Here is a 54812-nt window from a genome sequence, read left to right on the forward strand (position 1 = left end):
GAGGGCCGCAACCTCTTGGAACGCTTGCAAAATCAGGTTGGCATATCTTTCCTTGCGAAGAAGGATGTACTCCGATGCCTTCGCGAGGGAGGGCCGGTTCGTGTGGTATGTGTACCTGCTGGAAAGCAAGAGCGCGGAAGGCGAGCGCTATATCGGTGTGACCTCGGACCTGAAGCGACGGATCGCCGAGCACAACGCCGGAAAATCCAGCCACACGTCCAAATTCCTGCCGTGGCGGGTCGTGACCTGTATCGCCTTCTCGAACCAATCCAAGGCGACTTCATTCGAGCGTTATCTCAAATCCGGTTCCGGGCATGCTTTTGCCAGCAAACGCCTCTGGTGAACATCTGCGGCCGCTCACGTGATCGTACAAAAATCAACGATTTTCCGAAAATAACAACGCAATCTCAGCTACTTACTACAGAAACACACGGCGCCAACTCCGCTCTTTTGTTCGATTCTGACTGGAGGTCAGAAAATGAACATCAAGAGCCTGCTTCTCGGCTCCGCTGCGGCACTGATCGCAGTTTCCGGTGCGCGCGCCGCCGACGCCGTCGTCGTCGCCGAGCCGGAACCCGCTGAATACGTCAAGATCTGCGACGTCTACGGCGCTGGCTACTACTACATCCCCGGCACCGAAATCTGCCTGCGCATCGGCGGCTATGTCCGCTATGACATCGGCGTTGGCCAGGCTGGCTCGTTCGACGGCGCCAGGTACCAGGACCTGTTGGATGCCTTGAATGGTGAAGACAACGTCAACGACGGCTACTACAAGCAGGCTCGCTTCACGCTGAGGACCTATACCGGCCAGGAAACCGAGATGGGCACCTTGAAGACCTACACCGAGACCCGCTTCAACTGGGGAACCGGTTATCATTCCGTCGCCGGTTTCGACACTCCCTTCTCCAGCTTTGGCAGCAGAGGCGTTTCGCTGAACTTCGCCTGGATCCAGCTTGGTGGTCTCCGCGTCGGTAAGGACGAAACAGCCTTCAATACGTTCACCGGCTACGCCGGCAACGTCATCCAGGATACGATCGTTCCCTACGGCGGCTTCGACACCAACGTCGTCCAGTACTACTTCGATGCCGGCAACGGCTTCTCGGCCGTGGCTTCGTTGGAAACCGGTGAAGGCTTTATCCTTAACAGCGCCAATACTGCCCTCAATCTCGGTCACGACTCGGTCGACAGCTACGTCCCGTATGTCGTCGGCGGCGTGAAGTACACGCAGGGCTGGGGCTCCATCAGCGGTGTTGTTGCCTATGACAGCAGCCTGGAAGAATGGGCCGGCAAGGTTCGCCTCGACGTGACGCCGATGCAGAACCTGTCGCTGTTCTTGATGGCCGGCTACGGCACTGACGACAATCTCCCGCGCAACTTCTACAAGCAGTGGGGCGGTAACTGGGCAGTCTGGGGTGGTGGCACTTACACCATCAACGAGAAGACCTCGTTCAACCTCCAGGTGTCGTATGATGAAGCCAAGGAAGCTGGTGTCGCGGCCAATATCGCCTACGACATCGTTCCCGGCTTCACGATTACGGCCGAAGTGGACTATGCCCATAACGATCATCACATCGATAGCGACTCGCTGCCCGGTTATGAATACAACTGGACCGGCATCCCGGGCGACAAGAAGGACGCCATCGGCGGCATGCTCCGCTTCCAGCGCTCGTTCTAAGGGCTGGACTTAAAGCAAGTGAAATCCAGCCCGGGCGCTTAAACGCCCGGGCTGTTTTGTTTTCGCGACTGGTAGCAAACAGAAGGAAAAGGGGGTTCGGTAGCTGAACAGGGTTGTGGAACGATGTCGTTGGGATCCGCCACTGGTGGATGAAATCGGCCGCAACGCTTAAAACTCTTGAAAGGGCACCGCCAAGCAGGTAGGTCTAGGCCTATCCACTCGGGGGTGTGGCGAATAATGACGAACGATGCGATTCAAGAGGGAGGAACCTCTGATCATTTTTCGATGTTTTCTTCTCAAACTGCAAAAATAAAATACAGTTATAACAAGATACGAGAAGTAAAGTCGCATAGGATCGGAGAACTGTTTTCAGTATACCGGGACATACTTTGGGATGATGGGCGGCACAAATACAATGTCAGCTCCTTCATCGGCGAAATAGACGAGATTCTCCTTGGGGAGCGTTTCAGCGCTTTCGACCAAAGCACCCTCGACAACCTTATCGGTACCTTGCGCCAGCGCGGCAACAGCAATGCAACCATCAACCGGAAGATGGCTGCCCTCAGCAAACTGCTGCGCAAGGCTCACAAGATGGGGGATATCCACAGCCTGCCCGAGTTCCGCCGCCAGAAGGAGCGGGCGGGACGGATTCGTTTCCTCGAAAGAGACGAGGAGGCCCGGCTGTTCGCCGCCATCAAGAGCCGCAGCGAGGACGCTTATCGGCTTTCCGTCTTTCTCGTCGACACCGGCTGCCGCCTCGGCGAAGCGCTGGGCTTGATCTGGAACGATATCCAGGAGCACCGCGTCAGTTTCTGGATCACCAAATCCGGCCGCAGTCGTACCATCCCGATGACCGAGCGGGTAAAAGAGGTGATCAAGCTGCCGGCCACCGAGGGCCGCCGGCCCAAGGGCCCGTTCACCAAGCTCAGCCAGGCGCAGTTTCGCGCCATCTGGAACGATGCCAAGGCCGAGGTCGGGCTTGGCGCCGACGATCAGGTCGTGCCGCATATATTGCGCCATACTTGCGCCTCGCGTCTCGTCCAGGGCGGCATCGATATCAGGCGCGTGCAGATGTGGCTCGGCCATCAGACGCTGTCGATGACCATGCGTTACGCCCATCTGGCCACCAACGACCTGGACGGCTGCGTTACCGTGCTGGAGACGCCGCGGTGCAGTGGCGCGGACAGCGGCGGCGCAAGCGCTTTGTCTTCTCCACCTCCGGCAAGGCGAGAGCCAAAAAGCGAGCCGGCCCCAAGCAAGGCCCCAAAGCCCGCGAAGAGAAGCGCCAAATCCTGACGGTTTGGGTGGATCTGGCATTGGGTTTCAGGGCAGTTGCTTCAGGTTAGTGCTGCCCCTCATTGCCCTGCCGGGCATTTCTCCCCGTATAGTGACGGGGAGAAAGGCGCCCTTGCGAAAGATTTCGCTAATCCCCAGCGTTGCAAGAAAGTCGCCGTCGTTGCGGCCAGCCCCTTCTCCCCGTCCCTACGGGGAGAAGGTGCCGGCAGGCGGATGAGGGGCAGCGCCGACATCGATGAAATAATTTCACCGCTAACTCCAATGGAACTGTCAATGTCCGTCGGAATGCTTTGACCGGCGCAAAACTAGCGCGTGAATTACTTCACTCGGTCGAGCGTTACTTCCCACCTCGTCGCTCCGCCCGATCGAAAAAGTCAGCGATCCTGTCCGGCAGGCTGCCGGCCTCCAGAAACGGAGCATGCCCCTGGCCCTCGACTGTGATCGTCTCGATATCGGTATGACGCGTCCGCATCTGCTCGAGCGTTTCGGCGGACAGCAGCTTCGAGTTGGCGCCGCATATGACGAGCAAGGGGATCGCGGTCAGTGCGTCGAACTGCGGCCAAAGATCGGGCAGCGGCTGGGTGAGGTCTAGGCCCGCCAGCGTCTCAACCAGTCTCGGGTCGAAATCAGGCAAAAATCCCTCCTCGGTCTTGCGGTAGAGGGCTGACGCCATCCGCTCCCAATCCGCATCTGTCAGCGCCGAAAAATCCGCGCCATGGGTGCTGCGTAGGTCGCGGACCACCTCTGCGTACGTCTTCGGCGTGGGCGCGGGGTCGAGATAGGAGCGGATATGGGCGAGACCTTGCGCCTCGATCACCGGGCCGATGTCGTTGAGGACGATGGCCTTCAGCACGGCCGGCCGCATCGCCCCGAGCACATGGATGATCAATCCACCGCGCGATGTGCCGATGAAGGCAGCCTGCTCGATGCCAAGTGCTGCCAGCCCGGCGAGAATATCGCCGGCTTCGATGCCGACAGTGTAATGGCCGATATCGGCATCGTAGGCGGATTGCCCACGCCCGCGATAGTCGAAAGCAACAACCTTACGCCTCGCCTGCGTCGACAGATAAAGCGCCAAATCGTGAAAATCACGGCAATTGCGGGTCAGGCCGGGAAGGCAAACGACTGGCCAGCGGCCGGAATTCGCTTCGCCGTAGATGCGGGCGTGCAGGGACAGCCCGTCCGGCGCGGCGTAGAAGAAATCGGAGAAGCCTTGGCTTGCCATGGTGTTCCCTTGCCTCGTCCGGGTCGTTTCCGACAGCTACAGGTGGGACGAGACTAGCTTCCCCTTCTCCCCTTGTGGGAGAAGGTGGCCGAGCGAAGCTCGGTCGGATGAGGGGTGTTCCAGCTTGGCACCGCCGGCACTCCGGCCAACACCCCTCAACCGTCTCGGCGCTGCGCGCCGATCCACCTTCTCCCACAAGGGGAGAAGGAAAGGAATGTCGTCACCCCCGGCCGTTCACCAGATCTCCGACGATATCGTACTTGCCGGAGATACGCATCTTGTAGACCTCGTAATTCTCCATCACGCGCTGAACGTAACTTCTTGTTTCCGTATAGGGAATCCGCTCGATCCAGTCGACGACGGCGTCGACGTCCTTGCCGCGCGGATCGCCGTATTTCGCCACCCATTGGGCGGCGCGGGTAGGACCGGCATTGTAGCCGGCGAAGGTCAGCACGTAGGAGCCGTCGAAACGGCCGAGCTGCTCGCCGAGAAAGGCGGCGCCCAGTGTTGCATTGTAGCCGGCATCGGTGGTCAGCCGGGCTTGAGAAAAAGTCATGCCGGCCTTCTTCGCCAATTGCTTGGCCGTGCCCGGCATCAGTTGCAGCAGCCCGCGCGCGCCGGCGCTGGAGACGGCGCCGATGTTGAACTCGCTTTCCTGGCGGGCAATCGCATAGGCCAGCGCCTTGCCCGAGCCGGAGACGTTGGCGGTGTCGGGAATGACGCCGAGCGGATGCGACAGCGCGCCGACATCGATGCCGCGGGCGCCGGCGATCTTGCCGACCTTCAGCGCCATGAAGTGGTTGCCTTGTCTTTCCGCGAGCGCCGCAAGCAGCGCCAGTTCGCCGGGGCTGTTCAACTGCCCGGCGAGGTCGCGGTAGAGCGTCTCGGCATAGCGGTCATAGCCGGCCTCCTGCAGCCGCTTGATGGCGCCGACCGCCTCGCGGGCGGCAAAATTCTGGCGGTCGGCGGCACTTGGCTGTGGGTAGACGATATTGAGGGTCTGCCGGCCGACGCGCTCGCCGGCAAGCTGGCCGTAAAAGGTCGTGCCGTAGCTGGCGGCACGGCTGAAATAATCCTTGGCACTGCCGGGGCCGCCGAGTTCGGCGGCGCGGCCGAGCCAATAATAGGCGCGCGACAGCGACATCGGCCCTTGGGCGAGCTCCGCGATTCGCGCAAAATGCTTGGCGGCGATGCTCGGGTCGTTGAGGCCGCGCAGCGCGTACCAGCCGGCATGGAATTCCGCCTCGGCAGCATTGGCGGGACTTTCGGCAGCATGCGCGGCGACTATTCTGTAGGCGGTCTTCATGTCGCCCTGGTCGACCAGCTCGCGCGACAGCACCCGGCGTTCGACCCACCAGGCATCCGGATCGACCAGAGCGTCACGGTCGCCCGGCGCCTTCATCACCAGCGCGGCGGCGTCGGTAAATTTCCGTTGCTTGCGCAGATATTCGGCTTCGGCAAAGAGATAGCCGGCCGCCCGCTGCGCTGCCGGCACCGCCTTCAGCAGCTTGGCCGCGTTCTTGTCGCCTTTGGTGACTGCCGCCCAGGCATCGGCCAATTGCTGGGCGCCGGCGAGATCGGCGACGCGCAGCGCCGAAGCGACCCGGTCGGCATAAAACATGCGCTCCATGCGGAAGCGATGGTCGGCGGCCGGGATCAGCCCGCCGAACTCGCGGATGACCGCCGCCTCGTCCCTGGCTTCGAGCTTTTCGCTGCGCCAGAACGGCGACAGCACCGAGCGCGCTGCCTTGGTATCGCCCAGCACTACATAGGAGCGAGCCAGGATCACCACGCCCTCGAAGGTCAGCGGCTGGCTGCCGTCGAACGCCCGCACCACGACTTGTGGCGCCGGGTTCTCGCGATAGAGCGCACGCTCGCTGTTCTTGCGCAAGGCGATCGTACCCGGCCAGTTCGGCAGCATCTTCGCGGCATCGGCGATGTCGCCGCTCGGCACCTGGTCGCCGCCATAGAGCGCAATCGCCCAGGCAAGGATGTGCCGGTCGAGCGACTTGGCCGGCAGCGCCTCGCGCACCTGGCGCGCGCGCTGAATGTCGCTTGCCGCCAGCGCGTCGAGACCGCTCTTCAGCACCGCGACGTTGGCGGATGGCGACGGGGACTGCTGCAGCGCATCGTTCTGCGGCTCCGTCATCGGGATCGCCGACGTGACCTGCACATCGACGCTGCTGCCGATCGCGGCGCCGGGGATCAGCACAACGATCGCGCCGATAAGTGCGAAAAGATGCGGCCGCCTGATCGGCATGGATTTGGTCATCCCCGTTCTTCGAGGCTACAACTGGCACAGATGAACTGCAGCCTATTCGTCTGTGATGAAGGGCCCGTAAAGAAAACCTTATCGAGGTCGTTCGAATTGCAATTGCTGGCGCAATGCTTGCCGCGCAACAATGTCGAGACTATGGTGCGCCGCTTCGCTTTCGGCTAGAAGGCGCGCACGACAAAACCGACAGGTCCCAAGGAGTTGGACGACTATGCTGAGAGGCTCGCTGACCGCGCTCGTCACACCGTTCGAAAAGAGCGGCCGTTTCGACGAGAAAGCCTTTCGCGCGTTCATCGCCTGGCAGATTGCCGAAGGCACGACGGGCGTGGTCCCGGTTGGCACCACCGGCGAGTCGCCGACGCTGTCGCATGACGAGCACCGCCAGGTCGTCAAGGTTTGCATCGAGGTCGCCAAGGGCCGGGTTCCGGTCGTCGCCGGCGCTGGCTCCAACAACACCGACGAGGCGGTCGGCCTGGTCCAGTATGCCGAGAAGGCGGGCGCCGACGCGGCCCTTGTCGTCACGCCCTATTACAACAGACCGACGCAGCGCGGCCTCTATGCGCATTTCGCCGCCGTCGCCAAGGCAACCAGCCTGCCGATCATCATCTACAACATTCCACCGCGCTCGGTGGTCGACATGAGCCCGGAGACGATGGGGCAATTGGTGCACGACTTCAAGAACATCGTCGGCGTCAAGGATGCCACCGGCAAGGTCGAGCGGGTTTCGGAGCAGCGCGCCACCTGCGGCAAGGATTTCATCCAGCTCTCCGGCGAAGACGCCTCGGCGCTCGGCTTCAACGCGCATGGCGGCGTCGGCTGTATCTCGGTGACGGCAAATGTCGCGCCCAGGCTTTGCGCTGAATTCCAGGAGGCAACGCTTTCCGGTGACAGCGCCAAGGCGCTCGACCTGCAGGACAGTCTGTTGCCGCTGCACAAGGCGATTTTCATGGAGCCCGGCGTTTCCGGCGCGAAATATGCGCTGTCGAAGCTGGGTAAGGTCGAGAATGTGCTGCGCTCGCCGCTGATGACGGTCGAGCCGTCGACCGCCGAGAAGATCGACGCCGCGATGAAGCACGCAGGCTTGATAAACTAGGGATGAGGCGCCACCTCTCCGCATCATGAATCAAGTCAGAAAAGCCGATCCCAACAACAAGACCGTTGCGGAAAACCGCAAGGCGCGATTTTCCTATGAGGTGCTCGACACGATCGAGGCCGGCCTGGTGCTGACTGGTACAGAAGTGAAATCGCTGCGCCAGGGCCAGGCCAATATCCAGGACAGCTACGCCTCGGTCGAGGGCGGCGAGATCTGGCTGATCAACTCCTATTTGCCAGAATACCTGCAGGCCAACCGCTTCAACCACGAGCCGCGCCGCCGCCGCAAACTCCTGCTCAACAAGCGCGAGATGGCCAAGCTGGCGCAAAGCGTCGATCGCGAAGGCATGACGCTGGTGCCGCTGAAGATCTACTTCAACGACCAGGGCCGTGCCAAGCTGCTGCTCGCCGTTGGCCGCGGCAAGAAACTGCACGACAAGCGCGAGACCGAAAAGCAGCGCGACTGGTCGCGTGAGAAGGGCCGGCTGCTGAAGGAGCGAGGGTGAGAAGCGGTCCGCGAAGCGGAGCCAACGATTTGGCTTTTCGAGCGACGAGCGCCCGAAGCCATAGCGGCGGGCAGGGCGGACCAAAAGGGATAGGTCTCATTTGAAAAACCGGATCGTCTTATGGGGCGCGGCAGGTTTGCTCCTGGCGGGCCTCGTCCTGGCCGGCGGCTATACCTACTTCCAGACGTTTTCTCCGGACCGCGGCAAATATCCGGTCAGGGGCATCGACGTTTCCCATCATCAGCGGCAGATCGACTGGCGGCGTGTTGCCGCCGACGATGTCGCCTTCGCCGTGATCAAGGCGACGGAGGGCGGCGACCATGTCGACGATGCCTTCGCCGCCAATTTGCGCGCGGCCCGCGCCGCCGGCCTTGCCGTCGGTGCCTATCATTTCTTCACCTTCTGCAGACCGGGTGCGGATCAGGCACGCAATTTCATCTCGGTGGTGCCACACGATCAGCCTTTGCTGCCGCCGGTGGTAGACATCGAGTTCGGCGGCAATTGCCCGCAGCGGCCAACTCCCGAACAGCTGAGCGCCGAACTCTCCGCCTTCCTCGGCCCGGTCGAGGCGGCGTTCGGCAAGACGGCGATCCTCTATGTGACCGACGAGGCGGCGCAAGCCTATGCCGGGCAGCTAGCCGGCCGCCCGCGCTGGCTGCGTTCGCTGGCGCTGCGGCCGGACCATGACGACTGGATCTACTGGCAGTACCACAACCGGGGCCGCGTCGACGGCATCAGCGGCGACGTCGACCTGAACGTTCTCCAGGGCGGACCTGCGACGCTGGCCGCGTTGTTTGCCGCGGCGCCTGGAGCGATGTCGTCGAATTGACGCTATTCCTGTCCAACGAGAGCACCCTCGATGGCACGAAGACAGAGCGACGAAGCCTTCCCATGTAGCTATTCATATCGCGGGCGGCGCCGTACTAAGTGCATTTGATGCCGGAGCGCCCCTCATCAACCAATGACAGCAACGCCCCGCCTGCTGCGACGGACGGCGGCGACCCCCGCCTGGCATTTGTCTATGCGGAGGCGGTGGTGGCCTCCAACACCAGCAGGGCGTGGTTGAAAGTCTCAATGCGCGCGCCGGCAATCTGATCTTCGCAACCGCGTTCGCGAGTTCTCTCCTTGGAGGCAGGGCGCTCCTGGATGGCGTAGGGCCTTGGGACTGGCTGGCGCTGACATTGCTTCTTCTTATCGGACTGCTGGTCGCGATTATGGTGTGGCCATATTATACTATACGTTCCGTTTCGATCCAGAGAAGCTGCTCCAGGACTTCGTCGATCAGCACCCTCCCGCAACCATGGACGGGATGCACCGAGCGCTTGCGCTGCGCATCAAATCCGACATGGCCAGCAATTGGCGGATCATCCAACGCCTGCGCGTTGCGCTGCAGCTTGCACTGTTTCTGTGGTTGCTGGACATCCTGGCCTGGTTGTTCGCGATTGCCCGAATCTAGGGCTTGCCGGCGGGCCTCGTCCGACTCTATGTCTTCAGAAAAGTTTCTATCTGACTGAAGACATTGACGAACATCGCTTCCGTCAACACGCCGGTATTGGTGTTGTAGCGCGAGCAATGATAGCTGGAAAACAGCGTGATGCCATTGGCCTGCTGCTGCCCACCATGCCGGAACGGAAAGGCGGCGACGCGCTGGCCGAGCGCCCGCACGGTCGACTGGTGCGCGATCGAGCCCAGCGCCAGCACAGCGCGCAGGTTTGGAAACCGCGCAATCGTCGGTACCAGGAACGTCCGGCAGGTCGCTATCTCGGCGCCAACCGGCTTGTTATCCGGCGGCACGCAGCGCACCGCATTGGTAATCGCCGTACCGACAAGCTCCAGCCCGTCATCTGGTCGCGCTTTGAATTCGCCGCGCGCAAAGCCGTGCGCGATCAGCGTGTTGTAGAGCAGGTCACCGGCAAAATCTCCGGTGAAGGGGCGCCCGGTCCGGTTTGCCCCGCGCAGACCAGGCGCCAGCCCGACGATCAGCAGACGCACCGCATCCTCGCCTTCCGGCGGCAAAAAGGTCGGCACCGGCGCGTTGAACCAGGACGGCTCGCGCCGCCGCCACTCGGCGATGAAGTCGTGCAGCCGCGGGCAGAGCGGGCAATCGCGATCGGGTTCGGGCGAGACGACCAGAGGCGCGGTCAAGGCAACGACCGTCAATAGTCTTCCTCGTCGACTTCGGCCGGCTCGGGCCGACGCACCGGCCGCTCCGAGGGATCGCGGCCGACTTCATTCTTGAGCGTCATCAAGTCGATGAAATGGTCGGCCTGACGGCGCAGATCGTCGGAGATCATCGGCGGCTGCGAGGCCATGGTCGAGACGATCGACACCTTGCGCCCGCGCCGCTGTAGCGCCTCGACCAGCGTGCGGAAATCGCCGTCGCCCGAAAAGATTACATAATGGTCGACGACATCGGCAAGCTCGAGCGCATCGACGGTCAGCTCGATATCCATATTGCCCTTGATCTTGCGCCGGCCGGTCGAGTCGGTGAATTCCTTGGCCGGTTTGGTCACCACCTTGAAGCCGTTATAGTCGAGCCAGTCGATCAGCGGCCGTATCGAGGAGTATTCCTGATCCTCGACTAGCGCGGTGTAGTAATAAGCGCGCAGCAGATAGCCGCGTTTCTGGAAGCTCGCCAGAAGTTTGCGGTAGTCGATGTCAAAGCCCAGCGCGCGCGAGGTGGCGTAGAGATTTGCACCGTCGATAAAGAGAGCGATTTTTTCACGAGGATCGAACATGGAAAAATGTCCTTTTTCGAAATAAACGGTCGTCTAAATGCGTGGCTACTATCGACCGGTCTGATAATAGACCTGTCGGCCTTCATCGTTCGAGATAACGCCAGTTTTACGGCAATCCAAGGCACCATGCCGCACCGCAAGCAATTGTGATCGGCGCTGTGTCGTCGCAGGCGGCCCGCGTCAGAGCTGCGCACCGCCATAAAAGCTTGTATTTTGGCGGCGTTCGGGTTATGGACCGCGCCTGTTTTCCATCAATTCCAGGCATGAAAGGGGCAACTCATGGCCCGCGTAACCGTTGAAGATTGCATCGACAAGGTCGACAACCGCTTCGAGCTGGTGCTCCTGGCCGGCCACCGCGCCCGTCAGATCAGCCAGGGCGCGCAGATCACCGTACCGCGCGACAACGACAAGAACCCGGTCGTTGCGCTCCGCGAAATCGCCGAAGAGACGCTGTCGCCGGACGACCTCAAGGAAGATCTCATCCATTCGCTGCAGAAGCATGTCGAGGTCGATGAACCGGAAGCCGATGGCGAGGCGATTGCCGACCAGACCGGCAGCGCCGTTGTGGCCACCGATGCCGACGACGGCGAGGACAACGTCACCTTCGATCGCATGACCGAAGAAGACCTGTTGGCCGGCATCGAGGGCCTGGTGCCACCAGAAAAAAGCGACGATTATTGATCTTAGCGACAACTGCCGACACTTTCGCGTCGGCAGTTTCGTGGCTATCTATGACATGCGCCGTACGCCAGTGCGGCGCATGATTCATTTCAGCATTGCGAGATCCCGCCCATGATGCGGCAGTATGAGCTTGTCGAGCGCGTGCAGCGCTACAAGCCTGACGTCAACGAGGCGCTGCTCAACAAGGCGTATGTCTACGCCATGCAGAAGCATGGCCACCAGAAGCGTGCCTCCGGCGATCCCTATTTCTCGCATCCGCTCGAAGTCGCCGCCATCCTCACCGAAATGCACATGGACGAGGCGACGATTGCTGTTGCCTTGCTGCACGACACGATCGAGGACACCACGGCGACCAGGGCCGAGATCGACGAATTGTTCGGCCCGGAAATGGGCAAGCTGGTCGAAGGCTTGACCAAGCTGAAGAAGCTCGACCTCGTCTCGAAAAAGGCCGAGCAGGCGGAGAACCTGCGCAAGCTGTTGCTGGCGATCTCGGAAGACGTGCGCGTGCTTCTGGTCAAGCTCGCCGACCGCCTGCACAATATGCGCACCCTCGACCATGTGCCGGAAGCCAAGCGCCTGCGCATTGCCGAAGAGACGATGGACATCTATGCGCCGCTGGCCGGCCGCATGGGCATGCAAGGCATGCGCGAGGAGCTGGAAGAGATTGCCTTCCGCTTCATCAATCCGGAAGCCTACCGCGCCGTCACCGCACGGCTCGCCGAAATCTTCGAGCGCAACAAGGGCGTGCTGTCCGAGATCGAGAAGGCGCTCTCCACGCTGTTCGACAAATACTCGATCAAGGCCGAGGTCAAGAGCCGGCAGAAGAAGCCGTGGTCGGTATTCCGCAAGATGGAGGCCAAGGCGCTGTCGTTCGAGCAGCTGTCCGACATTTTCGGCTTCCGCGTCGTTGTCGAGACGGTCGAGGACTGTTACCGCGCGCTCGGCGCCATCCACACCACCTGGTCGATGGTGCCCGGCCGCTTCAAGGATTACATCTCGACGCCGAAGCAGAACGACTACCGCTCGATCCACACCACCATCGTCGGCCCGTCGCGCCAGCGCGTCGAATTGCAGATCCGCACCTACCAGATGAACAAGATCGCCGAATACGGCGTCGCCGCTCACTCGATCTATAAGGATACCGGCGGCAAGATGAACGGCGCCGCCCATGCGATCTCGAAGGAGACCAATGCCTATGCGTGGCTGCGCCGCACCATCGAGCAGCTTGCCGAAGGCGACAATCCCGAGGACTTCCTCGAAAACACCAAGCTGGAACTGTTCCAGGACCAGGTATTCTGCTTTACGCCGAAGGGCATGCTGATCGCGCTGCCGCGCGGCGCCACGCCGATCGACTTTGCCTATGCCGTCCACACCGATGTCGGCGACACTTGCGTCGGCGCCAAGGTCAATGGCCGCATCATGCCGCTGATGACGGAGCTGAAGAACGGCGACGAGGTCGAGATCATCCGCTCAAAGGCGCAGGTGCCGCCGGCGGCGTGGGAATCGGTGGTCGTTACCGGCAAGGCGCGCTCGGCCATCCGCCGCGCCACCAAGAACGCTATCCGCAAGCAATATTCGGGTCTCGGTATCCGAATTCTGGAGCGCGCCTTCGAACGGTCCGGCAAGACCTTTACCAAGGAAAATCTGAAGCCGGTGCTGCACCGGCTGGCGCGCAAGGATATCGAGGATGTGCTGGCCTCGGTCGGCCGTGGCGAACTTGCCTCCACCGATGTCATGAAGGCGGTGTTTCCCGACTACAAGGACGAGCGCGTCACGCTGGTCGCGCCCAAGCAGCGCGAGGAGGGTTGGTCGAAGATCCGCAACGCCGCCGGCATGCTGTTCCAGATTCCGGGCCGCGCCGCGCGCAAGGACAAGAACCAGCCGCGCGACGACGCGGTGCCGATCCGCGGCGTGCGCGGCGATCTGCCGGTGCGCTTCGCGCCGGAAGGGGCAGTGCCTGGCGACCGCATTGTCGGCATCGTGCAGCCGGGAACCGGTATCACCATCTATCCGATCCAGTCGCCGGCGCTGCAGGCCTTTGACGACCAGCCCGAGCGCTGGATCGACGTGCGCTGGGATATTGACGAGCGCACCAAGGAGCGGTTCCCGGCGCGCGTCTCTGTCACCGCCATCAACGCACCGGGTTCGCTCGCCGACATTGCACAAGTCGTCGCATCCAACGACGCCAATATCCACACGTTGTCGATGGTGCGCACGGCGCCCGATTTCACCGAAATGCTTATCGATCTCGAAGTGTGGGACCTCAAGCACTTGAACCGGCTGCTGTCGCAGCTAAAGGACAATTCGAGCGTCAGCGATGCAAGGCGCGTGAATGGGTGAATAGTGAATAGTGAATAGTGAATAGTGAATAGTTAAAGAGGGTGCTCTCACTACCATTCACCATTCACCATTCACCATTCACCATGGACATGGGGCGAACAATGAATACCGACGAAGTGCTGGGCATTTTCCGCGAGGCCGGCGCCGTTCTCGAAGGGCATTTCATCCTGACGTCGGGCCTGCGCAGCCCGGTCTTCCTGCAAAAGGCGCGCGTTTTCATGCATGCCGACAAGACCGAGCGCTTGTGCAAGGCGCTGGCCGAAAAGATTCGCGCTGGCGTGCCCGGCAGGATCGACTACGTCGTCGGTCCGGCAATCGGCGGGCTGATCCCGGCCTATGAGACCTCGCGCCATCTTGGTGTGCCCGCGATCTGGGTCGAGCGGGAAGGGGGCGAATTCAGGCTGCGTCGTTTCGAGATCCCCAAAGGATCGCGCGTTGTCATTGTCGAGGACATCGTCACCACCGGCCTGTCGATCCGCGAGACCATCGACTGCCTGCGCGGCCTTGGCGCCGAGGTCGTTGCCGCCGCATGCATCATCGACCGCTCGGCCGGCAAGAACGATGTCGGCGTGCCGCTGATCGCGCTCGCCGAATATGAAGTTCCGGCCTATCCGGCCGACAGGCTGCCGCCCGAACTCGCCGCCATACCGGCGATCAAGCCCGGCAGCCGCAATATATGACGGAGGCGCTGCCGTGATTGCCGGCATCGATCATTTCGTGCTGACAGTTCGTTCGGTGGACGATACCTGCGCCTTCTATCAGCGCGTGCTTGGCTTCGAGCGCCTCGACGAGCCGGACCGACCAACGGCGCTGCTGTTTGGAACGCAAAAGGTCAATGTGCATCAGGTCGGGCGTACCTTCGAGCCGAAGGCCAAGGCGCCGACGCCGGGTTCCGGAGATTTCTGCTTGATTGCTGCCCGTCCGCTCGCCGAGATATGTGCCAGCCTCGCCGCCAATGGCGTGGTGATAGAAGTCGGCCCGGTCGAGCGTGCCGGCGCTCGTGGCGCGATGATATCGGTCTATTTCCGCGACCCGGACGGCAACCTCGTCGAGGTCAGCGAATATCGATGCTAAGCGGCGCTCCTTAAATTCGCCGCGATCATACCCTGTTCAGAACGGCGATACCCAGGGCTGGCGCGACCGGCCACCGAGCGGATGCCCTCGGCCTCGTTGTTCTTCGGCCAGCGCATCGCTATATCAACGTCGTAGTTGCTTTTCGGCGACCGCAGAGCGCAGCATGGGCTGTCGCGCCTGGCTGGAAAAGCCGGCGTGAAGCCATCGATGGAACTAGGAACAGGAACAGAGTGCTTTTTCGACGGCGCAAGCCTGATGCTTTTTTCGAGCGGGTGCGTACTTATTTGTGGCCGCGCCGCTCGTTCTCGCGCTCGCTGCGGTATTTTTCCAAGCGCATCCTGCGGCTTAGGGCCACGCCGCACGCAGTGGCCGCTGGTGTTGCGGCGGGCGTATTCGCGTCGTTTTTCCCGCTTGGCTTCCACTTCATCATTGCTGCCATCCTGTGCTGGCTGATCGCCGGCAATCTGGTCGCGGCAGCACTCGGCACGGTCTTCGGTAATCCCCTGACGTTTCCGCTGCTATGGGCCGCCTCCTGGGAGGTCGGCAAGCTGATCCTGCATGAACACCTGCCGGCGCATGGCCCGCCCGCGCATCTCGGCGACATGCTGCATAATCTTTCCTTTGCGCAGTTGTGGGGGCCGGTGCTGAAGCCGATGACAATCGGCGCAATACCGCTCGGCCTGGCTTTCGGCCTGCTGTTTTACGGCATCACCCGCTGGGGCATGGTCACTTTCCAGGAGCAGCGCCGCAAGCGTCTGGCCGAAAGAGCGGCAAAGGCTGGAAAAACCGGGCCGGAAGTTCCCGCCGAATGATTATCGGTATCGGCAGCGACCTCATCGACATCAGACGCATCGAGAAGTCGCTGGAACGCCATGGCCAGCGCTTTATCCAGCGCATCTACACCGAGATCGAACAGGCGCGCTCCGAAAACCGCGCGGCGCGTGCGGCCTCCTACGCCAAGCGTTTCGCTGCCAAGGAAGCCTGCGCCAAGGCATTGGGCACCGGTATGGCGCAGGGTGTGTTCTGGCGCGACATGGGGGTCGTCAACCTGGCCAGCGGCAAGCCGACCATGGCGCTGACCAACGGGGCGGCAGCGCGGCTGGACGAAATCCTGCCTGAAGGGCACCGCGCCGTAATCCACCTCACCATCACCGATGATTTTCCGCTCGCTCAAGCCTTTGTGATCGTTGAAGCGTTGCCGGTCGAAGAAGCGCCACATTGATTGCATCTGACCACCGGCATGACGTTGCCCAGCGCGCGCCGAGACTCTATACCATCCAACGCACAATCGAGGACGACATGAGCGTGGCTGAAAAAACCCAGAAGAAATCCGGCGGACTTGGCGAAACCGTCAGCGTCATCGTCCAGGCCCTGCTGCTTGCGCTGGTCATCCGCACGCTCCTGTTCCAGCCGTTCTCGATCCCGTCAGGCTCGATGCGGCCGACTTTGCTCGAAGGCGATTATCTCTTCGTCACCAAATGGTCCTACGGCTTCTCCCGCTATTCGCTGCCGTTCGGGCCGAACATCTTTTCGGGCCGCATCTGGGGCTCCGAGCCGAAGCGCGGCGACGTGGTTGTGTTCAAGTTTCCGCCGGATCCTTCCGTCGATTATATCAAGCGCGTCGTCGGCCTGCCGGGCGACAAGATCCAGGTCAAGGATGGCCAGCTCTTCATCAATGACGTAGGCGTGCCGCGCGTCAAGGTCGGGCAGATCGACAACCGCGACATCACCGAGGAGAATGGGCCGGTCGATGTCTATCGCGAGACGCTGCCGAACGGCGTCACTTACGACACGCTCGACCTGACGCAGGCTTCGATCGGCGACAATACCAAAGAGTTCAAGGTGCCGCCCGGTCACTATTTCATGATGGGCGACAATCGCGACAACTCGTCGGACAGCCGCTTCACCGTCGGCTTCGTGCCGGACGAGAATTTGGTCGGCCGCGCCAACCTCATTTTCTTCTCGATCGGCGGCAGCGCCAGCCCGCTCGAAATCTGGAAATGGCCGTCACTGATGCGCGCCTCGCGCCTGTTCCATTTCGTCAATTAGGGCCATGGCGGCGACGAAACGGCTGACCGCCGATGCGCTCGCCGAGGCGCTTAGGGAGCGCACTGGCCACAGTTTTGGCGACCATCACCGCCTGCAGCGGGCGCTGACCCATGCCAGCGCTCGCGGCAGTCATGCCGGCATCGACTACGAACGTTTCGAATTCCTGGGCGACCGCGTTCTCGGCCTTGTCGTTGCCGATATGCTGCTGGCGGCATTTCCCGACGCCGCCGAGGGTGAGCTGTCGCTGAGATTGAATGCGCTGGTCAACGCGGAGGCCCTGGCGGATATCGCTGAGGAGATTGGCCTGCCGGAACTTATTCGCGCCGGTTCGGACGTACGCGGCCTCGATGGGCGCAAGCGCGTCAATCTGCGCGCCGATGCATTGGAATCGCTGATCGCCGTGCTCTATCTCGACGGCGGGTTGGAAGCGGCCCGTGCTTTCATCCACAAATACTGGCAGCCGCGTTCGCAAGCCATTGACGCCGCCCGTCGCGACGCGAAAACCGAACTCCAGGAATGGGCGCATCAGGCGGCAGGCGCAGTGCCGGTTTACATAATCGACAGCCGCGAGGGACCGGACCACGATCCGCTGTTCACCGTCAGCGTCAAGGTCGGCGCCTATCCGCCGGCGACCGGCAGCGGGCGCTCCAAGCGCGAGGCGGAGCAGGCTGCAGCCGCGGCACTTCTGCAGCGGGAAGGCGTCTGGCTCAATCAAGGGAGTGCCGCATGACCGCCACCGAAGCTCCGGCAACAGAAGCTCCCGCTACCCGCTCCGGCTTCGTCGCGCTGATCGGTGCGCCCAATGCGGGGAAATCGACGCTGGTCAACCAATTGGTCGGCGCCAAGGTGTCGATCGTGACGCACAAGGTGCAGACCACGCGCGCCATCGTGCGCGGCATTGCCACCCACAACAACGCGCAGATCGTCTTCGTCGACACGCCGGGCATATTCAAGCCGAAGCGCCGGCTGGACACCGCGATGGTGACCACAGCCTGGGGCGGTGCCAAGGACGCCGATGTCGTGCTGCTCTTGATCGACGCCGAGCGCGGCATCCGGGGCGATGCCGACGCCATCCTCGAGCGGCTGAAGGATGTCCGGCAGCCGATGGTGTTGATCCTCAACAAGGTCGATCGGGTCAAGCACGAGACGTTGCTGGCATTGTCGGCGGCAGCCAACGAAAGGGTGCCGTTCAAGCGCACCTTCATGGTTTCGGCGCTGACCGGGTCCGGCTGCAAGGACCTGCTCGACTATCTCGCCGAGACCTTGCCGGCCGGCCCCTGGTACTATCCGGAGGACCAGATCTCCGACCTGCCGATGCGCCAGCTCGCGGCCGAGATCACCCGCGAAAAGCTCTATCTCAGGCTGCATCAGGAACTGCCTTATTCGTCCCACATCGAGACCGAGAAATGGGAAGAGAAGAAGGACGGCTCGGTGCGCATCGACCAGACAATCTATGTCGAGCGCGACAGCCAGAAGAAGATCGTGCTCGGCCATAAGGGCGAGACGATCCGCGCCATCGGCCAGGCCGCGCGCATGGAGATCGCAGGCATACTCGAGCAAAAGGTGCACCTCTTCCTGTTCGTCAAGGTGCGCGAGAACTGGGGCGACGATCCCGAGCGCTACCGGGAAATGGGGCTCGAATTTCCGCACTGAGCCTGTTTGGGCGATCCGCCGGGCGGCCTGTTGGCCGCCTCAGGATGTTGAGCGATACCCAAGGGCCAGTGACACGCCGTCGACAAGATGTTCGGCGTCGGAGACGTTTTCGAACGGGATGCCCGTTCTTGCATAGTCGAGCGGCGAGAAATCGGAGCCGTCGGCGTTGATCAGCGCAGCCTGGCGCCTTGCCGCCTGCATGTCGCCCAGCTGAGCGTAACAGGCGGCAAGCCGGGTGCGGATCCACGGCGTCGGTCGCGTCGCCAGCTCCAGCGCCTCGGCAGCCGTGCGGTATTCGCCCAGCATGTATAGCGCGAGCGCGCGATCGTACTGACACCAATGGGGATGCAGCGGGTTGATGCGGATGGCGCGCGCCAGCCAGGCCAGCGCGTCGAGCGGCCGGCCACGCATCGTCAACAGATGCCCCATCTGCTCGATACAGTCAGCGTCGCCAGGATTGAGCTCGAGCGCCATGCGTAAATGATGCTCGGCCGCCTCGTGGTCGCGCATATTGAGCCGCACCAGCGACTGGATGCGGTGTGCCGTTGCCTGATCCGGCGATAATGCGATGCCGCGGGCGGCCAGGTCGCGGGCCTTCGTCAGAACGGCGCCGCTGACGGGCCCGAATTCGCTGTTGAGCACATGCGCCAGCGCCAGGTAGGTGTAAGCAAGGCCATAGGCCGGGTCCCTGACGATCGCCGCCTCGAAAAACGCCGCCGCTTCTTTCAGTTCGCTTTGCGCTGGATCGCGCAGCAAAGCGACGCCGCGCAGCACCAGTTCATGGGCGGCGAGGCTGGCTACCGGCTGCCGCGAGGCACGTTGCAGGCCGGCATTGTTCACTCGAACCACCAGCCGGCCGACGATCTTTTCGACGATCTCCTGCTGGATGGCGGACAGCCCGGCGTAATTGGCCTGGTAGCGATCGCCCCAGAGCTGGGAAGCGCTGGCTGCGTCAACCAGATTGACCGCACACACGATGCTGTCTGCCTGCCGCCGCACCGAACCCTCGACGAGATAGTCGGCGCCGATGCGCGAGCGTACGACAGGCCATTCGCTGGGCGAATATGAGGCAAACGAGAAGCTCGAATTGCGCGCCAGGACCGTCAGCGTGCCGAAGCGGGCGAGGCCGTTGATAATGTCTTCGGCAATACCGTCGACGATCGCGTCGTCGGCCGGATCGGCGCCGTCATTGCGAAACCTGAGCACCGCCACGATCGGCTGTGCGCCGGGTTCGGGCACCGGTTCGATTTCAGGGATCAGCATGTAGCCGCGCTTCGATACGGTCCGTATCGTTTCCTCGCCGAGCACCTTGCGGATCTCGCGAATCGACTGTGTCAGCGAGTCCTCGGTGACGAAAACACCCGGCCAGACCGCATCCATCAATTCCGACTTCGGCACCACACGGCCGATATGGCGGGCGAGATGCGTCAGCAATGCGTAGGCTTTCGGCCGAAGGAAGGCCGGCTGTTCGGCCCGGCCGAGCGTACCTTTGCCCAGATCGAGTGTGAAACCGCCGAACTGAAAAACCTGATCAGTGGCCGAAACCGCCATCGAAACGGCCCGCTCCCTGAAGCCGTGCCTGTATTGGTCTACGGCTGGAGGGCTGGGTCAAGGTCTGTCGCCGCCGAAAGCGGTGCTTTGGATTTGGGCGCCGCAAATTAGACGGCGCCAGCGAGGGCGCGCTGCGGTGCCGACCTGCGGACGAAGCTCTCGGTGCCGTAGACGGCGACGATGGCGACCGCAGCCACCGCCCAGATCGCAACACCGATCCATTGCTGCTGCACATGGTCGGCGTCGATGAACACCTTGCCCAGGAAGCGTACGCTGTTCTGATGGGTGACATGCATGAGAATGGCGAGAAGCACACTGCCGGTGTTCTGATAGAGCCAGGTGAATACCACTGCCGCCAGCAGGACTTTGACCGTGCCGTAGACGCTGAGGTCGCCGATCAGGCCGAGCGGAAGATGCCAGATCGCCCAGATCGCGCCGAGGATCAGGCTTCCGGCCAGCGCCGAATGCTTGCCTAGCAGACGCGGTGTTGCAAAGCCGCGCCATCCCGGCTCTTCGCCAAGTGGACCGCTGAAGACCGCATACAGCGCGATGATCGGCAGTATCTCAGTGACGGCTGGAATGTTGCTCCAGGCCGGCGTCGCCGAGCCGAACAGCGGATTGACCAGGATCGAGGCCAGCTGTGTGCCAAATGGCAGGCCGAATGCCACCAGATACCATAGTGGAGATACCCGCCACTTCACCATGGAAGCGAGAATACCCCTGACCGAAGTCCAGCCTCCGGAAACGGCTGCGACAACGAATCCGGACAGCATCGGGCCGAAGGTAAACCAGGGAATGCTATCGCCATTCGACAAGAAGAACGGGATGAAGGTAAACCAGGTCAGGACAAGCGTCAACGAAAAGAAGGCGGCCAACTGATGCTGCCGCACCAGGAGCAGGAAAGAAGTCATGTCGGGCCTCTCACGGGCAGATGACAATGAGAGGTCGCCGGGCTGCCCGATCGGTCGACTTGCATCTTGAACAGCCGGCCGAATCGTTCCGGGAGGCCATGCGCCGACCACCTCGGTCGACCGGTTTCTTATTGGCACCGGCGCGCCCCGAAATCCTGAGCGGGTTCTGAGAAATTTCCGATATTTCATGCAGAACCGGCCAGTCAGACCGGCTGGAGCACCTGCCGACACTGCGGTCGTCCAGCGTTCCCGTTTGTCGTCTCTCCGTCACACACCCTGCCTATAGGCTGTGCGAAAGACCCGCTTCCGAGCAAACCGGAACCGGCGGGCAAGCAGCCAGATCAGGACATGACCAGGACTTGGAATCGCTTCGACCCCATCCGTCAAATCGAGTTTGCAAACGTCGTCGCTGTTGAGGTCGAGCAGGCGCTGGCGCGGCAAAATGGGGTGACGAACAGCGATGCGATCGTTGCAGCGGGTAGGGTCGCCGGCGCCGTTGCCGCCGCCGTCGCCCTGCTTGCGCCGACCGACATCAGAGCGATCGACACCATGCAGGAAAGATTGCCCGGCATGGCTTCGCGGTTCGTGCGGATATTGGCGGCCGAAGCTGCGGAACGCAGTGCCCGGACGCGTCTGTCGAGCGCACACGGAGGCCAAGGGACGGACGTCCAACCGGCTGGAAGCGGCGACCTCGATGCGATGCGGGTCGAGGACTGGGCCGGTCGGGTCGCCGGGTCGACGTTCCTGCAGCAAAATCTCGGCATATCGCGCTCGACCCTGCATCGCTGGCAGCGGAGCGGCACGGTCGTTGCGTTGCGCACCGGTGGCCGCAAACATGTATTTCCCTTGGCCCAGTTCGTCGACGGCAGGCCGGCTCCGGGTATCAAGGAAGTCTTGTCCGCGATGCCTGAGCCACGGCATGCCTGGGCGTGGCTGATCGGCCCCGCGCCCGGCCTCGCCGGACGTACTCCCATTGAAATGCTCAAGCAGGATCTGGTGGCGGAAGTCGTTCTTGCCGCACAGAACGCAGCGATGGCGAAGTTGGCTTGATCTCGCTGCCAACGTTAGAAGTCCATTCCAAAAAAAGAACAAGTAAAAGGAATGTCTGTCGGATTCAGATCGGTTTGCCGGCTAATGGTACAAGTATATTTTCGTACAATTGTGACAATGTCTCGTTTGTGCCGGGAGCGATTATGAAGAAAATATGAAGTGATATTTGTGCAACATGGATTTCTTCTGTTATGAAAACATTGATTATTTTTATAATCGCCATTGAGACTGGAATGCCGATGAGTATGTTCGCCGCCTGAAGAGGGGGTGCAGTGCGCGCCTTTTTCGACGTGGGTGAGGCGTTCAGCCGTTCAACCATGGGTTCAAAGCCATTTTAACTTTGACTGGAGAGGTCAGAAAATGAATATCAAGAGCCTTCTTCTCGGCTCAGCCGCGGCATTCGTCGCGGTCTCCGGCGCGCGCGCCGCCGACGCTGTTGTGGTCGCCGAGCCGGAACCCGCCGAATACGTCAAGATTTGTGACGTCTACGGCGCCGGCTACTACTACATCCCCGGCACCGAGACCTGCCTGCGCATCGGCGGCTATGTCCGCTATGACGCCAGCTTCGGCGACGGTGGCCGCGTTTTCGACGGCGCGACGACACACGACCTTATGGACGGTGACGAACAGCAGACCTGGAACAAGAATGCGCGCTTCAATTTGAAGACGTGGACAGGCCAGGAAACCGAACTCGGCACGTTGAAGACGTACACCGAGACCCGTTTCAACTTCGGCAATACCAAACGCACCGTGAGCGGTGTTGATTTCAGCGTGCAGGACAACAAGGCGGTTACCCTGAACTTCGCCTGGATCCAGCTTGGAGGTTTCCGCGTCGGCAAGGATGAAACTGTCTATGATTCGTTCATCGGCTACGCGGGCAGCGTCGTCCAGGACACTATCATTCCTTACGGCACCAAGGACACCAACCTGATCAGTTACTATTTCGACGGCGGTAATGGCTTTACGGCAGTCGCCTCGGTCGAAACGGGCTCCGGCGCTGACCAGTCGATCGACAGCTACGTTCCGTTTGTCGTCGGCGGCGTGAAATACAAGGGTGACTGGGGTGCGATCACCGCGGTCGGCGCCTATAACAGCACGTCGGAAGAATGGGCCGGCAAAGCCCGCCTCGACGTCAAGCCGATTACTGACCTGACCCTGTTCGTGATGGCGGGCTACGGCAGCGACGACAACGTCGCAATGAACTTCTACAAACCGTGGACTGGCAACTTTGCCGTCTGGGGCGGGGGCAGCTATGCCGTCAACAAGAAGACCGCTTTGAACGCCCAGGTCTCCTATACCGACGACAAAGACTTCGCCGTTGCGGCCAACGTCGCCTACACGATCGTTCCTGGTTACACGATCACCGCCGAAGTCGATTATTACGACAATTTCGATGCCGACGATGCCGACGCAATCGGCGGCATCTTCCGCTTCCAGCGCTCGTTCTGATCAAACGAGGATCTCGCAAAAAACGGCCCGTAGCGATACGCTACGGGCCGTTTCGGTTTGCAGCGGATATGTCGCTCATCTTGATTTCGCCATCCAACCGGTGACAAGCTCTCGTCATGGAATGGCGAGACGAGGGAATCATTCTCGGCACCCGCAAGCATGGCGAAACCAGCGCCATTCTCGAGGTGATGACGCGCGTGCATGGCCGCCATCTCGGCCTCGTGCGCGGCGGCCGCTCGCGCAAACAGCAGCCTGTCTTGCAGCCCGGCAATCGCGTCGACCTGTTGTGGCGGGCGCGGCTCGACGAGCATCTCGGCACCTTCCAGGTCGAGGCCATCGAGATGAACGCCGCCCGGCTGATGGACAGCGCCGTTGCCGTCTACGGCCTGCAGACGATGGCCGCGCATTTGCGTCTTCTGCCTGAGCGCGACGCCCATGGCGGTCTCTATGAGACGCTTGCGGTGATGATCGCTCATCTCGACGATGCCGATGCCGCCGGCGAGCTGGTGGCCCGCTTCGAGCTGCTGGTCCTCGACGAACTCGGTTTTGGCCTCGATCTCAGCCAGTGTGCGGCGACCGGCACCAGGCAGGATCTTGCCTATGTCTCGCCGAAATCCGGCCGCGCCGTGTCGCGGGCGGCAGGGGCGCCGTGGCGCGACAAGATGCTGGCGCTGCCTGCCTTCCTGCAGCGCGGTTCGGGCCTGCGCGCCGATCCGGCGGCGATCGAGGACGCCTTCCGGCTAACCGGCTTCTTTTTGACCCGTCACGTCTACGAACCACGCGGCATCGAACCTCCCGGCGCCCGCGCCGGCTTCCTCGCCGCGTTGCGCAGGCACCATCCGCCCGGCCATGAATCCGGCAAGCCGAGCGCCGCAGAAACCGCCGCCGGGGAGACCACCAGATGAGCGACGTTGAACCTTATCCCGGCAACGTTTCGCCGCTCGGCCTTGGCACAAGGGCCGCACGCTGGCCGTTTCGGAAGCGGCGCTGAAGGACGCCAACGGCAAGCTGCTGGCTTTCGGCACCGAAATATGCTCGATCTTTCCGGCGGCCAATCTGGCGGCACGTTGAATGGACCGGCCGTTTGGCCGCCGCATTTGAATGTCACTGAAGATTGAATGTCAGTGACAACTGGCCTGGTTTGGGGGAACCGCCATGTTCGAAAGCCTGATCGGCCTGGTCGCCATCATCGCGCTGTTCGTGATCATTTCACGCCAGCAGAGCCGCATCGGCCTGATCGAGCGCGAGCTTGGCGCCTTGCGCAGCCTTGTGCTCTCAGGCGCGCCTGTGCTGCCGCCGCAAGCCAAGGAACCGGCTGCAAACGACAGCAAACCGACGGATGCCGTAATGCCGTCGGCGGCCGACATGGCCGTATCGCCAGGGACCGCAGCGGTAGCATCAGCCACAGAACCCGATGCCGATACAACGGCGCCGTCCGCACCGGAGCCGGCGCAACCGGCGGCAGCCGCGAAGGCCGCCCGCCAGTCCGACGTCGAAACGGCTCTCGGTACCCGCTGGGCGGTCTGGGTCGGCGGCATCGCGCTGGCGTTGGGTGGGTTGTTCCTGATCCGCTACACCATCGAGGCCGGCATTTTCGGGCCACGCGTGCGGCTTGCCATGGCGGCGGCACTCGGGCTGGTGCTGGTCGCCGGCGGCGAGTTCATCCGGCGCACCGGCTTCAGGGTGCCGGTGCAAGGTGCCGCCGGCGCCTATATCCCGGCGATGCTGACGGCGGCCGGCGCCTTCATCCTGTTCGGTACCGTCTACGCCGCGTACAGCATTTACGGCTTCATCGGCCCGACGCTCGCTTTCACGCTGCTCGGCGCCATCGGCGTGGCGACGATCGCGGCAAGCCTGGTCCATGGTCAGGCGCTGGCCGGCGTCGGCCTGCTCGGCGCCATGGTGACGCCGCTACTGGTCGCCTCGCAGGCGCCCAATCCGTGGGCGCTGTTTGGCTATCTGGCGATCGTGCTCGCCGCCACCGGCGTCATTGCCCGCATCCGCGACTGGAGGCTTTTGATGGCCGCAGCCTTCGTCGCCACGGGCATCTGGACCATCTTCTACATGACCGACGCGCCGGGGGCGAACCTTGCGGTCATCCTCTTTATCGACGGGACGACACTGGCCGTGCTCGCCTTCGTCTGGCTCGGCCGCCGCGGCGAAGCGGTCGCCGGCAGCAGCTTCGACTGGCCGTCGATCGCGCCGGGCTTCTTCGTCGCGCTTTCGGCGCTAGCCCTGTTCGTCGATCCGGTCTTTGCCGCCGCCGGCGATGCCTTGCAGGGCGCAGCCCTTGTCGCAGCCCTGGTGGCGGTGGCGCTCTACCGGCCGCGGGCGGTTGCACTGCTGCACGCCGCCGGGCTGGCGACTGTACTGGTCTATCTCGGCATCATTCCGCCGACCACGATCGCTTCCGATTTTTCGAGTGGCGCTCTCGGCGTCGACGGCATGCCGGTCGTGGCGTCCGATGCCTTGATGCTCAGGGTCGGCATCGCGCTGGGCCTGGTCTTCATCGGCGCTGGTTTTTGGGCGGCGCGCCGTTTTGCGGCCTCTGGCTGGCTGCGCGCCGCCACATGGGCGGCCTGGAGCGCTGTCGCGCCACTGGTCATCCTGCTGGCGCTCTGGTCTACCTTCGGCAATCTCGACCGTGACCTTGCTTATGCGGCGGTCGCAGCCGTTTTGGTCGGCGTCTTCGTCGCCGGCGGCGAATGGATAGCGCGCGGCGAAGCGCCGCCGCTGACCGGCGGCGCTGCCGTCTCCTTCGCGCTCGGCGGGGCGGCGATTGCCGGCCTGCTGATGCTGCACATGGCCTTTGGTTCGGGCTGGACAACCATCCTGCTCGGGGCAGCCGCCGTCGCGCCGGCGCTGGCGACGCGCTGGCGTAACTATCCGGTGCTTGGCTGGATTTCCGTTGGTACGGTGATTGCAGTGCTCGGCCGCGTTGCCTTCGACCCGACCATCGTCGGTGCCGAGTTCCTGTCGAAGACGCCGGTGTTCAACTGGCTGCTGCTTGGATATGGCGTGCCGGCGCTCGCTTTCGGTTTTGCCGCCTGGCAGCTTGCCCGAACCACCAATGGCCGACCGCGCCTCGCCATGGAGGCCGGCGCCGCGCTGTTTTGCCTGCTCACCGTCGCCATGCTGGTGCGCCATGCCATGCATGGCGGCGTCATCGATACGGCTGCTGCGACGCTTGCCGAACAGGCGATCTACACGCTGATCGCCATCGGTGCCGGTGCCATCCTGGTCGCCATCGACATGCGCTCGCCAAGTTCGGTGCTGCGCTACGGCTCGATTGCAGCGGGCGTGGTCTCGGTCGCGTTCATCGTCCTCCAGCATTTTCTGGCGCTGAACCCGCTGCTGACGGATGAATCGACCGGCAGCATTCCAGTGTTCAACCTTCTGTTCCTCGCCTACCTCTTGCCGGCGGTTGCGGCAGGCGCACTGGCGCTTTATGCCCGCGACAAACGGCCGAAATGGTATGCGGCGATGCTGGCGGTGGCGGCGGCGGTGCTCGGCTTCGCCTATGCCACGCTGTCGGTCAGGCGCCTGTTCAAGGGCGAGTTCATTGGGCTGTGGAGCGGTCTCGGCCAGCTTGAGACCTATACTTATTCGGCACTGTGGCTGGTCATTGGCGTGGTGCTGCTCATCGCCGGTGTCTGGCTGAAGTCGCAGGTGCTGCGCATAGCGTCGGCGGCGCTGATCTCGATCGCCGTGCTCAAAGTCTTCATCTTCGACATGTCGGAGCTGGAAGGCGTGTTGCGGGCGCTGTCCTTCATCGGCCTCGGCGCGGTGCTCATCGGCATCGGCTTGTTCTATCAGCGGCTGCTGACAAGGGCGGCGAAAGCAAAGCTCGAGACGAGCAATAGCTGACGATTTCAATTTGGCCGGGAATAAACCTGCCACTGGCGGCGTTACTTAGTTGCTTGGGTGACCGGGGCGGCGGACCGCTTCGCGCTGGCCGCTTGCGCCGCGCTGCAAAGGCGCGTTCAATCACCACGGACAGGGGCCCCAGAACCAGCGGTCATGGACGAAAAGAAGGCAGCAATCCTTGGCGAAATACCGCGTCTGCGCCGCTATGCACGCTCGCTGTTGCGCGACCGTGATTCCGCTGACGATCTCGTCCAGGATTGTCTCGAGCGCGCACTTGTGCGGCTCGACAATTGGCAGACAGGAGAAAGCCCCAGGAGGTGGCTGTTTACGATCATGCACCATTTGTTCATCGACCAGATGCGCAAGGTGAACCGGCGCGGCGAGGCGGCGATGCTGCCGCTCGAGGCAAGCGAGGCGCAGGCAGCACCCGCCGAGCAGGTCGAGAGCATCGCCTCGCGCGAGATCGTCGACGCGCTGCAGGCGATCAGCCCTGACCGGCGGGCGGCACTTGTGATGGTCGCCATCGAAGGGTTTTCCTATGCCGAAGCCGCCAACATCCTTGGGGTTCCCGCCGGCACTTTGATGTCGCGCATCGCGCGCGGGCGTGAGGAACTGCGCGCGCTGCTGGATGATACCGCGCGCCGCCGCTCGATAAGGATCGTCTAGAAATGAGCCGGCGCGATTTCTCCGAACGCGATATCCACCTGGCTCTCGATGGCGAGTTGCCGGGCGACGAGCGGACGGCCTATGAGGCATGGCTCGAGGCCAATGCCGAGATGAAGGCCAAGAGCGCACGCTACGCCGCCGACCGGGCAGCATTGCGCGCAGCCTTTAACGGCGTGCTGGACGAACCCGTCCCGGTGCGGCTGAGCAAGGTGGTGCTTGGCGAGGCGCCAGCGGTCAGGGTGTCGCCGTCGCGCTCGCGTTGGTGGCTTGCGGCCGCCGCTGCCGTCATTCTGATGATTGGCGGCGCTGGCGGCTACCTTGCCGGCATCGGCCGCCTTGGCCTGGAAAATACGGCCGAGGACCAGCTTGCCGAAGAGGCGATCGCCGCCCACGTTATCTATGCCGCCGAAAAGCGGCATGCGGTGGAAGTGCCGGCAAGCGACAAGGATCATTTGCAGAGCTGGTTGTCGAACCAGGTGGGTTTGAAGCTGGTCGCGCCGGATCTGGCGGCGCAAGGGTTCCAACTGGTCGGTGGCCGGCTGCTGCCTGCAGGCCAGGGCAAGGCCGCGATGCTGCTTTATGAGGACGTCAAGGGTGAACGCATATCGCTCTTCGTCATCGCCGAATCAGCGGCCAAGGCCAAGGGCACCTATGGGTCTGAGGAAGATGGTCCTGAGGCCGTCTATTGGCTGGACAAGGGTTATGGCTGCGCCGTCGTCGGCTCGCTGCCGCGCGAGCAATTGGCCGCGGTGGCCAAGAGCGCCTATGGCCAGCTTCTGGCGGGCTTGCAAAGCTGAGCAGGCTCTCGTTTTCCGGAGCCGCGCCGATGCAGAAACACAGAGGTCGCTCAAAGCCTTTGCGCGACCTGCCTGCCGTCAAAACTGTCACAATTCGGCCCTAATCGAGGTGCGATAGCGCTTGCTGAATGCTGGCACTTCGGCTGGTGTGACCGATGTTTAGTCTAGGGCCTTTTCCACAACCCAATCGAGGTTTTCTGAGCCCGCATGCCTGCCGAGATTCGCAAGGCCCGCGCGTCCGACGTCGATGACCTCGCCGCCATCGAAAAAGCCGTTTTCTCGAGCGATCGCATTTCTCGCCGCTCCTTTCGACAACTGATCGACCGCGACACCGCCGAACTGCTGGTTGGCGAAAACGATGGCCGAGTCGCCGGCTATGCAGTCGTGCTGTTTCGCAAGGGCAGCGGGGTCGCGCGGCTTTATTCGATCGCCGTCGGTCCATTTTTCGGCGGCCGCGGCGTTGGCCGCCTGCTGCTGGAACAGGCCGAGGCCGCCGCTTTCGAGCACGGCCGCATGATGCTTCGTTTGGAAGTCCGCGAGGACAACCCGCGCGCGATCCAGATCTACGAGCAGAGCGGCTACCGCAAGATCGGCCGCGAACCGGACTATTACGAGGATGGCGCCACGGCGCTGCGCTATGAAAAGACCTTGCGCGGCGACATTCCGGTCGCCACCGAAGTGCCGTTTTATCAGCAGACTTGCGAATTCACCTGCGGACCATGCTGTCTGATGATGGCAATGGCTTACTTCGGCCCCGGATTCGTGCCGGACCCGGTGATGGAAATCCGGCTGTGGCGTGAGGCGACGACCGTTTTCATGATGTCGGGGCCGGGCGGCTGCGAACCGTTCGGGCTGGCCGTCGCCGGCTATGAGAGCGGGCTTGCTGCTGAGATCTATGTCTCTTTCTACGGAGCGCTGTTCCTGCAGTCGGTGCGCAGCGAGGACAAGCGCCGGGTCATGGAGCTGGCGCAGGTCGACTTTCGCCGCCGCGCGGAACTTTACGGCATCCCGGTGAATTACCGTCCATTCGGGCTTGACGACATTCGTACCGCGATCGCAGATGGAAAACTAGTGCTGGTCCTGATCAGCGGCTTCCTGATGTTCGGCAAGAAGGTTCCGCACTGGGTATTGGCCATCGGTGACGATGGCGACCATATCCTGATACACGACCCCTGGGTCGAGGACGAGCGGCAGGAGACGATCCTTGATGCTGCCAATATTCCCGTGCCTTACGGCATCTTCATGAACATGGCGCAATTCGGCCGCGATGGATTGCGCGCCGCCATCACTCTCGGAAAGCGCGACAGCCAATGACCTGGGTCATCCTTACCGGCCGGCAGAACGATCTCGACCAAGTGGCGACACCGCACAAGATCATCACCAATCGCGACTACCTTGCCCATCCGGCACTCTTTCGCGGTCAGCGGCCGAAGGTCATTAACCTGTCGAACAATTATGGCTACCAGAGCCGCGGCTATTACGCGTCGCTGCTTGCTGGTTCGCGAGGCCATAAGGTCATCCCGACGGTCGAAACAATGATCGATCTGTCGGAGCGCAAGCTCTATGAGCACGCGTTGCCGGAACTCGAACTCGCACTCAACAAGTGCCGCAAGGACCTTGGCGGCGCTTTCCCGCAGAAGGTCTGCATCTTCTTCGGCATCGGACCGTCCAGGATCTGGGACCGCTTCGCCAAGCTGCTGTTCGACTGGTTTCGTGCCCCGGCGCTCGAGGTTCACATCAGGGACAGCGCCGAATGGGCCTCGATCCGCAAGATTGGCTTCCATCCCCTGGCCAGGATGACCGAGGACGATGAGACGCACTTTCTACAGTGCCTGGAGACCTACACCAACCGCGAGTGGCGCGACACCAAGGGCCGCACGCCGGCGCGCTACACTTTCGCCACGCTGGTCGATCCGCATGAGGAATTGCCGCCGTCGGAGATTTCGTCGCTGCGCCACTGGGCCAAGATCGCTGAAAAGATGGGCGTCGAAATCGAGCCGATCACCAAGCGGGATCTGGCCAAGCTCGCCAATTACGACGCGCTGTTCATCCGCGAGACCACCTCGATCTCCAACCACACCTACCGCTTTGCCCGCCGCGCCCAGCAGGAAGGCATGCCGGTCATCGACGATCCGCTGTCGATGATCCGCTGCACCAACAAGGTCTATCTCAACGAGCTGATGACCTACAACAAGGTACCGGTGCCGCCGACGGTGATGATAGCCGGCATCTCGGATTTGGAAGTTGCGGCGCAGACACTGGGCTTCCCCCTGGTGCTGAAGATCCCGGACTCCTCGTTTTCGCGCGGCGTCAAGAAATGCGGCACCTTCGAAGAGTTGAAGACGCTCGCAACCGAATGGCTGGAAGATTCCGACCTCCTGATTGCGCAAAAATTCATTCCGACGGAATATGACTGGCGCGTCGGTGTCCTCGGCGGCCAACCTTTGTTTGCCGTCCATTATCTGATGGCCAAGAAACATTGGCAGATCGTCAATCACAAGGCCAACGGCAAGCCCGACCAGGGCGGCATCAAGACCTTCACCCTGAAGGAAGCGCCGGCGCATGTCGTCGAGACGGCGGTGAGCGCGGCGCGCTGCATTGGCGACGGCCTCTACGGCGTCGACCTCAAAGAAACCAGGGACGGCGTTTTCGTCATTGAGGTCAACGATAACCCCAACCTCGACCACGGCTGGGAAGACTCCGGCGAGAAAGACGAGGTCTGGGTGCGGCTAACGCAGTGGTTCCTGGAGCGGCTGGACCGGCCGGGGCGATAATATCCGAACTGAGGGCAAAAAAGATGCTGTTCTTCGTAACCGAGGATTTTCGCGGCTGCGACCGCAAGGAGATCTACCGCCGTTTCCGCGACCAGGGCCGCCTGAAGCCGGACGCGCTTGTCGTGCACCACAGCTGGATCGCGGCGGATATGAGCCGCTGCTTCCTCCTCGTGGAGGCCGCTGACGTCACGCTCCTGCAGCGGTGGGTCATCGAATGGGCGGATCTGGTCGAATTCGAGATCGTTCCCGTGGCGACGAACAAGGATATGGTGGAGGCATTGAGCGGGCACCTCTGACCCGCGCGCTTCGACGAGTAATATCCGGAAATTGTATTGATGGCAGAGCCGCCGGCTCGCCAGGCCGCCGTACTCAGCCGGATTGCCTGATCGTCGCGCTCGACCTCAGCAGCCGGTTGATGTCCGACGCCTTTGACGGCATGCCGATCAAATAGCCTTGAGCCTCGACACAGCCCTCCTTTTGCAGGAATTCAAACTGCGCCTCGGTCTCGACACCTTCGGCGGTGACGGTGATGCCCAGCTGTGCGCCAAGCCCGATGATGGTGCGCACGATCGCCGCGGTATCGCGGCTGTCGATATCGCTGATGAAGGAACGATCGATCTTGATCTTGTCGACGGGAAAGCGCCGGAGATAGCCCAGCGAGGAATAGCCGGTGCCGAAATCGTCCAGCGCGATGCGGACACCCAGATCGCGTAGCTGCCTGAGTGTCTTGAGCACCAGATCGCTCTCGTCCATCAGCACCGTTTCGGTGATTTCCAGTTCAAGCCGGTTGGCCGGCACGCCCGAGAACGCCAGTGCCGAAATGACGCTGCGGGCAAAGGTACCGCTTTTGATCTGCACGGCGGAGACATTGACTGCGATGCGCCAAGACGCCCAGCCTGCCGCGGTCGTGCAGGCTTTTCGCAGCGCCCATTCTCCAAGCGGCACGATCAGCCCGGTCTCCTCGGCGGCCGGAATGAAGTCGTCTGGCCGTACCAGGCCGCGCACCGGCGAACGCCAGCGCATCAAGGCTTCGGCACCGACGATTTCGCCGGAGGCGATGTTCATGATCGGCTGAAAATCCAGCTCGAATTCGCGGCGCGACAGCGCTGCCCTGAGATCGATTTCGAGCGCCCGGCGTGCCCGCACCATCGCGTCCATGGCTGGTTCGAAGAAGCGGTAGAGGTTGCGCCCTTCGCTCTTTGCCCGATAGAGCGCCATATCGGCGTTTTTCAGCAACGTGTCGGCGTCCTTGCCGTCATTCGGAAACAGCGCGATGCCGAGACTGATGCCGACGCGCATGTCGTGTCTTTTGTCGCGAAACGGCTTTCCAATGATCTCGACGATGCGTTTGGCCAGCTTTTCCGCGTCGCCCGGGCTTTTGAGATTGAACTGGATGATGACGAATTCGTCGCCGCCGAAGCGGGAGACAACGTCCGTTTCATTGCGCAGGCACCGTTGCAGCCGTTCCGCCACGCATTTCAGCAGCCAGTCGCCGGCGGGGTGTCCCCAACTATCATTGACTGCCTTGAAGTGGTCGAGGTCGAGCGAGAATATCGCCAGCGATCCGTCGCTCGTCTCGCTCAGGGCTTGGTCCAGCCGTTCGCGAAGCATCGAGCGATTGGGCAGGTTGGTCAGTGTGTCGTGGTGCGCAAGATGAGTCATGCGCTCTTCCACACGCCTGCGCTCGGTGACGTCGTCGAACGTCGCGACCCAGCCGCCGCCGCTCATCGGCCGGCGTGCAACCAGCAGCGTCCTGCCGTCGGCGAGATGGCGATGCGTTACGTGTGTTTTCCCCGCCCGCAGGCAGGCTTCGATTTGCGAGATTTCGCTGTCGGGGTCGAGCTTTGTGTAAATGCCCAGTTCCAGCAGCCGCTTGAACGCATCGTGGTGACTCATGCCAAGCGGGAAGTCGGCCGGCCTGACATGATAAAGCTCCAGGAAACGTTCGTTGCGCACGATCAGCTTGCCGTCCGCATCGTACATCAAAAGGCCTTGCGACATGTTGGCAAGTGCGGCGTCGAAACGGCGGTGCTGCTCCTTCAACTCCTGCTCGGCGCGCCGTTGCTCGGTGATGTCCTCGTAGATCGAGACCCAACCACCTGACGCCAGCGGCCGGTGCGAAATGTTGACGATGCGCCCGTCCGCAAGCGTTTCCTCATAGGTGGAAGGTTTTGCCTGGTCGATATAGGGCTTGCGGATGGCATAGAGTTGCTCGGCGCTTTGCGAGGCGATGCCGATATCCACGCTATGCTGGAGGATGTCGAAAAACCGGATGCCGGGCCGCACCACTTCGGCGTCGAGGCGAAAGATGCTGATGTAGTTCCTGTTGCAGATGATCATCCGTTCATCGGCATCGAACATGCACAGGCCATGCGACATGTTCTCGACCGCTGCCGAAAAACGCTCGTTCTGTTCGCGCAGCTCGTCTTCGATCCGTTGCGGCAGACCAACGCCTTTGGCCCTCCGTCGGCGGACGGACGAACCAGCCTTGATACCGGCAACGGGCATGAGGGCAGCCTATGGACCATGGTTAACCACGGCACTGTTGTCCCTGCCGGTTAATTTACCGTTTTCAGCCGGCTGGAACGGCAGTCTGGCGTCGCGACCTTTCGATGGCCGCAAAGCGCTTGAGAAAGGCATTCTGCGCCCAGGTCACCGAGCGGGGCGTGACATCGAAGCGCTCGGCGTTGAAGCCGCGCGGCCTGCCGAAGAACTCGGTCGCCTCTGCCGTCGAAAAACCTGCAAGCAGCGTCGCTTCGAAATAAGCGGCGATCTGATCCGCTCGCTTGATTTCCTTGCGCAGCCCCGCGTCGAGTTCCGCCGGCAGTGAAAAGCGCAGATGGATGGCGCGCTGCAGCCTGATCTCGCAATCCCTGTAGCTGCCGCCCATCACGGACTTGAATGGCGAGATCATATCGCCGATGACATATTCCGGCGCGTCGTGCAGCAGCGCCGCCAACCGCGCGTCGGCGTCGACATCCGGCATCAGTTCGCCGACAAGCGTTTCGACCAGCAGCGAATGCTGGGCGACCGAAAAGGCGTGATCGCCTCTGGTCTGGCCATTCCAGCGTGCGACGCGGGCAAGGCCATGGGCAATATCGGAGATCTCGATGTCGAGCGGCGAGGGGTCGAGCAGGTCGAGCCGGCGGCCAGACAGCATGCGCTGCCAGGCGCGCGGCGGCGCCCCGGCGCGATCGGCAGCCATCAGGCGTCCTCCGCGCCGACGGCTTCCTGCGGAAAGCTGAATTTCGCCCAGGACGGGATAGCGAGCGACACGGCGACGTCCTCCGCCAGGATCGGCTGGCCGGCGTCGAGCGCTGCCTTAACCCGGTCGATGCGGGCAATGGCAAGGCCTGTCCTGCCGGCGGTCGAGCCAAGCGTGCCGACCGGTCGCCCCTCCATCGTCAACTCTGCGCGCGAAGTAGGCAGGGGGCGTTCGGCCGAGACAATCAACACCCGGCGTCTGGCAGTGCCGCGATGCTGCATGCGCGAGACGACCTCCTGGCCGACGTAGCAGCCTTTCTTGAAGCCGACACCGCCGATCTCGTCGAGCAGCACGTCATGCGGAAACGCGTCGCCGAGATGATAGTCGCTGCCGCTTTCGGCAATGCCATGGGCGATGCGAAAGGCTTGCCATGCGGCAAGGTCGCCGCCATCTGCGGCGCCACCATAGAAGCGCTTGACGGCAGTATCGACAAACCGCGCATCGGCAAACGGTGCTGATTCAAATTGCGAAGTGGTTGAATCGCCTCCCCATGCGACGGCCACAACCGGCTGATCCAGCTTGGCAATTTCGACTTTGGCGCGCAATTTGTAGAGCGTCAGCCGGCGCATGAAATCATCGGCGGTCTCGGTACGGCATTCAAGTCGGAAAGCATTTTCGCCGGCGCGCGAGATCAGGAAGTCGAAAAGGATCTTGCCTTGCGGCGTTAGCAGCGCGCCTGGCTTTGCTTCGCTGCTGCCGAGCACGTCTAGGTCGGTGGTCAGGATGTTCTGTAAAAAGTGCTCGGCATCCGGCCCGGACACGGAAACGAGTGCGCGATCTCTGAGCGAGGCAAAGGGCATGGTGGGAAACGAGCCTGATCTTGCAAAACTATCGGCCATTACGTAAGCCCCTGGCACTTCCCCCGCAAGAGACCGGACCCGCATGGCCCCCATCTACGATCTCATCCTGACAGGCGGCATCGTGATCAACCATGACGGCGAGGGTTTTCGCGACGTTGGCATCAATGGTGGGCGCATCGCTGCCATCGGCGACCTCCGCCAGGCGTCGGCCGGCGAGACGATCGACTGCCGCGGGCTGCACATCCTGCCGGGCGTCGTCGACAGCCAGGTGCATTTCCGCGAGCCGGGCCTGGAGCACAAGGAAGATCTCGAGACGGGCTCGCGGGCAGCGGTGCTCGGCGGCGTCACCGCCGTCTTCGAGATGCCGAACACCAATCCGCTGACCACCAGCGAGGCAACCCTTGCCGACAAGGTGCGGCGTGCCACCGGCCGCATGCATTGCGACTTTGCCTTCTGGGTCGGCGGCACCCGCGACAATGCGAAAGACGCCGGCGATCTCGAGCGGCTGCCGGGTGCGGCCGGCATAAAAGTGTTCATGGGCTCGTCCACCGGCGACCTGCTGGTCGAGGACGACGAAGGCGTTGCCTCGATCCTGAGGAACACACGCCGCCGCGCCGCCTTTCACTCCGAGGACGAGTTCCGGCTGCGCGAACGGCTTGGCGAGCGCATCGCGGGCGATCCGTCTTCACATCCGGTGTGGCGCGACGAGATCGCTGCGCTGCGCTGCACCGAGCGCCTTGTGCGAATCGCGCGCCAGGTCCGCGCCCGGATCCATGTGCTGCACATCTCGACCGCCGAGGAGATAAGCTTCCTCGAACAGCACAAGGATGTTGCGACCTGCGAGGCGACGCCGCATCATCTGACGCTGAGCGCCGATGATTATGCGCAGTTGGGCACCCTGATCCAGATGAACCCGCCGGTGCGCGCCACGCGCCATCGCGACGGGGTCTGGCACGGTGTTGCCCAAGGCATCGTTGATGTGCTCGGCTCCGACCATGCGCCGCACACGCTGGCCGAGAAGGCAAAGCCTTATCCGGCGTCGCCGTCCGGCATGACCGGGGTGCAGACTTTGGTGCCGATCATGTTGGACCATGTCAACGCCGGCCGGCTGACGTTGCAGCGCTTTGTCGACCTGACCAGCCACGGCCCGCAGCGTATTTTCGGCATCGCGAGGAAAGGCCGTATTGCCGCCGGCTACGACGCCGATCTGACCATCGTCGATCTGAAGCGCCGCGAGACCATCGCCAACGCCCAGCAAGGCTCCAAGGCCGGCTGGACGCCTTATGACGGCAGGCAGGTGACCGGCTGGCCGGTCGGCACCATCGTTCGCGGCCGGCGCGTGATGTGGGAAGGCGAGATCGTCGCGCCGGGCCAGGGTAGGGCGGTGGAGTTTTCCGAGGCGTTGGCGGGCTAAGCTCCCTGCCTCGATAAGGGACAGGCTAAAACCACTCAATCCCCAGCGACGAAGAACGTCCATTGTCCGGTCGGCGTGATGCCGACTCGGTAGAAGATGTACGCACCGAACTGCTTCATATCGTCATAGTCGCTGGCGGTGACGATCTTGAACAACTCGACCCGCTGCTTGGCATCGAGCTTGTCCAGCGGCAGGGCGAAGAAATAGGGCCAGACATAGAGATCCTGCGGAGTGCCTGCATCGACGTGGACATAGCCGGCATTGAGCACCTCTTCCAGGATGGCGAGGATTTCCTGGCCCTCCGTGTCGCCGGAAAGGCCTTTCAGGAAGGCGATCGGGTCGCCCTCCATGTCGCCCAGCGACAATTGGGTCATCATGTTACCCGTGCCGATCAGCGGCCGCAGTCTTTCGATGTCGCCGCTTTTGCAGGCCTCGACGATCAGATCGTGCATGCGCCTGACCGGTTCCGGCAACTTGGCAAGGTCGTAGACGACTTCGGGCACAGGCGCATCCGGATCGACATGCGGATTGGCCATGCCACCATCGTCCGCTGGCCCTTTCGGTTCGGTTTGCTCCGGCCCGTCGGACGGAGTCGGCTGGCTGGCTGCAGGTGGCGTCGTGCCGAGCGGGCCGGGCATCGGCACTGTACTTCCAGGCGGCGACATGTCGCCGTCGGGCGGAGGCGTGACCGGCGAAGGCAGGTCTTCGCGCTTGATCTCGCTGAGGGCGTGAGCGGGACTGCTCGCAAGTAGCAGTGCAAGGGGAATTGTGGCGCAGGAAGCAGTAAGCCAAATGCTGAGGACCAGGCCGCGCGGCTTGCCTGATATCGAAAAATTCACCGCCTGCTACTCCCTGGTTCCAGCCCATCCATGTGCCCGGACATGATGTCCGGGCGGCGCGCCGTCGTCAAAGAACCGGGGTCAGTGCCGCAGTCTTTCGGGCTCGAAGGCCCCGGCAATCACCTTTTCACGCATGCGATCCAGCAGGGCAAGCGCCGAGGTCTCGCCATTGGTGCGCAGCATTTCGCCGAATGCCGTTTCGAGGGCTGCCTCGGCGATGATTTCCGGCTCGATCCCGGCCGACAATCCTTCTGCCCAGGCTTCGCTGTGGCTTTCCACGGCGGTCAGGCGCTTTTCTTCCCTGACCAGCGCGTCGATGTCGTTGACGCCATGTTCCATTGCGATGTCCACCCTTTCAAGCGGTGATCCGTTGGATAGGGATCAAGCTTGAGTTGTCCCTTTTACGCGCAGGCGCAGTAAGTATTTGTAAATACGACATTTTTTTGGTCGTCTTCTACAAATTCCGTCGCGTCCGGCAAACCTGCGTCCGATCCGTTTCAAACTTAGCCGATTAGGCCGGCCAAGGGGACGGAAACCTTCAGTTTGAGTTAATTTCACATCTGCGCGCTAACGTTTCGTTAACATAGTTGCAAAAGTGCAACATCAGGTTTGCACCAAGACCTCACCCGAGGCAAGCGGAGAAGTGTCCAACGCGTCCGCCGCCCACAGCGCCGGCGCTTGATGCCGGTTTGCCGGAACGGCAGCTGCCGCCGTCAGTTTCCGTAACGAGAGGCTATGTCGCGAGACAGCGTCTCGCCTTCCTTCATGTAGCGGCTGATGGCTTCCGTCGCCGAGGCCGTGCATTGCGTATAAGTGCCGCCGAACGACCGGTAGCCGCGGTTGAAGCTGGCGATGAAGCGGGCGCGCCGCTCCGGATTCGGATTTTCCGATGCGATCAGTTTTTCCATCTCGGCTCGCCACTGGTCGCCTTTCTCGCCACACAGATTACGCAGGAAATGCAGAGAACCGAGCACTTCCGCCAGCCGCATCAGCCCAGGCTCGAATGGCGCTTCGGCGGCGATTGCCGGACGCACGCCGAAACTCACACTGACGGCGAGGCAGGCGGCGAGAAACGAGGACGTGCGGCTCATGAGGCTTTGTGCTGAAACAATTTGTCGCCTGCAAGGCGATTCTCTGGCTCAGGTCTCGCCGTCCTTATTGGGGCCGAGTAGATCGTCGGCAATTTCAAACACCGCATCGGCGAGCGGCATCGCTGTCATTTCGGCCAGCGTATAGAAAGCCGCGGTTTCGGCGTCGTCGCTGGCAACCGCCTCGCCGCCGGCATAATCGGCCCCAAACACCGTCAGCCAGTAGTCGACCGGATGCCCGTCGCCGCTGCCGTCGATGTGGATTTCCCGCAGCGGCCGGTAGCTGCGCGCCTGCAATCCGGTCTCTTCCAGCAATTCGCGCCGTGCTGCCTGTGCCAGCGTCTCGCCGGCTTCGACCTTGCCGCCGGGAAAGGCATAGAGGCCTTGCGAGGGCGGCCTGGCCCGCTTGACCAGCAGCACCGTGTTCTCGCGCACGACGCAGACCGAGACTGCCGGAATGATCTTGCGTGCTTCCATGGGCTCCGGATCGCTCGATTGGCACAGCCCGTTGTGGACCGGCTATCGGCGGACAGCTTTAGCGGTTGCGAAAGGCGGGTTCCATGGCCACTTTCACATGCCACCAATTCGAGAGCTGAATTCATGTGCGGACGCTTTGCTTTGACAGCCACTCCGGACCAGACCGCCGCCTTTCTCGGCCTGGCGGAACTTGAGGAGTTTCCGGCCCGCTACAACATCGCGCCGACGCAGCCGATGCTGATGGCGCTCGCCGGATTGCCGCAGGCGCCGGGCTCGAACCTGCCCGACCGCCGCTCGATGCTGGTGCGATGGGGCCTGATCCCGGCCTGGGTCAAGGATACGCGCAACTTCCCGCTGCTGTTCAACGCGCGTTCCGAGGGGGCTTTGGAAAAGGCATCATTTCGCGCTGCCATGCACCATCGCCGCGCCCTGGTACCAGCTTCGGGATTCTACGAATGGCACCAAACCGGTGGCAGAAGAGGGCAGCCCTATTGGGTGCGGCCAAGGCGTGGCGGGCTTGTCGCCTTCGCCGGGCTGATTGAGACCTATGCCGAGCCGGGCGGCTCGGAAATGGACACCGGCGCCATTCTGACCGCCCACGCCAATGCCGATACTGCCCATATCCACGACCGCATGCCGGTGGTGATCCATCCCAAGGATTTCGCGCGCTGGCTGGATTGCCGCACGCTCGAGCCGCGCGATGTGGCCGATCTGCTGAGACCCGCCCAGCCCGATTTCTTCGAAGCGATCCCGGTTTCCGACCTCGTCAACAAGGTCGCCAATACCGGGCCGGAGATTCAGGAGAAGGGCGTCGTCGAGCCTGAGCCCGAGAAGGTCAAGCGCCAGAAGTCCGGCGCGAACGACAGTCAGATGAGTTTATTTTAGCAAAAGCTACTATTACTGGTTCGCCGTGAGCGCCTCAATCTTTTCCCGACGGCATTGTCAGGCAGCGCGCGGCGAAACGATCTTCTGCGCCGGCTTCTTCTTCTTCGCGGTGTGCAGAAGAGCTGCGACGATTGCTGCCGGGCCGATCGCCCGGTAGTGGCTGGCGAGCGCCGGTTGCTTGGCGCGGTTGGATTCTTGCTTAGGCATTGGTCTCTTCCCTGGTAACATCTTCGTGTCTGCGTTTGCTGGCCGAATCCGACCAAATCGTGACGCTTGCTGATCTAGCCGGCGAATGTTTCATCACAGTGCCGACCTGTTTAATAAAATGTTTCAATGGCTCAATTCCTGTGAGCCAACGATATTTTTGGCGAAGGTAGCGACTTGACGGCAACACCGGGCAAGGCGATAACGCCGGCCATGAGAACGTCTTTCGCCATTTGTGGCATTTGCATTATCGGCTAGCCTCGCACTGGTCCTGGACGTTTTCGCCTCATCTCCTCCCAGATTGGACAAACGCCCCGGCCAGCAGGCTGGAGCCCGATTTGCGCCTCGGCGTAACCGACTCCATCCAGAGCACGATCCCAAAAGGTCATGCTCAAACAAAGTAATGCACCGGGAACGCACGTATGTCTGACGCATCGAAGAGCCTGCGCCTCTACAACACGCTAACGCGGAGCAAGGAGGATTTCTTCCCGATCGATCCGCGCAACGTGCGCATGTATGTCTGCGGCCCGACGGTCTATGACTTCGCCCATATCGGCAATGCGCGGCCGGTGATCGTCTTCGACGTGCTGTTCCGTTTGCTGCGCCATCTCTACGGGCAAGCGCACGTCACTTACGTCCGCAACATTACGGACGTCGACGACAAGATCAACGCCCGCGCACTGCGCGATTTCGGCGGCGAGATTGCCTCTGGCAAGTTGTCGCTGAACGAAGCGATCAGGCGGGTCACCGAAAAGACCGCCGACCAGTTCCACAAGGACGTTGCGGCGCTCGGTTGCCTGGAACCGACGGTCGAGCCGCGCGCCACCGAGTTCGTCGAGCCCAGGCCCGACGGCAAGGTCGACATGATCTTCTTGATTCAGCGCTTGATCGAACGCGGCCATGCCTATGTCGCGGCTGGAGAAGTCCTGTTCGACACCGCTTCCATGCCGGACTACGGGCAGTTGTCGAAGCGCAATCTCGACGAGCAGCAGGCCGGCGCCCGCGTCGCCGTCGATGCGCATAAGAAGAACCCGCAGGATTTCGTGCTGTGGAAATTGTCTTCGCCCGAGGAACCGGGCTGGGACAGCCCGTGGGGCAGGGGCCGGCCCGGCTGGCACATCGAGTGCTCGGCGATGTCGGCCGCCTATCTCGGCGAGGTGTTCGACATCCATGGCGGTGGTATCGACCTGATCTTTCCTCACCACGAGAACGAGATCGCGCAGTCGCGATGCGCCCACGGCACCGAAACGATGGCCAAGGTGTGGATGCACAACGGCTTCCTGCAGGTCGAGGGCCAGAAGATGTCCAAGAGCCTGGGCAATTTCTATTCGATCACCGAATTGCTGGAGACGGAGACCTTTGGCGGCCGCAAATGGCCGGGCGAGGTGCTCAGGCTGGCGATGCTGATGACGCACTATCGCGAGCCAATCGACTTTTCCGTGCGCAAGCTGGAAGAGGCGGAGAATACGCTGCGCAAATGGAAGCGGGCGGCCGATCTGGCGCCGCCGACGGCAAAGCCGGTGCCGGCGGATGTGATCGAAGCGCTCTCGGATGACCTTGCCACCTATGCCGCATTCCAGTTGCTGACGCAGTTGGCTGGCGATGCTGTTGATCTCAACACTGGTAGTGGCAACGCAGCCGCCGAAGGCAACGATGCTGCCGCTTCACTGAAGGCATCGCTGTTGTTCCTCGGCTTCGACGTTGCAACAGCCAAGGTGGATGAAGACGCCATTGCCAAGGCGATCGCCAAACGCCTCGCATTGATCGCTGCCAAGAACTGGGCCGAGGCCGACCTCATCCGCGACGAGTTGCTGGCGCAAGGCATCCAGTTGAAGGACGGCAAGGACCCCGTCACCGGCGAACGCATCACCACTTGGGAGGTAAAAAGATGATCGATCATCTCGGCATCATCGTTTCGGATTTTGACGCGTCGAAGGCTTTTTACGACAGGGCGATGGCGCCGCTCGGCGCCTCGCTGCTTTACATGGTGCCGCTGGAATATACCGGCGGCGCTAAGGTCGGCGGCTACGGCCGCGACCGGCCGGTGTTTTGGCTGCATGCCGGCAAGGACAAGCCGAAGGATCATCAGCATGTCGCTTTCACCGCGCGCAGCCGCGCCGAGGTCGATGCCTTTCACGCCGCGGCGATCGCCGCCGGCGGCAAGGACAATGGCGGGCCGGGCCTGCGACCGCACTACCACCCCAACTATTACGCTGCCTTCGTCTTCGATCCCGACGGCAACAATGTCGAGGCGGTCTGCCATGCTCCGGAGTAATGCGCGATGAGCCTCGACAACAAACCGGTGTATTCAGGCGGCTGCCAGTGCGGCGCGGTGCGCTTCCGCGTCGAAGGCGCGCTCGGCGATGCTTCCGTCTGCCATTGCCGCATGTGCCAGAAGGCGAGCGGCAATTTCTACCTGCCGCTGGTCTCGGTGCGCGGCGCAAGGCTGGACTGGACGCGCGGTGAGCCCAAACGCTTCCGCTCGTCCAACGCGGCTTTGCGCGGTTTCTGCGCCGAATGCGGTACGCCGCTGACCTTCGAAGCGCCCGACGGCGTGGCGCTCGCCATCGCCGCATTCGACCACCCCGAGGAGATCGCGCCGACCATCCAATGGGGTGTCGAAGCCAAGCTCCCCTACGTAGATCACGTCCACGAATTGCCCGGTGAGGAGACAATGGCCGACGTTTCGTCTGCCTCCTATCTCGCCGATCTCGTCTCCTACCAACATCCCGACCACGACACCGAACAATGGCCGCCGGAGGAAAAATCATGACCGAAACCGTTCGTACCGGCGGCTGCCAGTGCGGCGCCGTGCGCTTCCGCATCCACGGCGCCCTCGGCCGCCCGTCCATTTGTCATTGCCGCATGTGCCAGAAACAGTTCGGGTCGTTTTTCGGCGCGCTGGTGACAGTGCCGAGCGACGGCGTCGAATGGGTGCGCGAGGAGCCGAGTTACTTTCAGTCGTCGGTCAACATCGATCGCGGCTTCTGCGCCCGCTGCGGCACACCGCTGACCTACCGCCAGCCCGGTGCGCTGGAGATCGCCATCGGCGCCTTCGACGACCGTTCCGATCTGGCGCCGCAGATCCAGGTCAACTACGCCGCCAGGCTGGCCTGGGTCGAGACGATCTTCGACGCGCCGATCCACGACGACCCGGATTTCTATGCGCGGCAGGAATCCATCATTTCCTTCCAGCATCCCGATCACGAGACGGCCAACTGGCCGCAGCAGGGCCTGAAACTATGAGCAGCGAATTCCGCACCCTCTATCCCGAGATCGAAGCCTTCGAATCCGGCATGCTCGACGTTGGCGGTGGCCATCAGGTCTATTGGGAGCGCTCCGGCACCCGCGGTGCCAAGCCGGCTGTATTCCTGCATGGCGGGCCGGGCGGCGCTATTTCGCCAAAGCACCGGCGGCTGTTCGATCCGAAGCTGTACGATGTCATCCTGTTCGACCAGCGCGGCTGCGGAAAATCGACGCCCAATGCCTCGCTTGAAGCCAACACCACCTGGCATCTGGTCGCCGACATCGAGCGCCTGCGAAAAATGTGCGGCTTCGACAAATGGCTGGTGTTCGGCGGTTCTTGGGGTTCGACGCTGGCGCTGGCCTATGCCGAGACCCACCCCGAGCGGGTCAGCGAACTGGTCGTGCGCGGCATCTATACGCTGACCCGCGCCGAACTCGAATGGTACTACCAGTTCGGTGTGTCAGAGATGTTCCCCGACAAGTGGGAGCGGTTTCTGGCGCCAATCCCGGAGGCTGAGCGCGGCGACATGATGGCCGCCTACCGCAAGCGCCTGGTTGGCAGCGATCCTGTGGCGCGGGTCGAGGCCGCTCGCGCCTGGAGCCTGTGGGAGGGCGAGACGATCACGCTGCTGCCGGAACCGGAAACCAGTGGTCCCTTCGGCCAGGATGATTATGCCCTGGCTTTCGCCCGCATTGAGAACCACTATTTCGTCCATGCCGGCTGGCTGGAAGAGGGACAGCTGCTGCGCGATGCATGGAAGCTTAAGGATATCCCGGGTACCATCGTTCACGGCCGCTACGACATGCCGTGCCCGGCGCGCTATGCCTGGGCGCTGCACAAGGCGTGGCCGAAAGCGGATTTCCATCTGATCGAAGGCGCCGGCCACGCCTATTCGGAGCCGGGCATCCTCGACAGGCTGATCCGCGCGACGGACACGTTTGCCGGGAAATGACCATGGCTCGCGAGCGCCTTTATCTGTTCGACACCACGCTGCGCGATGGTCAGCAGACGCCGGGTATCGACTTTTCCGTCGAGGACAAGATCGCCATCGCCAAGCTGCTCGACGAGTTCGGCATCGACTACGTCGAGGGCGGCTACCCCGGCGCCAATCCAACCGACACCACCTTCTTTGCCGAGCGTCGCACGGCCGATGCCAAGTTCGTTGCGTTTGGCATGACCAAACGGGCAGGAGTGTCGATTTCGAACGATCCTGGGCTTGCCGCGCTGGTCCAGTCGAAGTCGGACGCCATCTGCTTCGTCGCCAAGAGTTGGGACTACCATGTCCGCGTCGCCCTCGGCTGCACCAATGAGGAGAACCTCGAGGCGATCAAGGCCTCGGTCGAGGCCGCGCTCACGGCCGGCAAGGAGGCGATGGTCGACTGCGAGCATTTCTTCGACGGCTTCAAGGCCAACCCCGATTATGCGCTGGCCTGCGCCAGGACGGCCTACGATGCCGGCGCGCGCTGGGTGGTGCTGTGCGACACCAATGGCGGCACGCAGCCCTCCGAGTTGCGCGCCATCGTCGAAAAGGTGATCGCGGCCGGCATACCGGGCGACCATCTCGGCATCCACGCCCATGACGACACCGGCCAGGCGGTGGCAAATTCGCTTGCCGCCGTCGAGGCCGGCGTGCGCCAGATCCAGGGCACGCTGAACGGCATCGGCGAGCGCTGCGGCAACGCCAACCTGATCTCGATCGTGCCGACATTGGCGTTGAAGCCGGCCTTTTCGGGCCGCTTTGCTACAGGCATTTCGGCAGAGGCGTTGACCGGTATATCGCGCCTGTCCCGCGCCTTCGACGAGTTGCTGAACCGTGCGCCGGAAGCGCAAGCGCCCTATGTCGGGGCCTCCGCTTTCGCCACCAAGGCCGGTATCCATGCCTCGGCGCTGGCCAAGGAGCCGGCGACCTACGAGCATGTTCCGCCAGAAACTGTCGGCAACCGCCGCCGTGTCATGGTTTCGGACCAAGGCGGCAAGGCCAATTTCCTGGCCGAGCTGAAGCGGCGCGGCATCGACATGCCCCGGGACGACCATCGCCTCGACGCGCTGATCGCCGTGGTCAAGGAGCGCGAGGCGGAGGGCTACGCATACGAAGGCGCCGACGCCAGCTTCGAGCTTCTGGCGCGCAAGATGCTGCACGGCCTGCCGGAATTCTTCCGCGTCACCTCGTTCCGCTGCATGGTCGAGCGCCGTTTCGACGCCAACGGCCAGCTGAAGACGGTCTCGGAGGCGATTGTGAAAGTGCTGGTCGAGGGCGAGGAGAAGATGTCGGTCGCCGAAGGCCATGGCCCGGTCAACGCGCTCGACATTGCGCTGCGCAAGGATCTCGGCAAATTCCAGAGCGAAATCGCCGATCTCGAGCTGGCCGACTTCAAGGTGCGTATCCTCAATGGCGGCACCGAGGCGATCACCCGCGTGCTGATCGAATCGCATGACGGTACCGGCGCGCGCTGGTGGACGGTCGGCGTCTCCGAAAACATCATCGATGCTTCGTTCCAGGCGCTGATGGACTCGATCGTCTACAAGCTGATGAAGAACCGCGACATGGCGGGATTGGCAGCGGCGGAGTGAGGAAATGGGCTTCACGATAAGCTGGGTCGCATTCAATGGTCTGCCACTCGCGAAGGCAGCGCTGGCTTTCGGTCTGGCTCAAAGCGGACAATCGGACGAGGTTTTTGATTTTGACTACAATGGCGTGACGGTTGGTCAAAATTGGTCTGTCGTCATTTTTAACGACGTGAACATGGACCTGGTGGACGAGAAGCGCCTAGCAAACCTTTCGACGGGCAGGGACATTGTCGTCGTTCACAATATCGACACGGTCATGCTGCAATGGGCCGAACAGTGGCGCGACGGGCACGAAGTCTGGAGCATACGACACACCAGCGCAGACGGTGCGCGCAACCTAGAAGCGACAGGAAACCTTCCATTCTGTTTCGAGGAGATTCGCCGCGAGCGCTTCGCAGATCAGGATCGCGAGGACGCCGGTGCTGCCACTATAGACTTTATCGCAGATATTCCGATCGAGGTGGCAGAATGCGTGACGGGCTTTCGTCACGACACCGTTGGAGCGGAATTCATGGAATTGGTGCCTGCGCCCGGCGAAACCAAATGACTGCGGGCTTCGCGCATCTCAATGAACTGGTGAAAACGCCGGGTTCTTGAACCATCAGCGAGACTCCATTTATCCATCAGCAATTTGCGATGGTTTTGGGCAAGCCGCTGGCGCATAGCCTTGGGCCATGACTACCCAAGCACTTCAAATCGAGGCCGGCACCAAAGCTCGTCGCGGCTTCCTGCTGGCGCTCGGCGCCTACCTGCTTTGGGGGCTGCTGCCCTTCTATATGAAGGCTGTCGCGCATCTGCCTCTGGCCGAAGTCATCGCCCACCGCATCGTCTGGTCGGTGCCGATCGCGGCCGCCGTCCTGGTCTGGGCCGGCCGCACTGCCGATTTCAAAGCGGCAGTTCGTTCGCCGCGCATCATTTCGATGGCGGTGCTGACGGCGGCGCTGATCTCGGTCAACTGGGGCATCTATGTCTGGGCGATCGCGGTCGACCGCACCATCGAGACGGCGCTCGGCTACTACATCAACCCGCTGGTCAGCGTCGTTGTCGGCGCGCTGCTGCTCGGCGAGCGGCTCGACCGCCTGCAGATTGCGGCGGTGGTGCTGGCGGCAATCGCGGTCGCGGTGCTGACCATCGACGCCGGCAAGCTGCCCTGGGTGTCGCTGGTGCTGGCCTTTTCCTTTGCCGCCTATGGCTTCTTCCGCAAGACGCTGCCGATCGGCCCGAGCCAGGGCTTCCTGCTTGAAGTGCTGCTGCTGTCGGTGCCGGCACTCGGCTACATCATCTTCCTGATCGCCACAGGACAGGATCATTTCGTCTCCAGCTCGCTGAACGACACCGCCTTGCTGATCGGCTGCGGCCCGGTCACCGCCGTGCCGCTGCTGTTGTTTGCGTTCGGCGCCAGGCTGCTGCGCCTCTCCACCATCGGCATCATGCAGTATATCGCGCCGACAATCGTCTTTTTGATCGCGGTGCTGATTTTCGGCGAACCGTTCGGCAGCGTTCAGGCCATAGCCTTCGGGCTGATCTGGGCGGCGCTGGCGACGTACTCCTGGTCGATGTTTTCTACGGCGCGCAAGACCGTTGCCGCATCCGCTCGAGCCGCCTAACGAAGAAAGGCGGCTGGCCGGTCCTAAAGGCCGGCTGCCGCCTCTTTTCACGATCGCTCAGCGCTTCGGCCCGAAGCCGGGATAGGGTTGCAGCGGCACGACGGCGGCAATGTCCATCATGCCGGCCTTGACCAGCGGTAAAGTTGCGAGATGGTTGCGCACATCGGCATCGCTGCCGGCTTCGAACATCATGCCGCTGCCGGGAATGTCGCCCCGATTCCACACCTGACGCACGGCGCCTTCGGCATAGAGCGTGCGGCGCTGCTCGGCCTCGCCAGGCAGCAGCGGCGCAAAATCGGCGTCGGTAAACTTTTCGGTGTTGCGCGCAAGAAGGGCAAAGAACTGCATCGGAATCTCCTGATGTTGGCCGTTGGAATGCCGAAAATATTCGCTTCGGCTGGCCAGACAGTCCAAGACTGATTAGGCTAAAGTTGAGACCTTACGGGACTTTAGCATCGGAGCAACAATGTTCGACCTGCGCCAGCTCCGCTATTTCATCGCGGTGGCCGAAGCCGGCAATGTCGGGCGTGCCGCCGAATTGCTGCACATTTCGCAGTCGCCGCTCAGCCGTCAGATCATGCAGCTGGAGGAGCAACTGGGCGTCGCATTGTTCGAGAGGGCGAGGCAGCGTGTTCATCTCAATGCCGAGGGCCGCGCTTTTCTTGCCGAGGCGCGTGCGCTGCTGGCCCATGCAAGACGGCTGGAGGAGCTCGGCCGCAATCTCGCCGGCGGTACGGTCGGCCGTCTCGCCATCGGCTATGTCGAAGGTGCGGTCCATGCAGGGCTTGTCGCTCGAATGCTGCGCCAGTTTCGCCGCGACCGGCCCGAATTTCATCTTCAACTGAAGGGTCAGCGTTCCGCCGCGCAGATCGAAGCGCTGCGCGAACGATCGCTCGATCTGGGCCTCGTGTACACGCCTCCTTCTGCCGACGATCCCGACATCGCCGCCATGCTCATCATGCGCGAGCCGCTGGTTCTGGCGATGCCGGAAGGCGATTCATTGGCTGAAATCGCGGAGATACTGCCGCAGCAACTGGACGGACGTACCTGGATCACGGTGGTGCGCCAGCCTGACGACACCAACCGCAGCCAATTTCTCGCCGCCTGTGCGAAGGCCGGCTTCCTGCCCGACATTGCCTATGAGACGACCGATCCGTTGACGTCGTTGGGCCTGGTCAGCGCCGGGCTTGGGCTGGCGACGGTGCAGGCCAGCCTGCGGAGTGCCGCGCCGCCTCAGATCGTGTTTCGCGATCTGCCGTGGTTCGAACGCACCGTCTCGATCCATCTCGCCTGGCGGCGTCAGGACAAGCGCGCGGTCATTGCGGACTTAAGGAAGGCGGTAGGGAAGGAGTGAATAGTGAATAGTGAATAGTCAGTAGTCAGTAGTCAGTAGGCAGGTGCCGATTCGGAAGGTCTTGTACTTCGCTATTCACTAGTCACCATTCACTCTACATCTTATCAATCACCGACTGCACGCCCTCCGTCGGTGCATCGACGGAGGATCCCGCCACCATGATAGCGGCGACGATTGCTTCCGGATCCTCGACCACCAGCGGCTTGACCCGTTGCGCGGTGTGGATGAAGCCCTCCGTTGCCATGTGATCGAGCAACGCCAGCATCGGATCCCAGAACCCTCCGACGTTGCCGAAAACGATCGGCTTGCGGTGATGGCCGAGCTGCGCCCAAGTCATGATTTCGACGATCTCCTCGACGGTGCCGATGCCGCCGGGCAGCGCCACAAAGGCGTCGGATTTCTCGAACATCCTGTGTTTGCGCTCGTGCATATTATCGGTGATGACGAGCTCGTCGAGCCGGTTAAGCGCGGTTTCGGTCGCCTCCCGGTTGATCAGAAAACGTGGAATTATGCCGGTTACCTTGCCGCCGGCCTTTAACGCCCCTTCAGCGACGGCACCCATGATACCTTTAGTGCCGCCGCCATAAATCAGACGCAGGCCGGACTTGGCGATCGAGCGGCCAAGCAGGTGTCCGGCCTTGATATAGGTTTCATCTCGGCCCGGGGAGGAGCCGCAATAGACGCAGACAGATCGAATCGTGTTCATGTTATGATTGGTGATAGGGACTATTGGCATGGTCAAGCCCTGGGGCGGGCTTTTTCTTGTCGGCTTTGGCAAAACAGGCTAGACCGAAATTAGGTGGCTAAGGGGCAGGGAAACATGGCAATTAATCCGTTGAAGGCGTTTTTGTTCGCGGCTGGCGGCTCTGTCGCCGCGGCGGGAACCGCCTATGTATCGGGCGCACTCGACCCGTATCTCAATCTTACCCGGCCTGCGGAGGTCGCGGCGCTGACGCCGCCGGCTTCGAAACCGGCCGCTCCGGCGACCGAGGGCCGGCTGCCGCCTGCGCCCGCCGCGTCCACCGAGGCCGCAGCGCCCGCCGCGCCGGCCGCAGCAGGTGCAATCGTGCCGACCTTCGACATCGTGCGCGTCGAAAGCAACGGCTCGATCGTCGTCGCCGGCAATGCGGCGCCCAACGCCAAGGTCGAGATTCTCAACGGTTCGGCTGTGCTCGGCTCGACGGTCGCCGGCCCTGACGGCGCCTTTGCCATTATTCTCGACGATCCGCTGAAGCCCGGCGACTATACGATCACGCTGCGCTCGACGGCTGGCAATGTCGTGACCGCCTCGGCGCAGACCGCCGTCGTTTCGATCCCCCAGAATTCCACCGGCCAGGTGCTGGCAATGGTCGAGGAGCCGGGCAAGCCGTCCGAACTGCTCACTGTTCCGGCCCCTCAAGCGAAATCTGACGCCTCGCCGCCCGTCGGCGAACAGGCGGCCGTTCAGCCACCCGCCACCGGCACCGAATTGCCGGCTGCCGCAGCGCCTGCGGCTGATGTTCCAGCAGCGCCTGCTCCTGCCGCGCCGGCCGCTGTTGAAGCCGCGCCGACTCCGGCAGCACCCGCCACATCGGCAGCGCCCGCTACTCCCGCGGTGGAGCCGAAGATCGTCGTCGAAGCTGTCGAAATCGACGGCAACAAGATTTTCGTTGCCGGGCTCGCCGATCCCGGCCGCAAGGTGCGCGCCTATGCCAACGATATCCTGCTCGGCGACGCGAAGACCTCGCCCGACCGCCACTTCCTGGTCGAAGCGACACGTGACATCCCGGTCGGCACCTACACCATCCACGTCGATGCGCTCGGCGCCGACGGCGTGACGGTGGTGGCCCGTGCCGCTGTGCCGTTCGAGCGCGAGCCTGGTGAGGCGGTTGCCGCCGTGGCGCCCGCCGAGCCGAATGCTCCGGCGACCAAAGCGGCGCCGGCAACGGCCGTCGAAACGCCCGCAACTGCCCCCACTCCTACAACCGAAGCCCCGGCCGAAATGGCCGCCACAACGCCTTCGGGCGAAACCCCCGAGACCGTGGCTCCAAAGCTCGAACATGCCGATGGCGCAGTCATTATCCGCCGCCATGACACGCTGTGGCGGATTTCGCGGCGGGTCTATGGCCAGGGCATGCGCTACTCGACCATCTATCTCGCCAACCAGGACCAGATCAGCAATCCGAACCGCATCTGGCCGGGGCAGGTGTTCAAGGTGCCGGAGAAATCGAAGGAAGGCGAACCCGCCGATCTCAAGGCAATGGGCGACCAGATGACGACGGCGCCAGCCAAGGCCGAGTAGCGTTCTGCCCATCAGGATAGCTTGCGGCAGGGCCGGTCATCGTTTATCGCCGATGGACGATGACCGAATCCCCCCTCGTGACGGACCAACGCCGCGCGGCAGATGAACACGCGCCGGCCAACTGCATGCCGGCCAACTGTACGCCGGATAGCCGCGCCGTCGCTGTCCGGCTCGCGGCCCTTTCGCATCCGGCGCGGATCGAAATTCTCAAACACCTTTCCGCAAGCCGTTCCTGCTGCTGTCGCGAGGTTGTCGAGCATCTCGACCTGGCGCAGTCCACTGTTTCCCAGCATTTGAAGATCCTGGTCGAGGCCGGGCTGATCCGCTTCGAGCCTGACCGCCAGCGCTCGCGCTATGAACTCGACCGCGCCGCGCTCGCCGATGTTTCGGCATCGCTGGCCGCGCTGGTCGATTCCTGCTGCTCCGGCCGCTAAAATCATAAAGGTAAACAAGAATGGCCGAGAAAACCGTTTCCGCCGATTCCGGCTCGACCTTTAGAACGTTGCGCAATCTCTGGCCCTATATGTGGCCGGCCGACCGCGCCGACCTGAGGGCGCGGGTGGTGTGGGCCACCGTGCTGCTGGTTGTCGCCAAGCTGACCCTGGTGGCCGGACCCTATTTCTTCAAATGGGCGACCGACGCACTGGCCGGCGATAGCAAATCGCCGCCGCCGCTGCCGGCCTTCCTGCTGGCGCCGGTCATGCTGGTCGTCGCCTACAATGCCGTGCGGCTGGTGCAACTCGGCTTCAACCAGTTGCGCGACGCCCTGTTTGCACGGGTCGGCCAGCATGCGGTGCGCCGGCTCGCCTTCCGTACCTTCGTGCACATGCACGAACTGTCGCTGCGCTTCCACCTCGAACGGCGCACCGGCGGACTGTCGCGCGTCATCGAGCGCGGCACCAAGGGCATCGAGACGATCGTCCGCTTCACCATGCTGGCCACGGCGCCGACAATCGTCGAATTCGCGCTCACCGCCGGCATCTTCGCCGTCACCTATGGCTGGCTATACGTCTTGGTGATCGCGGTCACGGTCTGGCTCTATGTCTGGTTCACCGTCAGGGCGAGCGATTGGCGTATTTCGATCCGCCGCGAGATGAACGACAGCGACAATGAAGCCAGCACGAAGGCGATCGATTCGCTGCTCAACTACGAAACAGTCAAATATTTCAACAACGAAGCCATGGAGGCCGAGCGCTTCGACCGGTCCACGGCGCGCTATGAGGTGGCGGCGACCAGGACCTGGACCTCGCTTGGCTGGCTGAACTTCGGCCAAGGGGTGATCTTCGGCATCGGCATGACCGTCGTCATGGTGCTGTCGGCGCTCGAGGTGAAGGCAGGCACACAGAGCGTCGGCGATTTCGTCTTCGTCAACGCCATGCTCATGCAGCTTTCGGTGCCGCTCAATTTCATTGGCATGATCTACCGCGAAATTCGCCAGGGCCTGACCGATATCGAAAACATGTTCGATCTGCTCGACGTCAAGCGCGAGATCGTCGATCGGCCGGGCGCCAATCCACTGGTCGTCGAAGCCGGCAAGATCGAGTTCCATGACGTGCATTTTTCCTACGACCCCAACCGCAAGATCCTGAAGGGCATCAGCTTCGAGGTGCCGGCCGGCAAGACGGTGGCCATCGTCGGCCCCTCAGGAGCCGGAAAGTCGACCATTTCGCGGCTTTTGTTTCGTTTCTACGACATTCAGCGCGGCAAGATTCTGATCGACGGCCAGGACATTCGCGACGTCAAACAGGAGAGCTTGCGCGCCGCCATCGGCATGGTGCCGCAGGACACGGTGCTGTTTAACGACACCATCGCCTACAACATCCGCTACGGCCGTATCGGCGCCAGCGAGGAGGATGTGCGCAAGGCGGCAGAACTGGCCCAGATCGGACCGTTCATCGAGCGGCTGCCAGACGGCTATCGCTCAATGGTGGGCGAGCGCGGGCTGAAACTGTCCGGCGGCGAGAAGCAGCGGGTGGCGATCGCCCGTACCATCTTGAAGGCTCCGCCGATCCTGATGCTCGACGAGGCGACCTCGGCGCTGGACAGCCACACCGAGCAGGAGATCCAGGCGGCACTCGACCTGGTCAGCCAGGGCCGCACCACCCTCGTCATCGCCCACCGGCTGTCGACGGTGATTTCGGCCGACGAGATCATCGTCCTGCAGGACGGCCAGATCGCCGAGCGCGGCACCCATGTCGCCTTGATAGCCAAGCGCGGCCTTTATGCATCGATGTGGGACCGCCAGCGCGAGGCAAGTGAGGCCGAGGAGCGGCTGCGCATTGCCCGCGAAAGCGACGAGTTCGGCGTCGTTGTCCGCCGCCGCACCTCGGAGGTGAGCTGAAAATTTGTGCTTGACCTCAACTTAAGTTGAGATCGTAGGCCGTTTTGGATCGCAGCAAGATGCGTCGTTCAAAACGGAGACAATCGATATGAATGGGATAAATCAGTCAGTCAGTGGCGGCAGCGTATTCCGGGTGGACAAGTTTGTTGTTCCGGCCAATGCCCGCGAGGAGATTCTTGCCAAGGTCCGGATGACGCATGAATTGCTGCGCCAACAGCAAGGGTTCGTCCAGGATTTCCTGCTCGAGCAATTCTCGGGGCCGGGCGAGTTCAACCTCGTGACCATTGTCGAATGGGAAGGGCAGGCCGCTGTCGACAAGGTCGTGCCGATCATCAAGGCTGCGCATGAGCGCAGCGGCTTCAATCCTCAGGAGACCATTGCGCGACTTGGCGTCAAGGCCGATATCGCCAACTATCAGCGGATCCCCGGGATGTAAGCTCTCTACGGCCAGCCGGCGCCCGGCGCGATAGCCTCGACGCTGAGCACTTGGCCGGTACGGGCATCGCTGATCATATGTTCGAAGCCGCGCCATTCGGCGGCGACGATGAACAGCGTTTTTCCGTCGCCGCCGCCGAGCATGCAGGCAAAACAGCCGCGATCGACGTCGACGCTTTCGAGCATTGCGCCGCGCTCGCGCACCCGCACGCAATGCCGGTTCGGAACGTCGGCGTACCACGCCGCACCTTCGGCATCGAGGCAGATGCCATCCGGAAAACCGTTGCCGAGATTGGCCCAGACCCTTCGGTTGGAAAGGCCACCATCGGCAGCGATGT

General features: G+C 62.4%; 58 protein-coding genes (1 of these 58 running past the window's edge). 40 read left to right on the top strand and 18 right to left on the bottom strand.

Translation table 11 applies throughout. The features are described 5' to 3' along the window. Nucleotides 1–100 precede the first annotated feature (100 nt). The 3 genes from AC0L2Y_RS05855 (at nt 101) to AC0L2Y_RS05865 (ending at nt 2971) form a co-directional block, all read left to right on the top strand. Nucleotides 101–343 carry a GIY-YIG nuclease family protein gene (locus AC0L2Y_RS05855; protein WP_473554810.1) on the top strand — a complete coding sequence of 81 codons (243 nt, stop codon included), beginning with the start codon at nt 101–103 and terminating at the stop codon, nt 341–343. Between the two features lie 135 nt (nt 344–478). After that, nucleotides 479–1675: a porin gene (locus tag AC0L2Y_RS05860; protein ID WP_473554520.1), complete on the top strand. Its 1197-nt coding sequence runs from the start codon at nt 479–481 to the stop codon at nt 1673–1675. A 237-nt stretch (nt 1676–1912) separates the two neighbouring features. Next, nucleotides 1913–2971, top strand: a complete 1059-nt coding sequence (locus tag AC0L2Y_RS05865) for a tyrosine-type recombinase/integrase (protein WP_473554811.1) — start codon at nt 1913–1915, stop codon at nt 2969–2971. Nucleotides 2972–3308: 337 nt separating this feature from the next. Here AC0L2Y_RS05865 and AC0L2Y_RS05870 read toward each other — a convergent pair whose 3' ends face one another. Together AC0L2Y_RS05870 and AC0L2Y_RS05875 are read right to left on the bottom strand one after the other, a co-directional pair. Then, nucleotides 3309–4196 carry an alpha/beta fold hydrolase gene (locus AC0L2Y_RS05870; RefSeq protein WP_473554523.1) on the bottom strand — a complete coding sequence of 296 codons (888 nt, stop codon included), beginning with the start codon at nt 4194–4196 and terminating at the stop codon, nt 3309–3311. Between the two features lie 220 nt (nt 4197–4416). Then, a complete protein-coding gene (locus AC0L2Y_RS05875; RefSeq protein ID WP_473554813.1) occupies nt 4417–6456 on the bottom strand; it encodes a lytic transglycosylase domain-containing protein in 2040 nt (679 codons plus the stop codon). A 226-nt stretch (nt 6457–6682) separates the two neighbouring features. Between AC0L2Y_RS05875 and dapA the strand changes: the two genes are divergently transcribed. From dapA to AC0L2Y_RS05895, 4 genes are all read left to right on the top strand, one after another. Next, entirely contained in the window at nt 6683–7564 is an 882-nt protein-coding gene (dapA, locus tag AC0L2Y_RS05880) for a 4-hydroxy-tetrahydrodipicolinate synthase (RefSeq protein ID WP_473554525.1), read from the top strand. Between the two features lie 25 nt (nt 7565–7589). Beyond that, on the top strand, nt 7590–8069 hold the full coding sequence (smpB, locus tag AC0L2Y_RS05885; protein WP_023768487.1) for an SsrA-binding protein SmpB: 480 nt from the start codon (nt 7590–7592) through the stop codon (nt 8067–8069). 100 nt (nt 8070–8169) lie between these two features. Next, entirely contained in the window at nt 8170–8898 is a 729-nt protein-coding gene (locus AC0L2Y_RS05890; RefSeq protein ID WP_473554527.1) for a GH25 family lysozyme, read from the top strand. Between the two features lie 330 nt (nt 8899–9228). Further along, nucleotides 9229–9525, top strand: a complete 297-nt coding sequence (locus tag AC0L2Y_RS05895; RefSeq protein WP_473554530.1) for a hypothetical protein — start codon at nt 9229–9231, stop codon at nt 9523–9525. A gap of 26 nt (nt 9526–9551) precedes the next feature. On the opposite strand, the gene AC0L2Y_RS05900 is transcribed toward AC0L2Y_RS05895, so the two are convergent. Beyond that, nucleotides 9552–10229, bottom strand: coding sequence for a uracil-DNA glycosylase (locus tag AC0L2Y_RS05900; protein ID WP_352490895.1), 678 nt, complete (start codon nt 10227–10229; stop codon nt 9552–9554). Beyond that, on the bottom strand, nt 10226–10807 hold the full coding sequence (locus tag AC0L2Y_RS05905; protein WP_023677774.1) for a LabA-like NYN domain-containing protein: 582 nt from the start codon (nt 10805–10807) through the stop codon (nt 10226–10228). The genes AC0L2Y_RS05900 and AC0L2Y_RS05905 overlap by 4 nt, the downstream gene beginning before the upstream one ends. A gap of 279 nt (nt 10808–11086) precedes the next feature. Here AC0L2Y_RS05905 and rpoZ point away from each other — a divergent pair, with 279 nt between their 5' ends. The 9 genes from rpoZ to era all read left to right on the top strand — a co-directional run bounded on the left by rpoZ (nt 11087) and on the right by era (nt 18604). Next, nucleotides 11087–11488, top strand: coding sequence for a DNA-directed RNA polymerase subunit omega (rpoZ, locus tag AC0L2Y_RS05910; RefSeq protein ID WP_473554533.1), 402 nt, complete (start codon nt 11087–11089; stop codon nt 11486–11488). Between the two features lie 111 nt (nt 11489–11599). Continuing rightward, on the top strand, nt 11600–13828 hold the full coding sequence (locus AC0L2Y_RS05915) for a RelA/SpoT family protein (protein WP_023719889.1): 2229 nt from the start codon (nt 11600–11602) through the stop codon (nt 13826–13828). Nucleotides 13829–13929: 101 nt separating this feature from the next. Continuing rightward, entirely contained in the window at nt 13930–14508 is a 579-nt protein-coding gene (gene pyrE / locus AC0L2Y_RS05920) for an orotate phosphoribosyltransferase (RefSeq protein WP_473554536.1), read from the top strand. A gap of 13 nt (nt 14509–14521) precedes the next feature. Further along, complete coding sequence (locus AC0L2Y_RS05925; RefSeq protein ID WP_473554538.1) at nt 14522–14902, top strand: VOC family protein; 381 nt, start codon at nt 14522–14524, stop codon at nt 14900–14902. A gap of 230 nt (nt 14903–15132) precedes the next feature. Continuing rightward, the gene (locus AC0L2Y_RS05930; RefSeq protein ID WP_473554541.1) at nt 15133–15714 is read left to right on the top strand and encodes a DUF2062 domain-containing protein; all 582 of its coding nucleotides are present in this window, start codon (nt 15133–15135) and stop codon (nt 15712–15714) included. Further along, entirely contained in the window at nt 15711–16124 is a 414-nt protein-coding gene (acpS, locus tag AC0L2Y_RS05935) for a holo-ACP synthase (RefSeq protein WP_473554543.1), read from the top strand. Before AC0L2Y_RS05930 ends, acpS begins: the two co-directional genes overlap by 4 nt. Nucleotides 16125–16201: 77 nt before the next feature. Further along, nucleotides 16202–16951 carry a signal peptidase I gene (lepB, locus tag AC0L2Y_RS05940; RefSeq protein ID WP_352566173.1) on the top strand — a complete coding sequence of 250 codons (750 nt, stop codon included), beginning with the start codon at nt 16202–16204 and terminating at the stop codon, nt 16949–16951. A 4-nt stretch (nt 16952–16955) separates the two neighbouring features. Continuing rightward, nucleotides 16956–17681 carry a ribonuclease III gene (rnc, locus tag AC0L2Y_RS05945; RefSeq protein ID WP_473554546.1) on the top strand — a complete coding sequence of 242 codons (726 nt, stop codon included), beginning with the start codon at nt 16956–16958 and terminating at the stop codon, nt 17679–17681. Continuing rightward, nucleotides 17678–18604, top strand: a complete 927-nt coding sequence (gene era / locus AC0L2Y_RS05950) for a GTPase Era (protein ID WP_352862668.1) — start codon at nt 17678–17680, stop codon at nt 18602–18604. The genes rnc and era overlap by 4 nt, the downstream gene beginning before the upstream one ends. 39 nt (nt 18605–18643) lie before the next feature. Here the strand turns inward: era and AC0L2Y_RS05955 are convergent, their stop codons facing one another. Together AC0L2Y_RS05955 and AC0L2Y_RS05960 are read right to left on the bottom strand one after the other, a co-directional pair. Then, nucleotides 18644–20155, bottom strand: coding sequence for a winged helix-turn-helix domain-containing tetratricopeptide repeat protein (locus tag AC0L2Y_RS05955; RefSeq protein ID WP_473554548.1), 1512 nt, complete (start codon nt 20153–20155; stop codon nt 18644–18646). 107 nt (nt 20156–20262) lie between these two features. Continuing rightward, nucleotides 20263–21066 carry a CPBP family intramembrane glutamic endopeptidase gene (locus AC0L2Y_RS05960; protein WP_473554551.1) on the bottom strand — a complete coding sequence of 268 codons (804 nt, stop codon included), beginning with the start codon at nt 21064–21066 and terminating at the stop codon, nt 20263–20265. 348 nt (nt 21067–21414) lie between these two features. Between AC0L2Y_RS05960 and AC0L2Y_RS05965 the strand changes: the two genes are divergently transcribed. After that, nucleotides 21415–22116, top strand: coding sequence for an antitoxin Xre/MbcA/ParS-like domain-containing protein (locus tag AC0L2Y_RS05965; RefSeq protein WP_473554552.1), 702 nt, complete (start codon nt 21415–21417; stop codon nt 22114–22116). Between the two features lie 64 nt (nt 22117–22180). Here the strand turns inward: AC0L2Y_RS05965 and AC0L2Y_RS05970 are convergent, their stop codons facing one another. Continuing rightward, the gene (locus AC0L2Y_RS05970; protein ID WP_473554555.1) at nt 22181–22435 is read right to left on the bottom strand and encodes a hypothetical protein; all 255 of its coding nucleotides are present in this window, start codon (nt 22433–22435) and stop codon (nt 22181–22183) included. A 41-nt stretch (nt 22436–22476) separates the two neighbouring features. Here AC0L2Y_RS05970 and AC0L2Y_RS05975 point away from each other — a divergent pair, with 41 nt between their 5' ends. From AC0L2Y_RS05975 to AC0L2Y_RS06010, 8 genes are all read left to right on the top strand, one after another. Continuing rightward, a complete protein-coding gene (locus tag AC0L2Y_RS05975; RefSeq protein WP_473554558.1) occupies nt 22477–23565 on the top strand; it encodes a porin in 1089 nt (362 codons plus the stop codon). A gap of 116 nt (nt 23566–23681) precedes the next feature. Continuing rightward, entirely contained in the window at nt 23682–24470 is a 789-nt protein-coding gene (gene recO, locus AC0L2Y_RS05980; protein WP_473554559.1) for a DNA repair protein RecO, read from the top strand. Between the two features lie 250 nt (nt 24471–24720). After that, nucleotides 24721–27432 (top strand): DUF2339 domain-containing protein, encoded by a 2712-nt coding sequence (locus AC0L2Y_RS05985; protein WP_473554562.1) that lies wholly within the window; start codon nt 24721–24723, stop codon nt 27430–27432. Between the two features lie 153 nt (nt 27433–27585). Continuing rightward, entirely contained in the window at nt 27586–28098 is a 513-nt protein-coding gene (locus AC0L2Y_RS05990) for a sigma-70 family RNA polymerase sigma factor (protein ID WP_292657948.1), read from the top strand. A 2-nt stretch (nt 28099–28100) separates the two neighbouring features. Next, a complete protein-coding gene (locus AC0L2Y_RS05995) occupies nt 28101–28895 on the top strand; it encodes an anti-sigma factor family protein (protein WP_352566183.1) in 795 nt (264 codons plus the stop codon). A gap of 207 nt (nt 28896–29102) precedes the next feature. Continuing rightward, entirely contained in the window at nt 29103–30209 is a 1107-nt protein-coding gene (locus AC0L2Y_RS06000; protein WP_473554566.1) for a peptidase C39 family protein, read from the top strand. Beyond that, nucleotides 30206–31669 (top strand): RimK family protein, encoded by a 1464-nt coding sequence (locus tag AC0L2Y_RS06005; protein ID WP_473554568.1) that lies wholly within the window; start codon nt 30206–30208, stop codon nt 31667–31669. The genes AC0L2Y_RS06000 and AC0L2Y_RS06005 overlap by 4 nt, the downstream gene beginning before the upstream one ends. Before the next feature lie 23 nt (nt 31670–31692). After that, nucleotides 31693–31965, top strand: coding sequence for a DUF3303 domain-containing protein (locus AC0L2Y_RS06010; RefSeq protein ID WP_352566187.1), 273 nt, complete (start codon nt 31693–31695; stop codon nt 31963–31965). 73 nt (nt 31966–32038) lie between these two features. Here the strand turns inward: AC0L2Y_RS06010 and AC0L2Y_RS06015 are convergent, their stop codons facing one another. The 3 genes from AC0L2Y_RS06015 to ygfZ form a co-directional block, all read right to left on the bottom strand. Further along, nucleotides 32039–34177, bottom strand: a complete 2139-nt coding sequence (locus tag AC0L2Y_RS06015; protein ID WP_473554570.1) for a putative bifunctional diguanylate cyclase/phosphodiesterase — start codon at nt 34175–34177, stop codon at nt 32039–32041. Between the two features lie 64 nt (nt 34178–34241). Then, nucleotides 34242–34874: a YfbR-like 5'-deoxynucleotidase gene (locus AC0L2Y_RS06020; protein ID WP_473554571.1), complete on the bottom strand. Its 633-nt coding sequence runs from the start codon at nt 34872–34874 to the stop codon at nt 34242–34244. Beyond that, the gene (ygfZ, locus tag AC0L2Y_RS06025; RefSeq protein WP_473554815.1) at nt 34874–35734 is read right to left on the bottom strand and encodes a CAF17-like 4Fe-4S cluster assembly/insertion protein YgfZ; all 861 of its coding nucleotides are present in this window, start codon (nt 35732–35734) and stop codon (nt 34874–34876) included. Before ygfZ ends, AC0L2Y_RS06020 begins: the two co-directional genes overlap by 1 nt. Nucleotides 35735–35816: 82 nt before the next feature. Here ygfZ and AC0L2Y_RS06030 point away from each other — a divergent pair, with 82 nt between their 5' ends. Beyond that, nucleotides 35817–37148: a dihydroorotase gene (locus AC0L2Y_RS06030; protein ID WP_473554573.1), complete on the top strand. Its 1332-nt coding sequence runs from the start codon at nt 35817–35819 to the stop codon at nt 37146–37148. A 35-nt stretch (nt 37149–37183) separates the two neighbouring features. Here AC0L2Y_RS06030 and AC0L2Y_RS06035 read toward each other — a convergent pair whose 3' ends face one another. The 4 genes from AC0L2Y_RS06035 to AC0L2Y_RS06050 all read right to left on the bottom strand — a co-directional run bounded on the left by AC0L2Y_RS06035 (nt 37184) and on the right by AC0L2Y_RS06050 (nt 39552). Then, entirely contained in the window at nt 37184–37987 is an 804-nt protein-coding gene (locus AC0L2Y_RS06035; RefSeq protein WP_473554576.1) for a hypothetical protein, read from the bottom strand. A gap of 81 nt (nt 37988–38068) precedes the next feature. Beyond that, a complete protein-coding gene (locus tag AC0L2Y_RS06040) occupies nt 38069–38326 on the bottom strand; it encodes a hypothetical protein (protein WP_023677749.1) in 258 nt (85 codons plus the stop codon). A 374-nt stretch (nt 38327–38700) separates the two neighbouring features. Next, nucleotides 38701–39078 (bottom strand): TIGR02301 family protein, encoded by a 378-nt coding sequence (locus AC0L2Y_RS06045; protein ID WP_473554578.1) that lies wholly within the window; start codon nt 39076–39078, stop codon nt 38701–38703. 48 nt (nt 39079–39126) lie between these two features. Continuing rightward, nucleotides 39127–39552, bottom strand: coding sequence for an NUDIX hydrolase (locus AC0L2Y_RS06050; RefSeq protein WP_352490915.1), 426 nt, complete (start codon nt 39550–39552; stop codon nt 39127–39129). Nucleotides 39553–39675: 123 nt separating this feature from the next. On the opposite strand from AC0L2Y_RS06050, the gene AC0L2Y_RS06055 reads away from it, so the two are divergent. Beyond that, a complete protein-coding gene (locus AC0L2Y_RS06055; protein WP_473554581.1) occupies nt 39676–40437 on the top strand; it encodes an SOS response-associated peptidase in 762 nt (253 codons plus the stop codon). A 57-nt stretch (nt 40438–40494) separates the two neighbouring features. On the opposite strand, the gene AC0L2Y_RS06060 is transcribed toward AC0L2Y_RS06055, so the two are convergent. Beyond that, entirely contained in the window at nt 40495–40644 is a 150-nt protein-coding gene (locus AC0L2Y_RS06060; protein WP_023677745.1) for a hypothetical protein, read from the bottom strand. Nucleotides 40645–41063: 419 nt separating this feature from the next. Here AC0L2Y_RS06060 and cysS point away from each other — a divergent pair, with 419 nt between their 5' ends. The 8 genes from cysS (at nt 41064) to rarD (ending at nt 48063) form a co-directional block, all read left to right on the top strand. Beyond that, complete coding sequence (cysS, locus tag AC0L2Y_RS06065) at nt 41064–42533, top strand: cysteine--tRNA ligase (protein ID WP_473554583.1); 1470 nt, start codon at nt 41064–41066, stop codon at nt 42531–42533. Further along, nucleotides 42530–42916, top strand: coding sequence for a VOC family protein (locus tag AC0L2Y_RS06070; RefSeq protein ID WP_473554585.1), 387 nt, complete (start codon nt 42530–42532; stop codon nt 42914–42916). The genes cysS and AC0L2Y_RS06070 overlap by 4 nt, the downstream gene beginning before the upstream one ends. A 6-nt stretch (nt 42917–42922) precedes the next feature. Further along, nucleotides 42923–43414 carry a GFA family protein gene (locus AC0L2Y_RS06075; protein WP_352490919.1) on the top strand — a complete coding sequence of 164 codons (492 nt, stop codon included), beginning with the start codon at nt 42923–42925 and terminating at the stop codon, nt 43412–43414. Beyond that, nucleotides 43411–43887, top strand: a complete 477-nt coding sequence (locus AC0L2Y_RS06080; protein WP_473554586.1) for a GFA family protein — start codon at nt 43411–43413, stop codon at nt 43885–43887. Before AC0L2Y_RS06075 ends, AC0L2Y_RS06080 begins: the two co-directional genes overlap by 4 nt. After that, the gene (gene pip / locus AC0L2Y_RS06085; RefSeq protein ID WP_473554587.1) at nt 43884–44840 is read left to right on the top strand and encodes a prolyl aminopeptidase; all 957 of its coding nucleotides are present in this window, start codon (nt 43884–43886) and stop codon (nt 44838–44840) included. The genes AC0L2Y_RS06080 and pip overlap by 4 nt, the downstream gene beginning before the upstream one ends. After that, a complete protein-coding gene (cimA, locus tag AC0L2Y_RS06090; RefSeq protein ID WP_473554589.1) occupies nt 44837–46459 on the top strand; it encodes a citramalate synthase in 1623 nt (540 codons plus the stop codon). The genes pip and cimA overlap by 4 nt, the downstream gene beginning before the upstream one ends. A 4-nt stretch (nt 46460–46463) precedes the next feature. Continuing rightward, nucleotides 46464–47003, top strand: coding sequence for a hypothetical protein (locus AC0L2Y_RS06095; protein ID WP_473554591.1), 540 nt, complete (start codon nt 46464–46466; stop codon nt 47001–47003). A gap of 127 nt (nt 47004–47130) precedes the next feature. Continuing rightward, nucleotides 47131–48063 (top strand): EamA family transporter RarD, encoded by a 933-nt coding sequence (gene rarD, locus AC0L2Y_RS06100; RefSeq protein ID WP_473554593.1) that lies wholly within the window; start codon nt 47131–47133, stop codon nt 48061–48063. Nucleotides 48064–48120: 57 nt separating this feature from the next. On the opposite strand, the gene AC0L2Y_RS06105 is transcribed toward rarD, so the two are convergent. Then, on the bottom strand, nt 48121–48411 hold the full coding sequence (locus AC0L2Y_RS06105; protein WP_352490924.1) for a muconolactone Delta-isomerase family protein: 291 nt from the start codon (nt 48409–48411) through the stop codon (nt 48121–48123). A 118-nt stretch (nt 48412–48529) separates the two neighbouring features. On the opposite strand from AC0L2Y_RS06105, the gene AC0L2Y_RS06110 reads away from it, so the two are divergent. Then, nucleotides 48530–49417 carry a LysR family transcriptional regulator gene (locus AC0L2Y_RS06110; protein WP_473554596.1) on the top strand — a complete coding sequence of 296 codons (888 nt, stop codon included), beginning with the start codon at nt 48530–48532 and terminating at the stop codon, nt 49415–49417. A 94-nt stretch (nt 49418–49511) separates the two neighbouring features. Here the strand turns inward: AC0L2Y_RS06110 and AC0L2Y_RS06115 are convergent, their stop codons facing one another. After that, on the bottom strand, nt 49512–50123 hold the full coding sequence (locus AC0L2Y_RS06115; protein WP_254820219.1) for an LOG family protein: 612 nt from the start codon (nt 50121–50123) through the stop codon (nt 49512–49514). A gap of 114 nt (nt 50124–50237) precedes the next feature. Here AC0L2Y_RS06115 and AC0L2Y_RS06120 point away from each other — a divergent pair, with 114 nt between their 5' ends. The 4 genes from AC0L2Y_RS06120 to AC0L2Y_RS06135 all read left to right on the top strand — a co-directional run bounded on the left by AC0L2Y_RS06120 (nt 50238) and on the right by AC0L2Y_RS06135 (nt 54475). Then, nucleotides 50238–51698, top strand: coding sequence for a LysM peptidoglycan-binding domain-containing protein (locus tag AC0L2Y_RS06120; RefSeq protein ID WP_473554597.1), 1461 nt, complete (start codon nt 50238–50240; stop codon nt 51696–51698). Nucleotides 51699–51757: 59 nt separating this feature from the next. Beyond that, on the top strand, nt 51758–52132 hold the full coding sequence (locus tag AC0L2Y_RS06125; RefSeq protein ID WP_473554600.1) for an ArsR/SmtB family transcription factor: 375 nt from the start codon (nt 51758–51760) through the stop codon (nt 52130–52132). Nucleotides 52133–52152: 20 nt separating this feature from the next. Further along, complete coding sequence (locus AC0L2Y_RS06130) at nt 52153–54039, top strand: ABCB family ABC transporter ATP-binding protein/permease (protein WP_473554602.1); 1887 nt, start codon at nt 52153–52155, stop codon at nt 54037–54039. Between the two features lie 88 nt (nt 54040–54127). After that, the gene (locus tag AC0L2Y_RS06135; RefSeq protein ID WP_352490929.1) at nt 54128–54475 is read left to right on the top strand and encodes an antibiotic biosynthesis monooxygenase; all 348 of its coding nucleotides are present in this window, start codon (nt 54128–54130) and stop codon (nt 54473–54475) included. Nucleotides 54476–54480: 5 nt separating this feature from the next. Here AC0L2Y_RS06135 and AC0L2Y_RS06140 read toward each other — a convergent pair whose 3' ends face one another. Then, nucleotides 54481–54812, bottom strand: the final stretch of a protein-coding gene (locus AC0L2Y_RS06140; protein ID WP_473554603.1) for an SMP-30/gluconolactonase/LRE family protein. It continues 535 nt past the right edge of the window; 332 of the gene's 867 nt are visible here — the last part of the coding sequence; its start codon lies beyond the right edge, outside the window; the stop codon is at nt 54481–54483.

The organism is Mesorhizobium sp. WSM4830 (assembly GCF_055811495.1).

Excerpts from the sequence above, each read along its gene's own strand:
- AC0L2Y_RS05960 (WP_473554551.1), bottom strand. The coding sequence starts at position 21,066 with ATGACTTCTTTCCTGCTCCTGGTGCGGCAGCATCAGTTGGCCGCCTTC.
- AC0L2Y_RS06040 (WP_023677749.1), bottom strand. The coding sequence starts at position 38,326 with ATGGAACATGGCGTCAACGACATCGACGCGCTGGTCAGGGAAGAAAAG.
- AC0L2Y_RS06015 (WP_473554570.1), bottom strand. The coding sequence starts at position 34,177 with ATGCCCGTTGCCGGTATCAAGGCTGGTTCGTCCGTCCGCCGACGGAGG.
- AC0L2Y_RS05975 (WP_473554558.1), top strand. The coding sequence starts at position 22,477 with ATGAATATCAAGAGCCTTCTTCTCGGCTCAGCCGCGGCATTCGTCGCG.
- AC0L2Y_RS05860 (WP_473554520.1), top strand. The coding sequence starts at position 479 with ATGAACATCAAGAGCCTGCTTCTCGGCTCCGCTGCGGCACTGATCGCA.
- AC0L2Y_RS06080 (WP_473554586.1), top strand. The coding sequence starts at position 43,411 with ATGACCGAAACCGTTCGTACCGGCGGCTGCCAGTGCGGCGCCGTGCGC.
- AC0L2Y_RS05905 (WP_023677774.1), bottom strand. The coding sequence starts at position 10,807 with ATGTTCGATCCTCGTGAAAAAATCGCTCTCTTTATCGACGGTGCAAAT.
- era (WP_352862668.1), top strand. The coding sequence starts at position 17,678 with ATGACCGCCACCGAAGCTCCGGCAACAGAAGCTCCCGCTACCCGCTCC.
- AC0L2Y_RS06125 (WP_473554600.1), top strand. The coding sequence starts at position 51,758 with ATGACCGAATCCCCCCTCGTGACGGACCAACGCCGCGCGGCAGATGAA.
- AC0L2Y_RS06130 (WP_473554602.1), top strand. The coding sequence starts at position 52,153 with ATGGCCGAGAAAACCGTTTCCGCCGATTCCGGCTCGACCTTTAGAACG.
- AC0L2Y_RS06055 (WP_473554581.1), top strand. The coding sequence starts at position 39,676 with ATGTGCGGACGCTTTGCTTTGACAGCCACTCCGGACCAGACCGCCGCC.
- lepB (WP_352566173.1), top strand. The coding sequence starts at position 16,202 with ATGAGCGTGGCTGAAAAAACCCAGAAGAAATCCGGCGGACTTGGCGAA.
- acpS (WP_473554543.1), top strand. The coding sequence starts at position 15,711 with ATGATTATCGGTATCGGCAGCGACCTCATCGACATCAGACGCATCGAG.
- AC0L2Y_RS05875 (WP_473554813.1), bottom strand. The coding sequence starts at position 6,456 with ATGCCGATCAGGCGGCCGCATCTTTTCGCACTTATCGGCGCGATCGTT.
- dapA (WP_473554525.1), top strand. The coding sequence starts at position 6,683 with ATGCTGAGAGGCTCGCTGACCGCGCTCGTCACACCGTTCGAAAAGAGC.
- AC0L2Y_RS05870 (WP_473554523.1), bottom strand. The coding sequence starts at position 4,196 with ATGGCAAGCCAAGGCTTCTCCGATTTCTTCTACGCCGCGCCGGACGGG.
- AC0L2Y_RS05865 (WP_473554811.1), top strand. The coding sequence starts at position 1,913 with ATGACGAACGATGCGATTCAAGAGGGAGGAACCTCTGATCATTTTTCG.
- cimA (WP_473554589.1), top strand. The coding sequence starts at position 44,837 with ATGACCATGGCTCGCGAGCGCCTTTATCTGTTCGACACCACGCTGCGC.
- AC0L2Y_RS06070 (WP_473554585.1), top strand. The coding sequence starts at position 42,530 with ATGATCGATCATCTCGGCATCATCGTTTCGGATTTTGACGCGTCGAAG.
- cysS (WP_473554583.1), top strand. The coding sequence starts at position 41,064 with ATGTCTGACGCATCGAAGAGCCTGCGCCTCTACAACACGCTAACGCGG.
- AC0L2Y_RS06095 (WP_473554591.1), top strand. The coding sequence starts at position 46,464 with ATGGGCTTCACGATAAGCTGGGTCGCATTCAATGGTCTGCCACTCGCG.
- AC0L2Y_RS06135 (WP_352490929.1), top strand. The coding sequence starts at position 54,128 with ATGAATGGGATAAATCAGTCAGTCAGTGGCGGCAGCGTATTCCGGGTG.
- AC0L2Y_RS06050 (WP_352490915.1), bottom strand. The coding sequence starts at position 39,552 with ATGGAAGCACGCAAGATCATTCCGGCAGTCTCGGTCTGCGTCGTGCGC.
- rpoZ (WP_473554533.1), top strand. The coding sequence starts at position 11,087 with ATGGCCCGCGTAACCGTTGAAGATTGCATCGACAAGGTCGACAACCGC.
- AC0L2Y_RS05955 (WP_473554548.1), bottom strand. The coding sequence starts at position 20,155 with ATGGCGGTTTCGGCCACTGATCAGGTTTTTCAGTTCGGCGGTTTCACA.
- pip (WP_473554587.1), top strand. The coding sequence starts at position 43,884 with ATGAGCAGCGAATTCCGCACCCTCTATCCCGAGATCGAAGCCTTCGAA.
- AC0L2Y_RS05970 (WP_473554555.1), bottom strand. The coding sequence starts at position 22,435 with ATGGTTGAACGGCTGAACGCCTCACCCACGTCGAAAAAGGCGCGCACT.
- AC0L2Y_RS06120 (WP_473554597.1), top strand. The coding sequence starts at position 50,238 with ATGGCAATTAATCCGTTGAAGGCGTTTTTGTTCGCGGCTGGCGGCTCT.
- recO (WP_473554559.1), top strand. The coding sequence starts at position 23,682 with ATGGAATGGCGAGACGAGGGAATCATTCTCGGCACCCGCAAGCATGGC.
- AC0L2Y_RS06010 (WP_352566187.1), top strand. The coding sequence starts at position 31,693 with ATGCTGTTCTTCGTAACCGAGGATTTTCGCGGCTGCGACCGCAAGGAG.
- AC0L2Y_RS05985 (WP_473554562.1), top strand. The coding sequence starts at position 24,721 with ATGTTCGAAAGCCTGATCGGCCTGGTCGCCATCATCGCGCTGTTCGTG.
- AC0L2Y_RS06000 (WP_473554566.1), top strand. The coding sequence starts at position 29,103 with ATGCCTGCCGAGATTCGCAAGGCCCGCGCGTCCGACGTCGATGACCTC.
- AC0L2Y_RS06030 (WP_473554573.1), top strand. The coding sequence starts at position 35,817 with ATGGCCCCCATCTACGATCTCATCCTGACAGGCGGCATCGTGATCAAC.
- pyrE (WP_473554536.1), top strand. The coding sequence starts at position 13,930 with ATGAATACCGACGAAGTGCTGGGCATTTTCCGCGAGGCCGGCGCCGTT.
- AC0L2Y_RS06115 (WP_254820219.1), bottom strand. The coding sequence starts at position 50,123 with ATGAACACGATTCGATCTGTCTGCGTCTATTGCGGCTCCTCCCCGGGC.
- AC0L2Y_RS06075 (WP_352490919.1), top strand. The coding sequence starts at position 42,923 with ATGAGCCTCGACAACAAACCGGTGTATTCAGGCGGCTGCCAGTGCGGC.
- rarD (WP_473554593.1), top strand. The coding sequence starts at position 47,131 with ATGACTACCCAAGCACTTCAAATCGAGGCCGGCACCAAAGCTCGTCGC.
- AC0L2Y_RS06105 (WP_352490924.1), bottom strand. The coding sequence starts at position 48,411 with ATGCAGTTCTTTGCCCTTCTTGCGCGCAACACCGAAAAGTTTACCGAC.
- AC0L2Y_RS06110 (WP_473554596.1), top strand. The coding sequence starts at position 48,530 with ATGTTCGACCTGCGCCAGCTCCGCTATTTCATCGCGGTGGCCGAAGCC.
- AC0L2Y_RS06020 (WP_473554571.1), bottom strand. The coding sequence starts at position 34,874 with ATGGCTGCCGATCGCGCCGGGGCGCCGCCGCGCGCCTGGCAGCGCATG.
- AC0L2Y_RS05965 (WP_473554552.1), top strand. The coding sequence starts at position 21,415 with ATGACCAGGACTTGGAATCGCTTCGACCCCATCCGTCAAATCGAGTTT.
- AC0L2Y_RS06005 (WP_473554568.1), top strand. The coding sequence starts at position 30,206 with ATGACCTGGGTCATCCTTACCGGCCGGCAGAACGATCTCGACCAAGTG.
- AC0L2Y_RS06060 (WP_023677745.1), bottom strand. The coding sequence starts at position 40,644 with ATGCCTAAGCAAGAATCCAACCGCGCCAAGCAACCGGCGCTCGCCAGC.
- AC0L2Y_RS05990 (WP_292657948.1), top strand. The coding sequence starts at position 27,586 with ATGGACGAAAAGAAGGCAGCAATCCTTGGCGAAATACCGCGTCTGCGC.
- AC0L2Y_RS05995 (WP_352566183.1), top strand. The coding sequence starts at position 28,101 with ATGAGCCGGCGCGATTTCTCCGAACGCGATATCCACCTGGCTCTCGAT.
- rnc (WP_473554546.1), top strand. The coding sequence starts at position 16,956 with ATGGCGGCGACGAAACGGCTGACCGCCGATGCGCTCGCCGAGGCGCTT.
- smpB (WP_023768487.1), top strand. The coding sequence starts at position 7,590 with ATGAATCAAGTCAGAAAAGCCGATCCCAACAACAAGACCGTTGCGGAA.
- AC0L2Y_RS06045 (WP_473554578.1), bottom strand. The coding sequence starts at position 39,078 with ATGAGCCGCACGTCCTCGTTTCTCGCCGCCTGCCTCGCCGTCAGTGTG.
- ygfZ (WP_473554815.1), bottom strand. The coding sequence starts at position 35,734 with ATGCCCTTTGCCTCGCTCAGAGATCGCGCACTCGTTTCCGTGTCCGGG.
- AC0L2Y_RS05915 (WP_023719889.1), top strand. The coding sequence starts at position 11,600 with ATGATGCGGCAGTATGAGCTTGTCGAGCGCGTGCAGCGCTACAAGCCT.